Annotated in this window: 52 protein-coding genes (2 of these 52 cut by a window edge); 27 read left to right on the plus strand and 25 right to left on the minus strand. The window is 61.5% G+C overall.

The window, feature by feature from the left end:
• A protein-coding gene (locus tag AC02Y0_RS18465) for a LysR family transcriptional regulator (RefSeq protein ID WP_476380321.1) crosses the window boundary here: on the plus strand, positions 1–845 show its 3' portion. It extends 64 nt beyond the left edge of the window; the window shows 845 of its 909 coding nt (coding positions 65–909); the start codon falls outside the window, past its left edge; the stop codon is at positions 843–845.
• 15 nt (positions 846–860) lie between these two features.
• Here AC02Y0_RS18465 and AC02Y0_RS18470 read toward each other — a convergent pair whose 3' ends face one another.
• From AC02Y0_RS18470 to cyoA, 5 genes are read right to left on the minus strand one after another with little or no spacing between them, the layout of a single operon-like run.
• Positions 861–1565, minus strand: a complete 705-nt coding sequence (locus tag AC02Y0_RS18470) for an SURF1 family protein (RefSeq protein WP_476380323.1) — start codon at positions 1563–1565, stop codon at positions 861–863.
• 14 nt (positions 1566–1579) lie between these two features.
• Positions 1580–1990, minus strand: a complete 411-nt coding sequence (gene cyoD / locus AC02Y0_RS18475; RefSeq protein WP_476380325.1) for a cytochrome o ubiquinol oxidase subunit IV — start codon at positions 1988–1990, stop codon at positions 1580–1582.
• The gene (cyoC, locus tag AC02Y0_RS18480; protein WP_476380326.1) at positions 1990–2610 is read right to left on the minus strand and encodes a cytochrome o ubiquinol oxidase subunit III; all 621 of its coding nucleotides are present in this window, start codon (positions 2608–2610) and stop codon (positions 1990–1992) included. The genes cyoD and cyoC overlap by 1 nt, the downstream gene beginning before the upstream one ends.
• A gap of 5 nt (positions 2611–2615) precedes the next feature.
• Positions 2616–4619 (minus strand): cytochrome o ubiquinol oxidase subunit I, encoded by a 2004-nt coding sequence (cyoB, locus tag AC02Y0_RS18485; RefSeq protein WP_476380327.1) that lies wholly within the window; start codon positions 4617–4619, stop codon positions 2616–2618.
• A gap of 12 nt (positions 4620–4631) precedes the next feature.
• The gene (cyoA, locus tag AC02Y0_RS18490) at positions 4632–5837 is read right to left on the minus strand and encodes a ubiquinol oxidase subunit II (RefSeq protein ID WP_476380328.1); all 1206 of its coding nucleotides are present in this window, start codon (positions 5835–5837) and stop codon (positions 4632–4634) included.
• Positions 5838–6076: 239 nt separating this feature from the next.
• Between cyoA and AC02Y0_RS18495 the strand changes: the two genes are divergently transcribed.
• Positions 6077–7420: an MFS transporter gene (locus AC02Y0_RS18495; RefSeq protein ID WP_444558171.1), complete on the plus strand. Its 1344-nt coding sequence runs from the start codon at positions 6077–6079 to the stop codon at positions 7418–7420.
• A 147-nt stretch (positions 7421–7567) separates the two neighbouring features.
• Here AC02Y0_RS18495 and AC02Y0_RS18500 read toward each other — a convergent pair whose 3' ends face one another.
• From AC02Y0_RS18500 to AC02Y0_RS18525, 6 genes are all read right to left on the minus strand, one after another.
• On the minus strand, positions 7568–8191 hold the full coding sequence (locus tag AC02Y0_RS18500; protein WP_476380330.1) for an isochorismatase family protein: 624 nt from the start codon (positions 8189–8191) through the stop codon (positions 7568–7570).
• Positions 8192–8194: 3 nt separating this feature from the next.
• A complete protein-coding gene (locus AC02Y0_RS18505) occupies positions 8195–9061 on the minus strand; it encodes an isocitrate lyase/PEP mutase family protein (protein ID WP_476380332.1) in 867 nt (288 codons plus the stop codon).
• A 16-nt stretch (positions 9062–9077) separates the two neighbouring features.
• Complete coding sequence (locus AC02Y0_RS18510) at positions 9078–10385, minus strand: amidase (protein ID WP_476380333.1); 1308 nt, start codon at positions 10383–10385, stop codon at positions 9078–9080.
• Positions 10382–11941: an amidase gene (locus AC02Y0_RS18515; protein ID WP_476380335.1), complete on the minus strand. Its 1560-nt coding sequence runs from the start codon at positions 11939–11941 to the stop codon at positions 10382–10384. The genes AC02Y0_RS18510 and AC02Y0_RS18515 overlap by 4 nt, the downstream gene beginning before the upstream one ends.
• 1 nt (position 11942) lies before the next feature.
• On the minus strand, positions 11943–13025 hold the full coding sequence (gene rutA, locus AC02Y0_RS18520) for a pyrimidine utilization protein A (RefSeq protein WP_476380337.1): 1083 nt from the start codon (positions 13023–13025) through the stop codon (positions 11943–11945).
• Positions 13026–13282: 257 nt separating this feature from the next.
• The gene (locus AC02Y0_RS18525) at positions 13283–14041 is read right to left on the minus strand and encodes a GntR family transcriptional regulator (RefSeq protein ID WP_476380339.1); all 759 of its coding nucleotides are present in this window, start codon (positions 14039–14041) and stop codon (positions 13283–13285) included.
• Positions 14042–14220: 179 nt separating this feature from the next.
• On the opposite strand from AC02Y0_RS18525, the gene AC02Y0_RS18530 reads away from it, so the two are divergent.
• From AC02Y0_RS18530 to AC02Y0_RS18560, 7 genes are all read left to right on the plus strand, one after another.
• Positions 14221–15441, plus strand: coding sequence for an MFS transporter (locus AC02Y0_RS18530; RefSeq protein ID WP_476380341.1), 1221 nt, complete (start codon positions 14221–14223; stop codon positions 15439–15441).
• 280 nt (positions 15442–15721) lie between these two features.
• Positions 15722–16825 (plus strand): sugar ABC transporter substrate-binding protein, encoded by a 1104-nt coding sequence (locus AC02Y0_RS18535; RefSeq protein ID WP_476380343.1) that lies wholly within the window; start codon positions 15722–15724, stop codon positions 16823–16825.
• A gap of 24 nt (positions 16826–16849) precedes the next feature.
• Positions 16850–18397 (plus strand): sugar ABC transporter ATP-binding protein, encoded by a 1548-nt coding sequence (locus AC02Y0_RS18540; protein ID WP_476380344.1) that lies wholly within the window; start codon positions 16850–16852, stop codon positions 18395–18397.
• Positions 18394–19404 carry an ABC transporter permease gene (locus AC02Y0_RS18545; protein WP_476380345.1) on the plus strand — a complete coding sequence of 337 codons (1011 nt, stop codon included), beginning with the start codon at positions 18394–18396 and terminating at the stop codon, positions 19402–19404. The genes AC02Y0_RS18540 and AC02Y0_RS18545 overlap by 4 nt, the downstream gene beginning before the upstream one ends.
• Entirely contained in the window at positions 19404–19607 is a 204-nt protein-coding gene (locus AC02Y0_RS18550; RefSeq protein WP_476380347.1) for a hypothetical protein, read from the plus strand. The genes AC02Y0_RS18545 and AC02Y0_RS18550 overlap by 1 nt, the downstream gene beginning before the upstream one ends.
• Positions 19604–21025, plus strand: coding sequence for an amidase (locus tag AC02Y0_RS18555; RefSeq protein WP_476380348.1), 1422 nt, complete (start codon positions 19604–19606; stop codon positions 21023–21025). Before AC02Y0_RS18550 ends, AC02Y0_RS18555 begins: the two co-directional genes overlap by 4 nt.
• Before the next feature lie 47 nt (positions 21026–21072).
• The gene (locus tag AC02Y0_RS18560; protein ID WP_476380349.1) at positions 21073–21606 is read left to right on the plus strand and encodes a flavin reductase; all 534 of its coding nucleotides are present in this window, start codon (positions 21073–21075) and stop codon (positions 21604–21606) included.
• A gap of 78 nt (positions 21607–21684) precedes the next feature.
• Here AC02Y0_RS18560 and AC02Y0_RS18565 read toward each other — a convergent pair whose 3' ends face one another.
• Positions 21685–23478, minus strand: a complete 1794-nt coding sequence (locus AC02Y0_RS18565) for a sigma 54-interacting transcriptional regulator (protein WP_476380350.1) — start codon at positions 23476–23478, stop codon at positions 21685–21687.
• 324 nt (positions 23479–23802) lie between these two features.
• On the opposite strand from AC02Y0_RS18565, the gene AC02Y0_RS18570 reads away from it, so the two are divergent.
• Both AC02Y0_RS18570 and AC02Y0_RS18575 read left to right on the plus strand, forming a co-directional pair.
• Positions 23803–25275, plus strand: coding sequence for a benzaldehyde dehydrogenase (locus tag AC02Y0_RS18570; protein ID WP_476380352.1), 1473 nt, complete (start codon positions 23803–23805; stop codon positions 25273–25275).
• A gap of 88 nt (positions 25276–25363) precedes the next feature.
• Positions 25364–26131: a coniferyl-alcohol dehydrogenase gene (locus tag AC02Y0_RS18575; RefSeq protein WP_476380354.1), complete on the plus strand. Its 768-nt coding sequence runs from the start codon at positions 25364–25366 to the stop codon at positions 26129–26131.
• 138 nt (positions 26132–26269) lie between these two features.
• Here the strand turns inward: AC02Y0_RS18575 and AC02Y0_RS18580 are convergent, their stop codons facing one another.
• The 3 genes from AC02Y0_RS18580 to AC02Y0_RS18590 form a co-directional block, all read right to left on the minus strand.
• A complete protein-coding gene (locus AC02Y0_RS18580) occupies positions 26270–27550 on the minus strand; it encodes a glycerate kinase type-2 family protein (RefSeq protein ID WP_476380355.1) in 1281 nt (426 codons plus the stop codon).
• A 138-nt stretch (positions 27551–27688) separates the two neighbouring features.
• Entirely contained in the window at positions 27689–28084 is a 396-nt protein-coding gene (locus AC02Y0_RS18585) for a YybH family protein (protein WP_476380357.1), read from the minus strand.
• A 30-nt stretch (positions 28085–28114) separates the two neighbouring features.
• A complete protein-coding gene (locus tag AC02Y0_RS18590) occupies positions 28115–28741 on the minus strand; it encodes a TetR/AcrR family transcriptional regulator (protein ID WP_476380359.1) in 627 nt (208 codons plus the stop codon).
• 142 nt (positions 28742–28883) lie between these two features.
• Here AC02Y0_RS18590 and AC02Y0_RS18595 point away from each other — a divergent pair, with 142 nt between their 5' ends.
• From AC02Y0_RS18595 to AC02Y0_RS18620, 6 genes are all read left to right on the plus strand, one after another.
• A complete protein-coding gene (locus AC02Y0_RS18595) occupies positions 28884–29957 on the plus strand; it encodes a polyamine ABC transporter substrate-binding protein (protein ID WP_102020462.1) in 1074 nt (357 codons plus the stop codon).
• A 231-nt stretch (positions 29958–30188) separates the two neighbouring features.
• On the plus strand, positions 30189–31052 hold the full coding sequence (locus tag AC02Y0_RS18600; protein WP_476380362.1) for an ABC transporter permease: 864 nt from the start codon (positions 30189–30191) through the stop codon (positions 31050–31052).
• A 2-nt stretch (positions 31053–31054) separates the two neighbouring features.
• Positions 31055–31843: an ABC transporter permease gene (locus AC02Y0_RS18605; RefSeq protein WP_476380364.1), complete on the plus strand. Its 789-nt coding sequence runs from the start codon at positions 31055–31057 to the stop codon at positions 31841–31843.
• Positions 31840–32925: an ABC transporter ATP-binding protein gene (locus tag AC02Y0_RS18610; RefSeq protein ID WP_476380366.1), complete on the plus strand. Its 1086-nt coding sequence runs from the start codon at positions 31840–31842 to the stop codon at positions 32923–32925. The genes AC02Y0_RS18605 and AC02Y0_RS18610 overlap by 4 nt, the downstream gene beginning before the upstream one ends.
• Positions 32926–32935: 10 nt before the next feature.
• The gene (locus AC02Y0_RS18615) at positions 32936–33673 is read left to right on the plus strand and encodes an MBL fold metallo-hydrolase (protein ID WP_476380367.1); all 738 of its coding nucleotides are present in this window, start codon (positions 32936–32938) and stop codon (positions 33671–33673) included.
• Between the two features lie 12 nt (positions 33674–33685).
• Entirely contained in the window at positions 33686–35122 is a 1437-nt protein-coding gene (locus AC02Y0_RS18620) for an aldehyde dehydrogenase family protein (RefSeq protein WP_476380370.1), read from the plus strand.
• Between the two features lie 60 nt (positions 35123–35182).
• Here AC02Y0_RS18620 and AC02Y0_RS18625 read toward each other — a convergent pair whose 3' ends face one another.
• From AC02Y0_RS18625 to AC02Y0_RS18650, 6 genes are all read right to left on the minus strand, one after another.
• Positions 35183–36076, minus strand: a complete 894-nt coding sequence (locus AC02Y0_RS18625) for a dihydrodipicolinate synthase family protein (RefSeq protein ID WP_476380372.1) — start codon at positions 36074–36076, stop codon at positions 35183–35185.
• A gap of 26 nt (positions 36077–36102) precedes the next feature.
• Entirely contained in the window at positions 36103–37722 is a 1620-nt protein-coding gene (locus tag AC02Y0_RS18630; protein ID WP_476380373.1) for an ABC transporter ATP-binding protein, read from the minus strand.
• A complete protein-coding gene (locus tag AC02Y0_RS18635; RefSeq protein WP_476380375.1) occupies positions 37715–38632 on the minus strand; it encodes an ABC transporter permease in 918 nt (305 codons plus the stop codon). The genes AC02Y0_RS18630 and AC02Y0_RS18635 overlap by 8 nt, the downstream gene beginning before the upstream one ends.
• Positions 38633–38641: 9 nt before the next feature.
• Positions 38642–39556, minus strand: a complete 915-nt coding sequence (locus AC02Y0_RS18640) for an ABC transporter permease (RefSeq protein ID WP_476380377.1) — start codon at positions 39554–39556, stop codon at positions 38642–38644.
• Between the two features lie 82 nt (positions 39557–39638).
• Entirely contained in the window at positions 39639–41138 is a 1500-nt protein-coding gene (locus tag AC02Y0_RS18645) for an ABC transporter substrate-binding protein (RefSeq protein ID WP_476380378.1), read from the minus strand.
• A 23-nt stretch (positions 41139–41161) separates the two neighbouring features.
• Positions 41162–42037, minus strand: a complete 876-nt coding sequence (locus tag AC02Y0_RS18650; protein WP_476380380.1) for a DMT family transporter — start codon at positions 42035–42037, stop codon at positions 41162–41164.
• A gap of 232 nt (positions 42038–42269) precedes the next feature.
• Between AC02Y0_RS18650 and AC02Y0_RS18655 the strand changes: the two genes are divergently transcribed.
• Genes AC02Y0_RS18655 through AC02Y0_RS18665 form a run of 3 tightly spaced genes read left to right on the plus strand, consistent with a single transcriptional unit; the run spans position 42270 to position 45536 of the window.
• The gene (locus AC02Y0_RS18655; RefSeq protein WP_476380382.1) at positions 42270–43460 is read left to right on the plus strand and encodes a sialidase family protein; all 1191 of its coding nucleotides are present in this window, start codon (positions 42270–42272) and stop codon (positions 43458–43460) included.
• Between the two features lies 1 nt (position 43461).
• Positions 43462–44418 carry a 4-hydroxythreonine-4-phosphate dehydrogenase PdxA gene (pdxA, locus tag AC02Y0_RS18660; protein WP_476380384.1) on the plus strand — a complete coding sequence of 319 codons (957 nt, stop codon included), beginning with the start codon at positions 43462–43464 and terminating at the stop codon, positions 44416–44418.
• Positions 44415–45536, plus strand: a complete 1122-nt coding sequence (locus AC02Y0_RS18665) for an iron-containing alcohol dehydrogenase (protein ID WP_476380386.1) — start codon at positions 44415–44417, stop codon at positions 45534–45536. Before pdxA ends, AC02Y0_RS18665 begins: the two co-directional genes overlap by 4 nt.
• A gap of 83 nt (positions 45537–45619) precedes the next feature.
• Here the strand turns inward: AC02Y0_RS18665 and AC02Y0_RS18670 are convergent, their stop codons facing one another.
• Together AC02Y0_RS18670 and AC02Y0_RS18675 are read right to left on the minus strand one after the other, a co-directional pair.
• Entirely contained in the window at positions 45620–46345 is a 726-nt protein-coding gene (locus AC02Y0_RS18670) for a FadR/GntR family transcriptional regulator (protein ID WP_476380388.1), read from the minus strand.
• 2 nt (positions 46346–46347) lie between these two features.
• A complete protein-coding gene (locus tag AC02Y0_RS18675) occupies positions 46348–47376 on the minus strand; it encodes a four-carbon acid sugar kinase family protein (protein ID WP_476384082.1) in 1029 nt (342 codons plus the stop codon).
• A gap of 311 nt (positions 47377–47687) precedes the next feature.
• Here AC02Y0_RS18675 and AC02Y0_RS18680 point away from each other — a divergent pair, with 311 nt between their 5' ends.
• From AC02Y0_RS18680 to AC02Y0_RS18710, 7 genes are all read left to right on the plus strand, one after another.
• Entirely contained in the window at positions 47688–48401 is a 714-nt protein-coding gene (locus tag AC02Y0_RS18680; RefSeq protein ID WP_102020447.1) for a FadR/GntR family transcriptional regulator, read from the plus strand.
• A 58-nt stretch (positions 48402–48459) separates the two neighbouring features.
• Entirely contained in the window at positions 48460–49434 is a 975-nt protein-coding gene (locus AC02Y0_RS18685; protein ID WP_102020446.1) for a sialic acid TRAP transporter substrate-binding protein SiaP, read from the plus strand.
• A 68-nt stretch (positions 49435–49502) separates the two neighbouring features.
• Positions 49503–50078 (plus strand): TRAP transporter small permease, encoded by a 576-nt coding sequence (locus AC02Y0_RS18690; protein ID WP_476380390.1) that lies wholly within the window; start codon positions 49503–49505, stop codon positions 50076–50078.
• Positions 50079–50081: 3 nt separating this feature from the next.
• Positions 50082–51488, plus strand: coding sequence for a TRAP transporter large permease (locus AC02Y0_RS18695; RefSeq protein ID WP_102020444.1), 1407 nt, complete (start codon positions 50082–50084; stop codon positions 51486–51488).
• Between the two features lie 56 nt (positions 51489–51544).
• Positions 51545–52615, plus strand: a complete 1071-nt coding sequence (locus AC02Y0_RS18700; protein ID WP_476380392.1) for an L-idonate 5-dehydrogenase — start codon at positions 51545–51547, stop codon at positions 52613–52615.
• Positions 52612–53811: a mannonate dehydratase gene (gene uxuA / locus AC02Y0_RS18705; protein WP_476380394.1), complete on the plus strand. Its 1200-nt coding sequence runs from the start codon at positions 52612–52614 to the stop codon at positions 53809–53811. Before AC02Y0_RS18700 ends, uxuA begins: the two co-directional genes overlap by 4 nt.
• Positions 53811–55214, plus strand: a complete 1404-nt coding sequence (locus tag AC02Y0_RS18710) for a mannitol dehydrogenase family protein (RefSeq protein ID WP_476380396.1) — start codon at positions 53811–53813, stop codon at positions 55212–55214. Before uxuA ends, AC02Y0_RS18710 begins: the two co-directional genes overlap by 1 nt.
• A gap of 87 nt (positions 55215–55301) precedes the next feature.
• Here AC02Y0_RS18710 and otnC read toward each other — a convergent pair whose 3' ends face one another.
• A complete protein-coding gene (gene otnC / locus AC02Y0_RS18715; protein ID WP_476380398.1) occupies positions 55302–55943 on the minus strand; it encodes a 3-oxo-tetronate 4-phosphate decarboxylase in 642 nt (213 codons plus the stop codon).
• On the minus strand, positions 55940–56911 hold the 3' portion of the coding sequence (otnK, locus tag AC02Y0_RS18720; RefSeq protein ID WP_476380400.1) for a 3-oxo-tetronate kinase. The gene runs 294 nt beyond the window's last position; the window shows 972 of its 1266 coding nt (coding positions 295–1266); its start codon lies off the right edge, out of view; its stop codon occupies positions 55940–55942. Before otnK ends, otnC begins: the two co-directional genes overlap by 4 nt.

Consider the following 56911-nt stretch of genomic DNA (forward strand, 5'->3'; position numbering starts at 1 on the left):
CGGCCGAATCGCTGGCCATCACATCGACGGCGCTCAACCGGCGCATCCTGGCGCTGGAAGAGGAGCTCGGCGTGCCGGTCTTCGAGCGGCTGCCGCATGGGGTGCGGCTGTCGAGCGCCGGCGAGATCCTGATCCATCACATCCGCAACCAGATCTCAGACATGGAGCGGGTCCGCTCACAGATCGCCGACCTCTCTGGCGTCAGGCGTGGTCATGTGTCGATCGCCTGTAGCCAGGCACTCCTGCCCTATTTCCTGCCGCATCAGATCGCTCACTATCGAAAGGACCATCCAGCGGTGACCTTCGGCGTGCATCTGCGTGATCGCCAGGCGGCAGAACAGTCGCTGGTGGATCACTCGGCGGATCTGGCGATTGTCTTCGAGCCAGTGCGCATGGCGGATTTCATGACGTTGATACGGGTTCACCAGCCGGTGCATGTGGTGATGGCGCCGCATCATCCGCTGGCAACGAAAGAGACCATCCGGCTCAGCGACTGCCTCGACTATCCCTACTCGCTCCCGACGGCGCCGTTCGGCGTCCGCCACCTGATGGACATGGCGGCGCAGAAGTCATCCTACCGGCTGGAGCCAGTGATCGAATCCGACAGTTTCGAATTCCTGCGCAACCATGCGGTCGCGGAGAACATCATCACCTTCCAGATCCCGATCGGGCTCTCGGACCATACGATGACGGGCGAGATGATTACCCGCCCACTAGATAAGCGCGATGTGCCGGCAGGCGTGCTCTACATGGGACAGCTGCGTGGGCGGACGCTTCCTGTCGCAGCGGCCCGGTTCGCCGCCCAGCTGTCGACGGCACTTGCCAACCGATACGAAGTGTCGTGAGGGCGCAGCCGAAAACTACCGTTCGACCGCGTCCGGTCGCGTGGCGCGATAGAGCAGATAGGCGAAGACCGCCGCCAGGCCGAACCAGGTCATGGCATAGCCGAAATGCTTGTTGGGGAAGGAAACCACCGTCAGCCCGCCGACGGGCATGCCATCGTCTGATGCATCAGCATCGATGAAATAGGGTGCGACCTCTCCCAGCCCAATGGCCTCAGCCATGGCGACCGTGTCACGGGAGAACCATCGATTGCCCGTGGGGTCATTATCGCGGAGAAAAGCACCGCCCGGCTGGGTGAGGCGCAAGAGGCCTGTAACCCTCTGCTCACCCTCAGGTATCGGCCTGTCGGAGGCAGAAGTCAGGTTGTCGGGAACGAAGCCCCTGTTGATAAAGAGGCGCCAGCCGTCATCCGTCTCGAAGGGCGTCATGACCCAGAAGCCCGACCCTCTAGATGTGACTGCCTTCACGAGCGTATCGTCACCGGGAAGATACTGCCCACGCACTTCGACACGGCGATATTCCGCCGTGTCGAATGTGACCCCCGTCCAAAGATCTGGTCCGGGTGCTGCGGACGGAGGGGCGACGAGCCCCGCTTCGACGCGTTCGATCAGAGCCGTCTTCCATTGCAGGCGCTGGAGTTGCCAGACACCGAGACCCACGAGCAGGCTGACCGCAAGCACACCCAGCCCGATGAACCACCATGGTAGGCGCGCTCGCGTCATGCCCTTATGTCCCGTCAGGAGCCGAAGCCCTGGAAGCTCTCATGATCCATTGATGGCATCATGTTGGTGTTCAGGTTGTACATGACCCAGACCGATCCGGCGATCATGATGACCACGACGATGATGGTGAAGATCATCGACAGCATGGTCCAGCCTTCGTCAGACCGGGTGTTCATGTGCAGGAAGTAGACCATGTGCACGAGGATCTGGACGACGGCAAAGCCGATCACCGTCACCGCGGTCAGCACGCGGCTGTCGAAACCGCCGCTCATGACGATGGCGAAGGGAATGATCGTCAGGATCGCCGCCAGCACAAAGCCGGTGAGATAGGAGCGATAGCTGCCGTGGTCGTGACCACTGTTGTCGTGGTCGTGGCCGTGGCCCTGTTCATGGTGGCCGTGGGGCTGGATGGAAGGCTTGGACATCAGATCATCCCCAGGAGGTAAACGAAGGTGAAGACACCGATCCAGATCACATCGAGGAAGTGCCAGAACATGCTGAGGCATTCCATGCGTCTGGTGTTCGCCGGGATCAGACCCTTCTGATTGATCTGCACCATCAGCGTCACGAGCCAGATGCAGCCGAACAGCACGTGCAGACCGTGGGTGCCGACCAGCGCGAAGAAGGCCGACAGGAAGGCCGAGCGTTGCGGACCGGCGCCGAGCTCGATCAGGTGATGGAATTCGTAGATTTCGAGTGCCAGGAAGGCGAGGCCGAGCAGCAGGGTGACGGAGAGCCAGGCCTGCATGCGGGCCTGGCGGCCTTCATACATGGCCAGCATGGCGAAGCCGAAGGTGATCGATGAGACCAGCAGGAAGCCAGTGTTGATCGCAATCAGGTTCAGGTCGAAGAGCGCCTTGGGGCCGGGGCCGGCCGCGTAGCTCTGGCCGACAACCCCGAAGACCGCGAAGAGGACCGCGAACATCAGGCAGTCGCTCATCAGGTAGACCCAGAAGCCGAGCCGCGTGGACGCGCCTTCCGGATGATGGTGCGGCTCGGTTTCCCAATAGACGGCAGGTGCGTCGGATTTGATGATGGTGCTCACGGTCGTCACGCTCCCACGCTTGCAAGTTCGCGGTCACGTGCCTTTTCGACACGCTCGACCTCGTCGACGGGGACGTAGTAGTCCCGGTCGTAGTTGAAGGTATGGGCAATCGCGACGGCAATGATCGCCACGAAGGACACAGCCGCCAGCCACCAGATGTACCAGACCAGCGCAAAGCCGCAGAGCGTGGCCAGGGCCGAGATCACAACACCCGTGCCGGTGTAACGCGGCATATGGATCGGGATATACGGCGCCTTCGGGCGCTTCTGCCCAACCTGCTTCATGTCGTGCCAGGCGTCCAGGTCATGGACGACAGGCGTGAAGGCGAAGTTGTAGGCCGGCGGCGGAGACGAGGTCGCCCATTCCAGCGTGCGGCCATCCCAGGGGTCGCCGGTCACGTCCATGTTGTCCTTCCGATTCCAGATTGAGACTGCAATCTGGATGAAGAAGGCGGCGATGCCGACAGCGATCAAGAGGGCGCCAAGCGCTGCCAGGATGAACCAGATCCTCAGATCCGGATCATCGAAGACGCGCATGCGGCGGGTGACGCCCATCAGGCCGAGCACATAGAGCGGCATGAAGGCGAGCCAGAAGCCGCTGACCCAGGTCCAGAAGGAGACCTTGCCCCAGAAGACATTCAGCTGGAAGCCGAAGGCCTTGGGCCACCAGTAGGCGATCGCGGCAAAGCAGCCGAACAGCACGCCGCCGATGATGACGTTGTGGAAGTGCGCCACCAGGAAGAGCGAGTTGTGCAGGACGAAGTCTGCCGGCGGGACTGCCAGAAGAACACCCGTCATGCCGCCGATCGTGAAGGTCAGCATGAAGGCAACCGTCCACATCATCGGCAGGTCGAAGCGCACCCGTCCCTTGTACATGGTGAAGAGCCAGTTGAAGATCTTCGCCCCCGTGGGCACGGAGATGATCATGGTGGTGATGCCGAAGAAGGCGTTCACCGAGGCACCGGAACCCATCGTGAAGAAGTGGTGCAGCCAGACGATGTAGCTCAGGATGGTGATGCAGACGGTGGCATAGACCATCGAGCTGTAGCCGAAGAGCCGCTTGCTGGAGAAGGTGGACGTGATCTCCGAGAAGACGCCGAAGAGCGGCAGGATCAGGATGTAGACTTCCGGGTGACCCCAGATCCAGATGAGGTTGATATACATCATCGGGTTGCCGCCGAGATCGTTCGTGAAGAAGTTCGTTCCCACGTAGCGATCGAGCGTCAGAAGGATCAGGGTCATCGTCAGCACCGGGAAGGAGGCGACGATGAGGATGTTGGTGCAGAGTGCTGTCCAGGTGAAGACCGGCATGCGCATCAGGGTCATGCCCGGTGCCCGCATCTTCACAATGGTGACGAGCAGGTTGATGCCTGAGAGCGTCGTTCCCACCCCGGCAATCTGCAGACCCCAGATATAATAGTCCACCCCGACCCAGGGACTGTAGCCAATACCCGAGAGCGGCGGGAAGGCGAGCCAGCCGGTCTGCGCAAACTCGCCGACGAAGAGCGAGGCCATGATCAGGACTGCGCCACCGACGGTCATCCAGAAGGAGAAGTTGTTGAGGAAGGGGAAGGAAACATCGCGCGCGCCGATCTGCAGCGGCACGACATAGTTCATCAGACCCGTCACGAAGGGCATCGCCACGAAGAAGATCATGATCACGCCATGGGCGGTGAAGATCTGGTCGTAATGGTGGGCATTCAGGTAGCCCTCGGATCCGTTGAAGGCCAACACCTGCTGCAGTCGCATCATGATGGCGTCGGCAAAGCCGCGCACCAGCATGATCAACGCCAGGATGATGTACATGATGCCGATCTTCTTGTGATCGACGGAGGTCAGCCATTCGCGCCAGAGGTATCCCCAGAGGCGGTAATAGGTGAGCGCGCCGACCGTGGCGGCACCGCCGACCACGACGACTGCGAAAGTCGCCAGAACGATCGGATCCGTCGGGATCGCACTCCAGTTGAGGCGACCGAGAAGAAACGTGGTGGAATGGTCTATCGTAGCCATACCGAATTCCTGTCAGAGTTGCGGCGCATTGCCGGCTGCCTGCCGAACGAGCGTGAGGAAGCGTTCGGCCTCACCGCCGAAGGGCGATGCCGGCTGCTGCATGTTGTGTCCCATCAGGGGACCCGAAACGACGGGCTTGTCGTTGAAGGAGGCGGGCTTTGCGGCCAGCATCTGCTCCAGCTCCTCGACCGAGCAGAAGCCCAGAACCTTGAAGGGTTCCCAACCGAAGACCGGCTCGCGCGTGCCCCGGCGTTCGTGCTTGTCGTAGATGAGAGCGCTCATGTTGACCGTGCCGGCAAGACCTGTGCCGCCCTGGGCGTCGAGCGCCATCATCTCGGCCATGCAGATCTTGCCCTCTTCGACGCACATGTTGACGACGCGCGGGAAGAGCTGCGGATCGATGCTGGCGAAGACCTCCGGCTTGACGTTTTCGCTGGGGCGCTCGAGCTCCAGATACTTGGCGCGGTCGAGCTTTGCGCCGCCAGAGCGTGCTTCTTCGACCCAGGCCTCGAAGGCTGCCGCGTCAGTCGCGTTAGCCTTGAAGCGCATGCCGGAGAAGCCGGCACCCGAGTAATGCGAGGCAAGCCCCTGGAAGGTGCCTTCCTCGTTGAAGACCCCGTGCAGCGTCGTCTGCATGCCGGGCATGGCATAGATCATGCCGGCCATATGCGGGATGTAGAAGGCGTTCATGACCGAAGACGAGGTCAGCGAGAAGCGGATCGGCCGATCGGTTGGAACCGGAAGCTCATTGACGGTGGCGACGCCGTATTGCGGGTAGATGAAGAGCCATTTCCAGTCGAGAGCGACGACCTGCACATCCAGCGGCTCCTGCTGCGGATCGAGCGGCTGCTCTTCGGAGACCCGCGCCAGCGGGCGGTAGGGATCGAGGAGATGGGTTCCGACCCAGGTCAGCGCACCCAGGCAGATGATGATCATCAGGGGGATCGCCCAGATGATCAGCTCAAGCTTGGTGGAGTGAGACCAGTTCGGCTTGTAGATCGCTTCCTTGTTGGCCGCGCGGTAGTGCCAGGCGAACCAGCAGGTCAGCACCATCACGGGGATGATGATGATCAGCATCAGCAAAGTGGAGATCACCAAGAGGTCGCGCTGCTGTGCAGCGATGTCACCCGTTGGTGCGAGGACTTCCGCCTTGCAGGCGGAAAGGAAGAGGACCGCCATGATGGCGGTGAACAATTTCGGGAGGCGAAGCTTCTGCATCTCGTACCCTGATACACTGACGGGTCACTGAGCAGGGGTCCCCCCGAAACACTACTCGACGACCATTGATATTCGTCGGGTTAGTTAGTCGGGTTTTGCGGTGCAGCACATACGACAATTTGTCACCTGTCAATTTGGGCGTGTCTGCGGCATCGCTTTGCAGCATGTTAGACTAAGGCGCGGACCGTATTTCCCCCGTTCGGATCCGCCCTGTTCAGACAAGAAAGTGATCACGCGTTATGGCGAGCATGACCGGCTCTGCATCCCCCGCCGCACAGAACGGCCGCACAACCTCCGAAGACGATCATCACGTCTCTCCCTCGGATATCGCCGTCGGCGTCGTCATCGGGCGCACGTCGGAGTTCTTCGACTTCTTCGTCTTCGCCATCGCGTCCGTAATCGTCTTTCCGGCGCGCATTTTCCCGTTCCTGGATCCGCTGACCGGTACGCTCTGGTCCTTCGTGCTTGTGGCACTCGCCTTCGTCGCGCGTCCGCTCGGAACCGTGCTGTTTACCCTGCTCGACCGCCGGCATGGCCGCGTAACCAAGTTGACGGTGGCGCTTTTCCTCCTGGGAACCTCGACCGTCGCCATGGGTCTTGTGCCCTCCTACGAGACGGCCGGCTGGTGGTCGATTGCCATGCTGGCACTCTTGCGCATCGGCCAGGGCCTGGCGCTCGGTGGCACCTGGGATGGTCTGGCGCCGCTTCTGGCAATCACCGCATCCAAGGACAAACGCGGCTTTTATGCCATGATCCCGCAGCTCGGCGCTGTGGTCGGGCTCGCCGTGGCCGCTGTTCTTTTTGCCTATCTTGTCATGACGCTTTCCGCCGCTGACTTCCTTGATTGGGGCTGGCGCTATCCGTTCTTCGTCGCCTTCGCGATCAATGTCGTGGCACTCTTTGCGCGACTTCGCATCGTCGATACGCCCGAGTTCAAGGAGCTGTTCGAGACGAACGAACTGACCCCGACCGGCCTGCGCGCCACGATGTCGCAGGACGGGCGGACCGTGCTGCTCGGCGTCTTCGTGCCGCTCGCAAGCTTTGCCATGTTCCACATGGTCACGGTCTTCCCGCTGTCCTGGATTTTCCTCTACACGGATGAAGCGCCCGGCACCTTCCTCTTGATCGAAGCCGCAGGTGCAGGCCTCGGCGTTCTCGCCATGCTGTTCTCCGGCTGGCTTTCGGACAAGATCGGCCGTGAGAAGATCCTCATCTGGGGCGCCTGGGCGATCGGTGTCTTCGCATTGACAGCTCCCCTGCTTCTGAATGGCGACCTTCCGGGTGTCACCATCTACATGATGGTCGGCTTCCTGGTGCTCGGCTTCAACTTTGCCCAGTCGTCGGGCGCAGTGGCATCGCTGTTCGACCGCCGGAACCGCTACACGGCCTCTGCCGTCGTCTCGGCGCTCGCCTGGATGTTCGGCGCCGGGTTCGCACCGCTGTCGGCGCTTCTGCTGTCGACCTGGTTCGGCCTCTTTGCCGCCGGGCTCTACCTTCTCTCTGGTGCAGTCTGCAGCTTGATCTCACTTGCTCTTGTCAGGCAGATCTCTCTGCGGCCGAAGGCCCAAGAGCAGGATGTCTGAGAAAGCATAGATTGCCAGTTTTCTGATGATGGCCCCGGAGTTACCAACTCCGGGGCTTTTCGTTTGTGTCCTGCTGGCTCGCAGATTTGTCTTCAGCTTGCCGGTTTTTGCAGCCCTTGAGGCCGACCCGCCTGATGGCGCGGCCGCTCAGAGCTTCGCAATGAACTCGAGGATTTCCGCTTCCGAGACGACGTCGGCATATTTGGCGTTCATGTCGAAGAGGTTTGCCTCATGCGGCGCTGAGTGCCGATCGCCACAGGCATCCCGCACCACCGTCGTGATGAAGCCATGCGACATCGCATCGACACAGCTTGCCCGAACGCAGCCGCTCGTCGTCAACCCTGTGAGGATGACGTTGTCGACGCCCATGGAGGTTAGAAGCGGCGCGAGCGAAGTGCCGAAGAAGGCACTCGGATATTGCTTTGAGACGACAAACTCGTCCGGGAACGGCCCAAGACCCTTGGGCCAGGCGCCGAGCGGGTTTCCTGCCGTGAAGCAGGCGAGCGGTTTCGCCTTCTGGAAGAAGCGGCCACCATCCAGACCGCTCGGATGCAGCACCACGCCGGTGAGGATGACGGGAAGTCCCTTTTCACGCGCCTTCGCGCGAATGCGGAGCGCGCTGGCAAGTGCGGCATCGACGCCGGCATACAGCGGGCTCTCCGGCTCGAAATAGGCCTGCACGAAATCGACCAGGATCAGGGCCGGCTTTTTGCCGAAGCCGATCCGGTTGTCATAGGCCTTGGCATAATTGGCGGCGAGATCGTCGGTCATGGCTCAGTCCTCGGTTTCGGCAAATTTCTTCTCGAAGGCCCACACGTCCTCAAAACCGAGCAGGCTGTTGAAGTCCTTGAAGGGATAGAGCGGGACGGCATCGGTAGTGATGCCGTTGTCGAGCAGGTCCTGATAGGCATGGCGCACCGCATGGCCGTGGGCGAGGAAGCCGAGGGCCGGATAGATTGCGATCCTGTAGCCGAGCGCCTGCAGATCCGACGCCGGCAAAAGTGGCGTGCGTCCGCCATTGACCATGTTGGCGAGCAGCGGGCGGTCGATGGCCTCGGCGATTGCCTTCACTTCTTCGGTACTCTCAGGCGACTCGACGAAGAGGACGTCGGCGCCTGCCGCTGCATAGGCTTTCGCTCTGCGGATAGCCTCGTCGAGACCGAGGCTCGTGCGGGCATCAGTGCGGGCGATGATCAGGAAATCATCGCTGCGCCGGCTGTCGGCAGCGACTTCGATCTTCTTGACCATATCCGCCATGGGCACGACGCGCCGATTGGGCGTGTGGCCGCATTTCTTCGGGAATTCCTGATCCTCGAGCTGGATGGCCGAGACGCCGGCATCTTCATAGCCGCGCACGGTGTGGCGAACATTGAGCAGTCCGCCATAGCCGGTATCCGCATCGGCAATGATCGGCGTACGGGTGAGCTTCACCATCTGCGCGATGCGCTCGATCATGTCGCGATAGGTCGCAATGCCTGCATCCGGGATGCCGAGGGTAGAGGCGACCGTCCCATATCCGGTTACATAGAGCGCCTTGAAGCCCATCTGGTCTGCAATAAGCGCCGAGATCATGTCGTAGATCCCGGGAGCCAGGATAAATTCACCGTCGGTGAGCCGCTTCTTCAAAGTGGGATCGGGCATGTGTCGTCTGCTGCTTTCATTTCGGATTGAGGACAGGTTCAAGGCGCCGGGCGGCATCAAGCAGATGCTGGTCGGCGAAACGCGCGGCAATCAGCGTCACACCGATCGGCAGCGAGGGTTGGCCGAGCGGCACCGGGATGTTGAGGCAGGGGACGCCGAGAAGGGTCCAGGAGGCATTGAAGACGGGATCGCCCGGGCGGCGTCCGGGCGGTGCAAAACCAGGTGCGCTCGGCGCAATCAGGAGGTCGAAGTCCTGCATCAGCGCATCGAAGGCGATGCGTCCCATCGCCATGGCATCATAGGCCTTTGCGAGGTCCAGGAGGCTGGAGCCATCGCGATTTTCGACCCGATGGTGGAAATCATCGTGGAGGGCTGCCCCGTGGCGTCGCGCCAGATTGCGGAAGGACGCCTGCCCTTCCCTATGCAGGATCACGCGGTGGTGCCTGTCCAGAGCCTCAAACTCGGCTGGCAGTTCGATGGACTGCACCGAATGGCCCTGCGTTTCGAGCCGCTGTTTCGAAAGGTCGAGAGCCATGAGGCTCTCGGACGCCAGGCGGTCGCGATAAGGCCCGGACGTGATCGCGATCCTGAGGTGACCTGGCCGGTCTGTCGAATGCAGCGCCTCATCGAGCCCGAGCACAGACGCCAGCAGTGCGACGTCATCCACCGAACGGCCGTACCAGCCGACGGTATCGAAGCTCTGCGCGTAGATTTTCACGCCCTCGCGGCTTACCCGGCCAAAGCTCGGCTTGAAGCCGACGACGCCGCAAAACGAGGCGGGTCGGATGGTCGAGCCACCGGTCTGGGTCGAAAGCGCGAGGGGCACATGCCGATCAGCCACAGCGGCTGTAGAGCCGGCGGACGAGCCGCCTGGGGTATGGGCAAGATCATTCGGGTTGGCGGTCGCTGCATCACGACCAGCGGCCGCGAACTCCGTCGTATCGGTCTTGCCAAGAATGATCGCGCCTTCGCTGCGCAGCAGGTCGACCACGGCAGCATCGGCGGCGGGCTGGAAGCCCTGGTACAGTGGCGAGTTGTGCGTGGTCGGAAGGTCAAACGTGTCGAAGACATCCTTCACCCCGATTGGCAGACCGTGAAACCTGCCGCGCCCGACCTTCGGGGTGGCATCGCAGCGATCGGCCTGCTCCAGTGCCGTTTCGCTGAGTGCGAGCCAGGCCCTGACCTCGCCATCTCGGTGACGGATCCGGTCGAGGCAGGCCGTCACAAGGGCGCGCGACGTCAAAAGCCCCTCGGCCATCAGGGAAAGGGCCTCTGTTGCGGTGAGCGCCGTGAGGTCCGGGGTGATGGGGGCGTGTGATGTCATTTGGCGTCCTCTGGCGGCATCATCCGATGAAAGTCCGTCACCTCCTGGAATGCGCGCCCCAACCTCAGGCAGAGCGCATCTGCGCCGGGGCGACCGACGATCTGGATGCCGGTTGGCAAGCCTGTCGAACCGACGCCCGACGGCAGCATCAGCGCCGGCAGTCCTGTGACATCGAAGATCATGGTGTTGCGCGAAACGACTGTCTGGAACGCGTGGCGGTCGCCATCGATATTGACGGTCAGATCATCGAGATGGCCGGCTTCGCCACCAAGGCCGGGTGTAACCACGGCATCAACGTCGCGCATGGCGGTCAGGAATGCCTCCAGCGCCTCGCTCCGGCGCTGAAGTGCTTCACCATAGTCACGCGCAGAATAACCCAGCCCGTTCTTCAGACGATGCCGGAGGCCCGGATCGAAAAGCTCCGCACGATCAAGGCGTGCGGCGTGAAGACTCGCCAGCTCGCTCTGAAGGATGACCCAACCGGCCTCATGCAGAGGCTCGACTTCGATTCGCGGTAGCGGCACCAGGTGACAGCCAAGAGCCTCGAACTGCTCCAGGACGGCCTGCCAATTGGCGAGCACGTGTTGGTCGACCTTTTCCGTGAACCAGTTGACGGGAATGCCGATCCTCAGGCCTTGGACGGAGCCTGTCTGCAAAAGTGCTGCAACTTCGCCAGCGAGATGCGCCTCCCGGTCACCCGCCATGAACGGCAAGACCCGGGCGATATCCTCTACGGATCGCGCCATCGGGCCGATATGATCGAGCGACCAGGAAAGCGGTGCCACCCCTTGGCGGGACACCAATTCGCGGCTGGGCTTGAGCCCCGTCGTTCCGCACCAGCAGGAGGGGACGCGGATCGACCCTCCCGTATCCGTGCCGAGCGCCAGCGGCATGAGCCGAGCCGCCAGCGCCGCGCCGGAGCCGGTCGAGGACCCACCCGTCCAACGGCTGCGAGCATGGGGATTGGTGACCGTGCCGAAGCGCGGATTGTGCGGGGAACCGGTGGCAAACTCTGTCGTGGCTGTCATGGCGAAGGGAATGGCACCGGCTGATCGCAAGGCTGCCACGACAGGCGCGTCGACCGGCGCCACGCGATCACCAGTGAAATGCGAGCCTGATGTGACCACGGCCCCGGCGACTTCGATGATGTCTTTCACCCCGAAAGGAATACCTTCCAAGGGTCGTGCCCGCCCCTCCGCGAAACGTCGATCGCTCTCACGCGCCGCCTCTTCCGCACCGGGGACGAAGCGAAGAACCGCTTCCCCTCCCGTCCGGGTGGCGTTTATGCGGGCCTTGAGTTGCGACAAAAGATCTGACGGACGCAAGCTGCCGCTGGCATAGGCCGAGAGCACCTCCGTTACGCCTGCCACGACCGTCGGCTCGTCTAGCGGCTCTGGAGACAGTGGCAATGCCACATATGCAGCATCGACTTTCGGTGCCAGGGCATCGCGATGAACGCCGTCGACCCTTGTCGGATCGGCCAGCGTCATCGGATCAAACTGGATCCCCGCCTCCGGGCGAGGATCGTCTGTCGGTGCAGGCCGAGCCGCCGTCACGTCATTCCGCCGCGATCTGCTTGGGCGTGCGGCTTGCCATCAAGGGCTGGATGCGCTCGCCGAACTGATCGAGACCGATAAGGAAGTCGTCGAAGGTCAGCATGATGCCCTTCGTTCCCGGAACATTGCCGGCCTCGTCGAGCATGCGGGCGACCTTGGCATAGGAGCCGACAAGCGTGCCCATGTTGAAGTTGACCGCACCCTCGGGGAGGTTGATGTGTTTGGCGGTGGAATTGGCATCCGCCGTCGCATCCTTGCTGCCCTGATCGGCCATCCAAGCCAGCGCGTCGACATCCGCACCCTCGCGATACTTCTGCCACTTCGCTTCAGCCAGTTCGTCGGTCTCGTCGGCGATGACCATGAAGAGCACATAGGCACCCACGTCACGGCCTGACTTCGCTGCCGCATCGAGGAGCTTCTGGTTGTTGGGGGCATAGGCGGTCGGCGTGTTGATGCCGGAGCCCATGACGAAGTTGTAGTCCGCATATTCGGCGGCGAACTCCATGCCGCGGGGGCTCTGGCCCGCCGCCACGATCTCGATCTTGTTCGCCGGCATCGGCTTCATCATGCAGTCCTTCATGGTGAAGTGCTTGCCTTCGAAGCTGCAACTGCCGTTCGCCCAGAGCTCCTTCATGATATGCACGTATTCGGTCGAATAGTCGTAGCGGTAGCCGAAATAGTCATCGCCCGGCCAGATGCCCATCTGGTCGTATTCCGCCATCTGCCAGCCGGACACGATGTTCACACCGAAACGACCGGGCGCAACGTTGTCGATGGTGGTCGCCATGCGCGCGACGATTGCCGGTGGCAGGGTGAGAACAGCCGTCGACGCGAACAGCTTGATACGCTCGGTGACGGCGGCGAGGCTCGCCATCAGCGTGAAGCTCTCGAGGTTATAGTCCCAGAATTCGGCCTTGCCGCCGAAGCCGCGCAGCTTGATCATCGAGAGGGCGAAGTCGAGGCCGTAGCTTTCTGCCTTCTGGACGATCTGCTTGTTGAGCTCGAAGCTCGGCATGTATTGCGGCGACGCTGTCGAGATCAGCCAGCCGTTGTTTCCGATAGGAATGAAGACACCGATATCCATGTGGTTCCCCTTTTAGTATGACCTACACGCAAGCAGTATGTACGAACTAATGCAAAAATTTTTGAGGCTGTCCAGCCAAAAATGCCTTATCTTTAGGCCTGCATATTTTTCGATCATTCGCCGGAATCGCGCGCAGGACGGAGTTGCCGAGCAACCGTTCAAACGGACGATCTGTAGGCAAAACAGGACGCGGAAACGCCATCAGCGCCCAGGAGCGCTGCTGGCGGCCATGGATCTATGATCAGAAAAGGGGAGGCTCAGCCTTCGGCGCGAAGCGTCGTGGTGAAGGTGAAGCGCTCTGCCGGAAGGACCTGGAAGGCGTATTCCAGCAGGCGGCGGCCGGAGCCGAAATAGCGTCGCGTCACGACTAGCGCCAGATCGCCCGCCTTGACATCGAGCTTGGCGGCAATCTCGGCGTCGAGGATCATCGGGCGGATGTCCTGCTGGATTTCCTGGATCTTCTCGCCCGTATATTGCTCGATATAATGAAAGATGGCGCTGCGGGCGACCGTGATATCCTTGACGGCGGCAGCCAGCTTGGCGTCGACATAGACCTCGTTCCAGGAGAACGGGCGGCTGCGATTGCCGGGATAACGAATACCCGCCATGTGGAAGAATTTGCGCCCAGGCCGGCAGCCGAGTTCGACGGCAAGCTTGCCCTGAGCTGAAATCTCTTCCTTGGTGTCGATGACGAATTCCGTCTCGGCGGCGATCTCGAATAGCTCTGAACGCGAATGGGCGATGAAGCGCTTCTTCTCCGGGTCGAACCCGGCCTCAACGCGCGTGCCCACGCCCTTGCGGGCGGAAAGGCGACCCTTGTTGCGAAGCGTTGCGATCGCCTGACGTACGGTCTGGCGGCTGACGCCAAGGGCGGCTGCGATCTCGTTTTCCGTGGGCAGAAGCGAACCAACCGGATACTCGCCATCGCTGATCCGGCTCTCCAGATGATGGGCGACCTGCAGGTAGAGCGGCGCAGTGTCCACTTCCGGCTTCCAGTCCATGCGCTTCTGATCCAAGCTCAACCATCCCCATCGGCGCAACGCCGAGTTCCTCGTGCCAGAGTTTCAACCTCCTTTCCCAGCAAAAGGCAAATGGAATTCGGGAGATCGAAGCAGGCCACAGCACCGGCTTGCGATCCTTTACCAAATCAATTAGTACGTACATATCCTAGTCATATCCTCCGAGACAGCACCATATGTCTGACTTCATCGCCGAAGAGGCGCCACCCGCGCGACACGCCTCCTCGCTTACCCAGACCTTGATTGCCGCCACACTGATACAGATCGTTGCGACGGCGAGCGTGCTCGCGCTGACCGCGATTGCGCCCACGGTGGCGAAAGATCTCGATATCGGGGCCTACTGGATCGGCTACCAGATCAGCCTGATCTACTTCTCCGGAATGTTCTCCTCGGCGATTGCCGGGACGCTGGTTCAGCGCTTCGGCCCGATCAGGATCGAACAGGCCGCTCTCGCCTGTTTCGTGCTCGGCTTTATCGGCATTGCTAGCGCGGAGATCCCGCTGATCATTGCGGCCTCCCTCTTCATCGGCATCGGCTACGGGCTGAACAATCCCGCCTCCTCGGAAATGCTGAGTCGCGTCACCCCCTTCAACAGACGCAATATCGTCTTCTCCCTGAAGCAGTCGGGCGTACCACTCGGCGGCATCCTTGCGAGCTTTGCCTTTCCGTTTCTCACGCGCTTCTTCGACTGGCACGTCGCGTTGCTGATCGGCGCCGTCGCCCCGATCCTGACGATGGCGCTTCTGGCCGCGACCCATGCGGCGGAGCCGGTCAATCCGGCGCCAAGACGGTCGTTTCTGAAGGGGTTCGCCGAGGAGCAGTCGACGATCTGGCGCAATCCGCGACTGAGGGCGCTGTCGGCTCTCGGCTTTGCCTATTCAGCCATGCAGCTATCCGTCTCGGCATTTGCCGTCGTAACGCTCGTGCATGACGCCGGATGGTCGCTACTTTCGGCTGGCTCTGTTGCAGCAGCCATGCAGCTTGCCGGCGCGGTCGGGCGCATTTTCTGGGGTGTGGTCGCCGACAGGATCGGTGGCGGGTTCAAGACGCTCGCCCTGCTCGGATTGCTAGGCGGCACCGGCTATGCCCTGCTGTTCTGGTTGACCGATCTGCCAACGATCGCGCAGGTGGCGCTTTTCGTCGCCATGGGTGGGGTCACCATCGGATGGAACGGCGTGCTGCTCGCCGAGGTGGCCCACAATGCTCCGGAGGGACGGGTCGGCTCGACCACCGGCGGCGTGCTGGTCTACACCTTCATCGGAGTGATCGTGGGCCCCTCGTCATTCGGCAGCGTCTATGCACTGACGGGACACTATGGCGCCAGCTTCATGATCTTTGCCCTCTTCGGCTTTGCAGGCTGCCTGATCGCTTGGCGCGCGCATACGGCCAGCCGGTAGCAACCCTCACCATATGTACTGACATATCACTCAGCATTCCTCGATGCTGCAAGTGCGAGATCGCGCGTCTATTGGAGACGAACTGCGCGCGGTTGATCGCGATTCGATCGCCTGACTGAAAGGGTTTTCGGCATTCGCCGAATAAATGTGCAGTGCAAAAAAATAGGCAAAACACGATTGACGTTCGGCTGACTATGTACGTACATTATCTGCGAGCGGTCATCGAGAACCGCATCAGATGACACCGGAAAACCGGGTTAGAGACAGGGGAACGTCAATCATGCGCCTCATCCTTGCCAGTTCGCTTTTGGCCGCATCCACACTTGCGGTCACCTCCACGCCAGCAGCAGCAGCAGATCCCATGGCCGATGCAAAGGCCATCATCGGAGCGCACCGCGCCATGCCGGTCTTCGCCGCACCTGGCGATGCCTTCGACGCCAAGGCCTGCATGGCGGACAAGAAGGTTCTGTCGATCCCGATCTCGATGACGATCCCGTTCAATGTGGAGCTTCAGAAGGCGATGGCCTCGGCAGCGGCCGAAGTTGGCTTCACCTACACGACCTGGGACAACCAGCTGAAACTCGACCAGTGGGTTCAGGGGATTTCCCAGGCCATCAGCCAGGACTACGACGTGGTCGACCTTGCCGGTGGCCTCAATCCGGAAGTGCTGGGACCGCAGCTCTCCGAGGCGCGCGCCGCTGGCCTCAAGATTAGCACCACCCATTTCTACGACGTGACCCAGCCGGCTGTGGAGAGCGTCGACTATTCCGGCAAAGTCGACTTCACTGGCGCGGGCAAGTTGCTCGCTGCCTGGGCCTATGCGCAGACCGAAGGCAAGCCGAACGTACTGATCATCGGCTCTTCGGATGTGCTGCCGTCCATTCCTTTCGTCCAGTCCATCCAGGACCAACTCAAGGCGCTCTGCCCGGACTGCAAGCAGACGCATCTCGACGTGCCGGTCTCCGAATGGGCAACGAAGATCCAGTCGGGCACCCAGTCGGCGCTGCTGGCCGATCCTTCGATCAACTACATCCTGCCGATCTACGATTCGATGTCGCAGTTCGTCGTGCCCGCATTGCGCATCACCGGCTCTGAAGGCTCGGTGAAGGTTGCGAGCTTCAACGGCACGCCCTTCGTGCTGGATATGGTGCGCGAGGGACAGGTCGAGATGGATATCGGCGAGAGCCTCGGCTGGGCTGGTTATGCGGCGATCGACAACATCATGCGCATGCTGTGCGGCAAGCCGGAAGTCGCCAAGCTCAATGTGCCGCTCCTGGTCTTCGACAAGGATAACATCGAGACCGCAGGGGTGCCTGCCAACTTCGACGACGGCTACGGCGACGCTCATCTCGAGGGTTTCCGCAAGCTCTGGATGTTGAAGTAATCCAGCCACATCGGGAGCCGCGCGATGACCGAGAATGCTGTGCTCAGGATGAACAAAATTCGCATGCGGTTTGGGAGCTACTATGCGCTGAAGGGCGTGTCGCTTTCCATCCGCCGCGGCGAAGTCTTCGGCCTGCTCGGGCAGAACGGCTCGGGCAAGTCGACGATGATCAAGGTTCTCGCGGGCTTCCACCAGCCGGAAGAGGGTAGCGAAGTGGTCCTTTGGGGCCAGACGCTGCCCCTGCCGCTTGACCCGATGGATATCAAGAAGCGTGGCGTGGCCTTCGTCCACCAGCATCTCGGGCTGGTTTCCTCGCTCACCGTCATGGAAAACATGCGCGTGACGGCACTGGGCCAGAAGACGCCCTGGCTGGTGAACTGGAAGCGCGAGGCGAAGGCGATTTCAGCCCTGTTCTCGGAGTTCGGGCTCGATATCGATCCTTTCGCCACCGTCGCCAGCCTGCCGCCCGTGGAGCGCGCTTTCGTCGCGATTATCAGGGCTTTTGAGGATCTGCGGGTCTCGGATGCCGGACATGGTGGTGAAGGCATCCTCGTTCTGGACGAGCCGACGCCTTTTCTCCCGGCCGAGGACGTGCAGAGGCTCTTCACCCTCATACGGTCCATCGTTCGGACCGGCGCCTCCGTGGTGATTGTCACGCATGACATCGACGAAGTGCTGGATATCACCGACCGCGTTGCCGTGCTGCGCGACGGCGAGCTTGTCGACATACTCGACACTCGCACCGCGGAGCGCCAATCCATTCTGGATACCATCGTCGGCACTCGGATCGACCATTTCGAAAAGAAGCGGATGGCGGCGGAGGGCATCCCAGCCGCCGTGCGGGTGCGCGACTTGAGCGATGGAAAGTCACCCGGCTTCGACTTCGAGATCCGTGAGGGCGAAACCCTTGGGGTGACCGGTCTGATCGGCTCGGGTTTCGCATCGGTTCCCTACCTGCTTTATGGGGCGTTGCGCGGCTCCGGCACGATCTCGATCGATGGCCAGACCCTCTCCCTCTCAGCCATTTCTCCCCTTATGGCGCAAAAGCTTGGCATCGCCTTTCTCCCCGGCGACCGGCTGGGTTCGGCCGGCATTGGCAGCCTGTCGGTGACAGACAACATCACGCTGCCGGTCCTGGAAGGGATGTTGAAGCCCTATGGCCTAGATCGCAGCCAGATGGTGCGAGAGGCGGGACGCCTCGGCCAGATCTACGACGTCCGGCCGCAGAATCCGCAATTGAACCTCGGCTCTCTATCAGGCGGCAATCAGCAGAAGGTGCTGCTGGCGAAGTGGCTGCAGATCAAACCGAAACTGCTGATGCTCGACGAACCGACGCAGGGTGTGGATTTCGGCGCCCGACAGCAGATCTTCAAGGCGCTCGACCGGGCCGCCGCCGAGGGGACTGCCATTCTCTGCGCCTCGACCGACAATGAACAGCTCGAGCAGATTTGCGACCGGGTCATCGTCTTTTCCCGTGGACGTCCCGTGTTCGAGCTCAAGGGATCCGAAATCTCCCGAAAATCCATCACCGAAGCCTGTTTCCACAGCCATCAAGCGGAGGCTGCAGAATGACGACGCTCGACATCTCCACGACACCCACCATCTCCAAGCCGAAGAGCCGCTTCACGCTGAAGACGGAAGCCGAACGCTTTGCGCTCGTGGCCGCCTGGCTTCTGCTCATCGTCATCTTCGGGATCCTGATGCCGGATTCCTTCCTGAGCTGGCGCAGCTTCTCCACCCTTTTCGGCTCCCAGGCGATCCTCGTCGTTCTGACGCTGGCCATCATCATTCCCCTCACCTCCGGTGACTTCGACCTGTCGGGCGCCTCGACACTCACCATGAGCTGCATGCTGATCGCGGTCCTGAACGTGAAGCTTGGCTGGCCAATCGTTCCGGTCGTCGTGGTCGCGCTGTTAAGCGGGGTGGTGATCGGTGCGGCGAACGCCTTCTTCGTCCTCTATTTCCGCATTCACTCGCTGATCGTCACGCTCGGGATCGGGACCTTCGTCAATGGCTTGATCCTCTGGGTCAGCAACAGCCAGACAATATCGGGCGTCTCCATGGGCCTCGTGGAATGGGTCATCATCAACCGTTTCCTCGGCATCCCGCTGGCCTTCTTCTACGCGCTGATCCTCTCTGCCATCATCTGGTATGTGCTGGAATACACGATCCCGGGGCGCAAGCTGCTCTTCGTCGGTCGCGGTCGTGAAGTATCACGCCTGAACGGCATCAATGTCGACCGCGTGCGTGCCACATCCTTCGTCTTTTCCGGCCTGATCTCAGCCTTTGCCGGCGTGCTCTATGCCGGCATGACCGGCTCCGCCGATCCGCTGTCCGGCCTCAACCTTCTGCTGCCGGCCTTCGCCGCCGCCTTCCTGGGGGCCACGACGATCTCGCCCGGACGCTTCAATGCCTTTGGTGCCGTGATCAGCGTCTACTTCCTGGTCACGGGGATCACCGGACTGACGATGCTGGGCGCGGATGCCTATGTGCAGAACCTTTTCTATGGCGGGGCGCTCGTGATCGCGGTGTCGTTGAGCCAGCTGGTCCGCAACCGTCAACCACAGGATTTCAGCTGATGGATCTCCAGGACGTCATGAAGACGCTCTCCCATGCCTATTGGGGACGGGCCGCCATCGATCCGGAGCTTCTGGCCATGGTCGGCGAGCTGCAAAGGGATTCGACCGCGATCGCTCCTATCGAGGAGGGTGCAATCGGCAGCCTCTTCAATGTAGAGCCGGCCGCCTTCGACCGGATCCTCCGGGCGGAGGCAGATCGATGAGCCTCGACGATCCCGGATCACTGAAGGAAGCGGCGACAGCCATCCAAGAGCGGCGCATCAGCGCGCTGGAGCTGACCAAAGCGGCCATCGAACGGGCAAAATCGAGCCACGGCACGCTCAACGCCTTTATCGAAATCGAGGAAGAGGCGGCGTTGCATGCTGCCCTTCAGGCGGACGAGGTGCTGGCCCGAGGTGCCGCAACGGGGCCTCTTCACGGCGTGCCCCTGGCTCATAAGGACATGTATGACCGCAAGAGCTTCGTAACCGGATGCGGATCGAAAATCCGTGCATCACACGTGGCGACCGAGACCTCGACGATTATGCAGCGGCTGGAAGCAGCCGGAGCGGTGTCCATCGGACGGCTGAACATGAGCGAATTCGCCATGGGGCCGACCGGTCACAACTTTCATCACGGGCGGGCGCTGAATCCCATCGATCCGGCCAGGATCACCGGGGGATCCTCTTCGGGCAGTGGGTCAGCCGTTGGTGGTGGCGTGGTGCTTGCAGCGCTCGGCTCCGACACGGGCGGCTCCATCCGCCTGCCGGCCGCCTGCTGCGGTGTTGTCGGCATCAAGCCGACACAGGGTCGTGTCAGCCGGCATGGCGTGATGCCCCTTTCCTTCTCGCAGGATTGCGTCGGGCCGCTCGCGCGCAGCGTAGACGATGCCTATCTCCTGCTGCAGATGATTGCCGGAGCGGATGTGCGAGATACCACATGCGTGGACACTTCTCAGCCTGCCGCGCTGCACGAGGACCTCAAGTCGATCCGGGTCGGCATTCTGGGCGGGCTGTTCGAGACCGGACTGGACGAAGTGGTTGGTGCCGCGGTTGAAAACACTGCAGATGTGCTGGCGAAGGAAGTTGGTCTTGTCGCTCAGACGAAGGGCATCGACATGCCGTCTGTTGCCGAACTCGCCAATGTCGTTGCCATGGCCGAAGCAGGCACGGTTCATTTCGACTGGATGCGGGAGAGACCCGAAGACTACGGTCCGCAGATCCGCATGCGGCTATCACAATCTCTGGCGATCCCGGCACCAATTTATCTGCGAGCACTGCAGATGAGGGCCGTCATGCTCGAGAGATTTCTGAACGCGGCATTCGGCGATTTTGACGTCCTTATTGCGCCCGCGATGCCGTTTCTCCCGCCGCTCTCCAGCGACGTCGACATCGGCGCGAGCCCGAAGATGAACGGCGTCGTCAGCGCGATGACCTCTTTTACCCGCCCCTTCAGTTTTCTCGGCCTGCCGGTCGTGACGCTTCCTGTAGCCGCGTCTCCAGAGGGCCTGCCGATCGCCATCCAGGTCATTGCGCGACCGTGGCGCGAGGATCTGGCAGCGAGCGTCGCGCGCCGCCTCGAACGGATCCTCGCACTGCCTGCATTTGCACCGGGCATTCAAAGCCGGTCGGCGGCGGCGTGATGAACCAGAACAGAAGATTGCCCCTCAAGCCTGAAAGGATGACCCCCATGAACAGCATCCCAAGCTTCAATGCACCGCTCGAAGCCATTGCCCCGATCAGTCGCGAGGCCTTTCGCGACGGTATGGCGAAGATGGCTGCCGCCGTGAACATCATCACCACGGATGGGCCGGCCGGCCGTGCCGGCTTTGCGGCAACCGCGGTCTGCAGCGTCACCGACAGTCCGGCCACGCTCTTGATATGCCTGAACCGAACCGCATCCGTCTTCGACACCGTGATGCAGAACGCATTTGTCTGCGTGAACGTGCTTTCGAGCGAACACGAAGCGTTGTCGGGGCTTTTCGGTGGGAAGACACCGGTCAACGAGCGCTTCGCTGCCGCTGAATGGGAAGCCGGCGTGACAGGCGCACCGGTCTTGAAGGATGCCCTCGTCTCCTTCGATTGCCGGATCACCGAGCAATGCGACATTGGAACCCATCGCGTGCTGTATTGTACGGTCGAAGGCATTCACGACGGCAATGACGCCGAGGCGCTGCTCTATTATCGCCGCAGCTATCAACGCGTCTCGCCGGCGCTTCCGTGATGAGCCGACCCTCGCGGGTGCAGGCCGTCGGTGCATGTCTGACCATCGCTCATGTCACCTCGCTGCAGACAGGCGAAGTCATTTCTTGTCGTAGAGGCCGTTCTTTCGGAGCCGGTATTCGAGCTTTGCACGCGAGATGCCGAGGCTTCGCGCGGCAGCCGAGACATTGCCACGATGGGCGTTGAGGGCCTGACGGTAGAGATCGAGTTCGGCAGATCGGATGTGTGAGGATAACTGCAGGAAATCAGACGTGACTGCTGCTTGCGACAGGCTGGGCTGGCCATAGATCAAGCGTCCTTCGCGCGTCAGCGACGGATGCGACGAGGGCAGTGGTTCATTGGCCGTGAAAATGTGCTGCAGATCGATAAACCCGCCGGGGTCGGCAAAGATCACGCCGCGCTCGATCAGATTCTGCAGTTCGCGGATATTGCCCGGAAAGTCGTAGGCGAGTAACGCATCCATGGCGCGCCGCGTCAGGCCAACCACCTGGCGGCGGTGCCGCTCGCGGAACAGACGCAGGAAATGATCGACGAGCAGGGGGATGTCGTCCCGTCGCTCGCGAAGCGGCGGAATGGAAATCGGGAAGACGCAAAGACGGAAATAGAGGTCCTGTCGGAAGCGCCCGGCCCGAACCTCGTCGGCAAGATCGACGTTCGAGGCCGCGATGACCCTGACATCGGCTGCCACCGTTTTCGAACCGCCGACACGCTCGATCACCCGCTCCTGGATGGCGCGAAGAAGCTTGCCCTGCGCGGCATAGGCCAGCGATGCGATCTCGTCGAGGAACAGCGTTCCACCCGCCGCACGCTCGAAATAGCCTGGACGGGAGGCAACCGCGCCGGTGAAGGCACCCTTCTCGACGCCGAAGAGTTCCGATTCCACCAATGTGTCGGGAATGGCGGCGCAGTTGAGTGGGACAAACGGTTTCGTCGCGCGGTGGCTCAGCCGATGCAATTGCTGGGAAAACAGTTCCTTGCCGACACCGGATTCTCCGACCAACAGAACCGTCGCCTCCGTGTCTGCCACCTTCTCCACCATCAGTCGCGCGCGCAGGAAACTGGCGGAAACGCCCACGACCGGATCCCCACCGGTGGTCGGCATCGGGTTCGCAGAGGCGGGGTCATCGGCTCGCTGCACCTTCTCCGAGCGGCCGCGGGAACTGCGCCGCGATCGCGGCCATTCGAGGCCGAGATAGGCCCGTTCGGGTGCGTCATCTCCCCATTCCTCGGCATTCTGCCCGACGACATAACAGCGTGAGGCCCCCATGCCGGAGCATTCGATCTCCCGGAATATCACAGGCCGGCCGAACAGCGTGCTGGTGTAGCCGCTGGGATAGCCGGTCTGCATCCAGCAGACGGGCTCGCTCGCCAGGCCATGATGCGCAATATGCTCACCGGCTTCTGAGGAGTCGTACCAATAGAACTCGCCGAAATAGCGCCCCTTGTCGCTGTCGAATTCGAACTGCTTGGTCTCGACCTTGACGAAGCCCTCGAGGGTATGGACGCGCGGTCCTGCAGCGAGAGCATGGGTGAGGTCCTGGTGCGGAAAGCGTTTCAGGATAAGTTCGGCATCCCGCACGCCCTGCATGTAGCCAACACGCATGAAGATGCCCTTTGCGGCCTCCATGCCGAAGGCATCGATGATCTCCTGACGCAATCGACCGAGAACCTGGCTCTGCATCAAAACCATGCGCTGGTCGTTGAGCCAGATCCGGCCGTCGCCCAGGGCAAAATGGAGCGCCTCGGTCAGTTCCGACAGCGTGGGCGAGGCACCCGTATCGAGCTCGCTGAACGCTCCCCTGGACAACATCTTGCCCGTCGACTTCGACACATCGGCCAGAGAAACGAGCTTGGGCGGTTTGGGAGTGGTCATATCGACTTCATGCGTTTTTAGATTTTTCTCATGATTTCACCATTTGATGAAATCTGCAATCCATGCCGGCGACACGAGAAGCACTGAGTGGGCGCGACCTATTTCATTGTATTTTCGAGATTTTTCGAAGCCCAGAAGCGACAAGCACCGGTCAGGACAGCAATTGGCACATAGCTTGCGACGACTTGTTCGAGCCACTTGAGGAGGTGGCACGGAGGACGCATCGATCAGCTGAGATGTGATGAGCGGTTTCAACACGGGCCGATCTCATGACGGCGAAGCTTTGCGCGGACCTCCCAACCATGGGACTGGAGGCCCTGAACGATGAATATGCACGCACCGAAATTTCTCGACACCGGCCGCTGGGGTGGCCTCGCCTATATCTCCGAGTGGCAGGAGACCATGGCAGGAACGCTCAATGTAACCGATCCCGCCAATGGCAATGTCCTGGCCGCTGTCGGTCTCTGCGGTCCGGCGGATATCGCCCGTGCCGCCAAACTGGCCAAAGCCGCACAGAAGACCTGGGCCAAGACCCTGCCCGCAGAGCGCGCCGCGATCCTCAATCGCGCCGCAGACCTTCTGGAGCAGAATGGCGAGGAGCTGGCGGCCTGGATCATGCAGGAATCCGGCTCCATCCATCCGAAGGCGATGATCGAGATCGAGCATGGCACGCTCTTCATCCGCCATGCAGCATCGCTCGCGATGCAACCGTCCGGCATGTTTTTGCCCGGCATGGATGATCGGACAAACTATGCCCGGCGCGTACCGCATGGCGTCGTCGGCGTCATCTCTCCGTTCAATTTCCCGCTCGTCCTCTCCGTACGCTCGATCGCGGCCGCAATCGCACTTGGAAACACTGTGGTGCACAAGCCGGATCCGCGAACGCCGATCTCCGGCGGCATCATCATTGCCCGCATTTTCGAAGAGGCCGGCCTTCCCAAGGGTGTACTGCATGTCGTGCCGGGCGGCGCGGATGCCGGTGAGGCGCTCTGCAGCGATCCGAACATTGCCATGGTCTCCTTCACCGGCTCGGCCCGTGGCGGCTCCAAGGTGGGTGAGATCTGCGGCCGTCACCTCAAGCGCGTTCAGCTCGAACTCGGCGGCAAGAATGCACTCGTCATTCTCGATGACGCCGATCTCGATGTGGCAGCCTCCAATGCGGCCTGGGGCACATTCCTGCATCAGGGGCAGATCTGCATGGCGACCGGGCTAATCCTGGTCGATGAGAAGATCGAGGCTGGGATCACCGAGCGCCTCGTCACCAAGGCACAGCACCTCCCGGCCGGCGATCCCTCGACCAGGCAGGTGGCGCTCGGGCCGATCATCTCCGACAGCCAGGTCGAAGCGATCCAGAAGATCGTTGACGATGCCGTGGCCAAGGGAGCGAAGCTGCTCGCCGGCGGCACGCATGACGGTCGCTTCTATGCCGCAACCGTGCTCTCGGGCGTCAAGCCGGGCATGCTGGCCTTTGAGGAAGAGGTCTTCGGGCCGGTGGCCTGCATCGTCTCGTTCAAGACGGATGAGGAAGCGGTCGAACTCGCCAACCGGTCGGACTATGGGCTGGCGGCCGGCGTGATCTCGAACAATCTCGGACGCGCCATGGCTGTGGGAGACGAGTTGAATGTCGGACAGCTCCACATCAACGACCAGACGGTCAATGGCGGCCCCTACGCACCCTTCGGCGGGCGCGGAAAGTCCGGCAATGGCACTCGTGTCGGCGGCCCGGCAGACATCGAAGAGTTCACCCAGTGGCAATGGGTCTCGGTGAAGAAGGCCGCGACACCTTATCCGTTCTGATCAATCACGCCCAAAACAAGCCTTGGGGATCCCCGTCCGCCTTGGTGCGGACGGACGCGATCCAGCACAACTTCAGGGAAACACGACCATGAATCTTGCAGGAAAAACAGTTGTGATCACCGGCGTCTCGTCGGGCATCGGCGGTGAAGTCGCCCGCCTCGCCCGCTTCCGCGGTGCAACCGTCATCGGCGTCGATCGCAACGACGCCATGCTGACACTCGACGGCTTCATCAAGATCGATCTCGCCGATCCGGCCGCCATCGATGCGGTGCTTGCCCAGTTCCCCGCCCGCATCGACGCGCTCGTCAATGCTGCGGGCGTTCCCGGCACCGCCGACAAAGATCTCGTCGCCCGCGTCAACTACCTCGGTCTTCGGCATCTGACCGAAGCCTTGATCGAGCGCATGCCGAAGGGCTCGTCCATCGTCAACTTCGCCTCGATCCTCGGCGCAGAATGGCCCAAGCGCGTCGAACAGCATAAGGCGCTCGCCGACACCACAAGCTTCGCAGAGGGCCATGCCTGGCTGGCTGTGAACCCGGTCGCGCAGGAAACCTGCTACCAGTATTTCAAGGAAGCCTTGATCGTCTGGACGATGAAGCGCAGCCAGGCGCTCTTCATGGAGCGTGACATCCGAATGAATTCGGTGGCGCCTGGCCCGGTCTTCACGCCGATCCTCGGTGACTTCGTGACCATGCTCGGCCAGGACCGTGTCCAGGCTGATGCGCACAGGATGAAGCGTCCGGCGCTTGCCGATGAAGTCGCCGGTCCCGTGCTTTTCCTATGCTCGGACGATGCGCGCTGGGTGAACGGTATCAATCTGCCGATCGACGGCGGTCTGGCGGCATCCTACACATAAGAGCCGGCATGCATTCCTGATCAACCAGAGCATCGCGGCCGAAATCAACTGATGGTCGCGATGCGCTGGTCCTCGGCCTTTACGATCGAAGGGCTCTGGCCTATCTCGCCGGGCGCTGTCGCGAGGATGATCGCGTTGCTACTCGATAATGATGGCCCTGAAATCATTGACATTGGTGCCTGTCGGCCCCGTCACCAAGAGATCGCCGATCGCTTCGAAGCCCGAATAGCTGTCGTTCTGCGCGAGCAATTTTCGTGCTTCGAAGCCAGCCGCCCGGAGCCGCGCGACCGTGCCACCATCGACGACAGCACCCGCATGATCTCCCACACCGTCAATTCCGTCGGTATCCGCCGCCAGTGCCGTGATCGATAGCCCGTCGATGGCGAGGGCAAGCGCGAGCGCAAACTCGCTGTTGCGACCGCCGCGTCCACCGTCGCCGCGAAGGGTGACCGTGGTCTCGCCGCCGGAGAGAAGAACGGCCGGTCGCTGAAACGGGCGGCCCCTTGTCGCGATCTCCCGTGCCATGGCTGCATGCACCAAGGCTACGTCACGGCTTTCGCCCTCGATCGAATCGGAGAGGATGTGGGGCGTAAAACCCGCCGCAAGAGCGACGCTTGCGGCGGCTTCCAGAGACAAGCCCGCGGAGGCCACAACGTGGTGTTCGTTTCGAGCTAATCGCGGATCGTCCGTCCTCGGGGCATCGGCGGCAGGCGAGTGGAGATGCGCAATCACCCCGGACGGTAGGTGGAGTTTATAGTTCTCGACGATGGCGAGCGCATCCTGTCGCGTCGATGCATCGGCAACCGTCGGCCCGGATGCGACGAAGGATGGAATGTCGCCCGGGATGTCCGAGACGATGAGGCTGACGACGCGCGCCTTCGTTGCCGCCGCCAGCCGTCCGCCCTTGATCGTGGAGACATGTTTGCGCACCACGTTCATGGCGGAGATCGGCGCACCGGACGACAGGAGCACCTGATTGAGCGTGATCTCGTCCTCCAGCGTCAGCCCCGAAGGAGGTGCTGGCAAAAGTGCCGAACCACCGCCGGAGATGAGGGCGATGACGCGATCCTGATGATCGAGCGTGGCAACCAGTTCCAGTAACCGCCTGGAGGCGACCAGCCCCGCCTCATCCGGCACCGGGTGCGCGGCCTCGATCACTTCGATCGATCGCGTGGGGCAGGCATAGCCGTAGCGTGTCACGACGAGGCCCGAGAGCGGACCCGGCCAGAGGCTCTCAAGGGCCGCCGCCATCTGGGCCGCTCCCTTGCCGGCACCGACCACTACGGTTCGGCCGCCGACCGGTGGCGGAAGGTGCGCGAGGATCCCGGCCAGCGGATCGGCGGCCTGAACGGCCGCCTGAAACAGTTTCTCCAGCAGCGTGCGGTGTTTCATCTTGCAGCTCGTCTTGGTGTTTTGCATGGCGGCTTCCCAGCCATCAGCGGTGTAACACCATTGAGCCGTCTAGGACTACCGGGCGGCATGTTCATCCATGCCGGCCCAGCGCATTACCACGTCCAGATCAGCCCAAGGGCTAGAAGTGCTGCGGCGAGGCAACCACTACATCGGGAGCGGCGAAAGATGCTCGTGAATGGCCAGCCAGCGACCGTCGGACTGATGGGCAAAGACGATCGTCTCACGCTCGTGGTTGGTCATCTCTTCGCCGCCGATCAGGAGATCGGTCTCCACCGCATGGGTAAAGATGGCGACATCCCCGACGATTTGCACGCTGCGGTCCGTCGAGCGGCAGGCCTTCACGCTAAAGCCGTCGCGGCTTTCCCACAGCGCCCATTCCGCCTCATAGGCCGCGCGATCGGCAAGGGTGCGATCGAGATTGTAGAAGATGAAAGTCGCCGACGGCGCGAAGGCATTAAAATAGGCCTTGGTATCGTGACGGCCGAAGGCTGCCACCAGGGCATCGGCTGCGGAAAGCACTGCGCTCGTATGATCTGTCATCTCTGTCATTTCTTCGGGATTTCGGTGGTATCAGACGCGTTTGACGCTGCTGATCAACTCGGCGATCGGGCGGTTCTGCTCGGCGACACGGGTCTTGAGCTCTTCAAGCGGCATGCTCTCGTGCTTGCAAAACTCGATGAACATCATGTTGAGATTGTTGAAGAAGACCTCTCCGAGCGCCCGCGCGTCGACGCCGGCGATGACCACGCCACGCCGCTGGAGCGTCTCGATAAGCTGAACGACCTGGGCACAGAGACGCCCGTCAAGTTCGGTATAGCGCTTCGATAGCGGCGTTTCAGGCTGCTGGATCGCGGACGCCATGGCGGTGCGCCACATCTCCTTGCTAAGATAGACGAGCGAGTGATCATAATACTGGTTGATCAGGGCACCGAGCGCCTCGATCACGCTGAGCGGAGGGCTGGCGACGATGCGTTCGCCGGCTTCGAGCACCTCGGTCACTTCCATCGAAACCGTGGCGACGAGAACGTCGCCCTTGTTCTGATAGTAGTTGTAGAGCGTGCCGACCGAGACCTCCGCCATCTCGGCGATGTCCTCGATGCGCGCACTGTCGTAGCCCTGTTCGCGGAACAGAGTGGTGGCCGCTTCCAGGATGCGACGGTTCCTGTCGGCCTTCTGTCGGGCGCGCAATCCGGTCATGGTCAGCTCCGTTGGAATCTCCTCAAATTTGAGATTGACTTAAAAAATGAATTCACTCAATCTTTTTCTCAAGGCGCCGAAACGAGCGCTATTCTGATCAACGCGAGGGTCCGCTCGGGGCCTTCGACAAGAGGGTGAACTTATGGAAAAGACCGTACTGGGCGGGCTATCCCGCCGCCTGCTTCTTGCGACCGTTGCCATCTCTGCCTTATCTGGAGGGGCTCATGCCCAGGAGGAGCTGAACGCCCTCGTCTGGTGCGACCACACCGACCCGGCGCTGATCGAGCCCTTCGAAAAGGCGAACAACGTCAAGGTCAATCTCAAGGAATATGAGGGAACCGGCGCCGGTCTCTCAATCGTCGAGCAGTCGCGCCCGGGCGACTGGGACGTCTTCGTGATCGACGGTGTCGACGTGCCGCGCGCCGTCGAAATGGATCTGCTCGCCGAAATTCCGGCCGACAAGCTGCCGATGGCTGACATCTTCCCGGAAGTCCGCATGGAGGCCAACAACACCAAGGACGGCAAGATCTACGCCGTGACGGAAAAGTTCGGCTACAACACGATTTCCTACGACAAGAGCAAGGTCGATCCGAAGGACATGGAAGACCTGTCGATCTTCTGGTCCGAGAAATACAAGGGCCGCATCGCGCTCTATGACTACTATCTGCCGATGATCGGTCTGACGGGCCTTGCCATCGGCAAGAACACCGCCGACCTGACGGAAGCCGATCTCCCGGCGATCAAGGAAAAACTCTTCGAGATGAAGAAGGTCTCGCGCCAAGTGAGCGATGTCGTCGCCTCGCAGACGGCGCTCGTCAGCGGCGAAGTCGATATCATCCTCGGCGGCGGCGAATGGGTGACCGCAGGTCTTACCGCCGAAAAGCCGGACCTCGACTGGACAGTGCCGAAGCAGGGCGCCTTGCGCTGGGCGCAGTCGATCGGCGTGTTCAAGGATTCGACCAAGCAGGATCTGGCCATCAAGTTCGTGCAGTACATCATGAGCCCAGAAGGCCAGGCTCGCCTTGCCACCTCGTCCTGCTATTGGGGCATGCCGGCAAACGCCAAGGCCGGCGAGCAGCTGAACGACCAGCAGAAGACGGCACTACGCTGGGACAAGCAGCCCGAATACCTGAAGAACACCCAGCTCTATCCGGTGGCCAATGCCGATCTCGACGCGGCCATGCAGGACGTCTGGACCGAAATGCTGCAGCAATAAGCGCTGCCCATGAAGGGCGCGGTAGGTGTCTTCCGTCCGCGCCCTTAGCTTTCCCTCACGCTGTTATCTAATCGCGAGCATCGCGGCCGGAGCGGGTCACATGCTCCGGTGAAGAACTGCGCCCATTCGACAGAAGTTCGGCCCTGAAGATTTGTGGCCGCATTGAAGATCGGCCATCATGAAAACCTGCCAGCCGAGCCGATTGCCCTGCATGAACGGAGTATCCCGTCGATGACCGCCACCGCGCTCGAGCGCAGAGAACGCCGCAAGGCCTGGGGATTTGCGCTGCCGGCAGTCCTCTGGACTGTGGCCTTCTTTCTCGTGCCGTTCCTCTACATGGCGGCGATCAGCTTCTGGAAGCGCGAGGGCCGCGAGATCGTCGCCACCTGGACGCTCGACAATTACGCCGCCTTCTTCGGCAAGCCACATCTCCTGAAAGCGCTGTTCAATTCGCTCGAAGTGACACTCACCGTCACGATCATTTCGATCCTGCTTGCCTATCCGCTGGCCTGGATCATCGCCGAGCGCGTGCCACGACGCTGGCAGCGCTTTGCCCTGATCATGGCGATCCTGCCATTCTGGACGTCCTATGTGGTGCGCTCCTATTCCTGGCTGTTGGTGCTGTCCAAGGGTGGCGTCGTCAACCAGGCCCTGATGTGGACGGGGCTGATCGCCGAGCCGCTCGAACTGTCAGCGACGCGGACTGGCACGGTGATCGGCTTCGTGCATTTCTTCGTCATGCTGCTGACGCTGACGATCTATGCCAATCTCGTTCAGCTCTCGCCGAACTACCGCCGTGCAGCAGCGGATCTCGGCGCAAACGGCTTCCAGACCTTCTGGCACGTGATCCTGCCACTGACGCTGCCCGGCATCATGGTCGGTGCCTTCCTCACCTTCGTTCTTTGCATCGGTGACTACATCACCCCGCAGATTCTCGGTGGCAACAATGAGCTCGTATTGCCGCAGGTGATCATGCTGCAGCTTGGCCGTCGCGCGGATTTCCCCATGGCAGCCGCGCTGTCGCTGGTGCTGATGGTGGTGGTGACGATCGCCTATCTCGCCTGCGCCCGCTGGCTGAAGATGGAGAGGACGTGACCATGCGGCATCTCAACACGGCACTTGCGATCCTCTACGCTGGCGGGCTCTATCTCTTCATCTTCCTGCCGGTCGCCGTTCTCGTGATCTTCTCCTTCCAGGACGGGACGCTGCCTGTGCCCCCCCTGCATGGCCTGACCTGGAAGTGGTACGGCGAGATCTTCGCCGATGAAAAGCTAATGTCGGCGCTGTTCAATTCGCTGATCGTCGCGATCATCTCGTCTGCGATCTCCTGCCTGCTCGGCTTCCTCGCAGCCTATGCCTTTGCCCGCTACAAGCTTCCCGCATCCGGCCTGCAGCGCGCCCTGATCGTCGCGCCGATGACGGTCAGCACGCTGATCATCGGGCTCGGCCTGCTATCGCTGCTGTCCAGGCTGAATGTTTCGCTGTCGCTGTGGACCGTCGGCATCGGTCATGTCGTGATCAACCTGCCGCTTTGCTTCGCGATCATCTACGCCTCCATGGGCGGCCATCAGGTTAACATCGAGCGTGCAGCACGCGATCTTGGCGCGAAGGACTGGCAGGTCATGACGCTTGTCACCGCGCCGATGCTCATGCCGTCCATCCTCGCCGCCTTCTTCCTGTCGGTGACCTTCAGCTGGGACGAGTTCATCATCGCATTCCTGCTGTCGCGCTTCGACGTGACGCTGCCGGTCGAGATCTGGAGCATGCTGCGCTCCGGCCTCGACCCCAAGACCAATGCCATCGGCAGCGTTGTCTTCCTCATCTCCGTCGCGTTCCTCGTCGTCATGGAACTCGCCGTCTTCAGAAAATCCGGGAAATCCCAATGACCGCAGACGTCTCGATCCGAAACGCCACGAAAGTCTTCGGTGCCTTCCGCGCGCTCGACGATGTCTCGCTGGAAATAGCCGCCGGCGAGTTCATCGTGCTTCTTGGCCCTTCTGGTTGCGGGAAGACGACCCTGCTTTCGATCCTGGGTGGCTTTATCGAGCCGAGCGCTGGCACGATCGCCATCGGTGGCCGGGACATGACACATGTTGAGCCGGCAAAACGGCCCACCACGACCATGTTCCAGGACTATGCGCTGTTTCCGCACATGAAGCTCATCGACAATGTCGGCTTCGGTCTGCGCATGCGCGGTTTGGGAAAGGCCGAGCGCAATGAAAAGGCACTCGCCATGCTGGATCTGGTGGGGCTCAAGGGCTCGGCGTCGAAGAAGCCGCACGAGCTTTCCGGCGGCCAGCGTCAGCGCGTGGCGCTTGCCCGCGCACTTGCCGTCGATCCTGATGTGCTGCTGCTCGACGAGCCGCTCGGCGCGCTGGATCTGAAACTGCGTCGCCAGATGCAGGACGAGCTGAAGGCCATCCAGAAGCGTGTCGGCACCACCTTCATCCATGTCACCCACGATCAGGAAGAGGCCATGGCGATCGCCGACCGGATCGTGGTGATGAACCACGGCCGGATCGAGGATGTCGGCAGACCCTCGGACATCTACATGCGGCCGCGCTCGCTGTTTGCCGCAGGTTTCATGGGCGAGGCGAACTTCCTGCCCGGTCGGGTGATCTCGATTGCGGAAGGCGAAGCGCAGGTGGAAACGGCGCTCGGCTCAGCCATCATCCCCATCACGGCTTTCACCGGGGACATGCCTTCTCCAGAGCAAAAGATCACCTTGTGCATTCGCCCCGAACATTTCCGGTCTGCCGGCGAAGAGGGCGCAATGGTTGCGCTCGGTCATGCGCGGATCACCGACAGTGCCTTCTTCGGAGCGCATCACCGATGCCACCTTCAGCCCAAGGGCAATTCCGAGATCGTGATTACCGCCCATCTGCCGCAAACCGCACACCCGCAGCCGGGCGATGAACTCGAGTTGACGGTCAAGGCAGATACCATCGTCGCTCTGGTCGACGCCTAGGAGACACGTGATGAAACCGCGCATGCGCCCTGAGGACTGGTACAGCATCCGCCGTCTCGACGATGACGTGACCTATATCTGCGAGCCGCATATCCAGGAATTCTATCGCTGCAACATATGGCATGTGCGCGGGCGCGATCGCGACATGCTTGTCGACAGTGGCATGGGTGTCGTTTCGCTTCGTGAGTGGGTGCCGCTTGTTACCGAGCGCGAGTTGATCGCGGTGGCAAGCCACACCCATTTCGATCACATCGGCTGCCACCACGAATTCGAATGCCGTGCGGTCCATTCGGCAGAGGCGGATCTTCTTGCCGATCCGACACGCGAAAACACGCTGGCTGATCCTTACGTGACCGACGAGATCTTCGACGCCCTGCCGCCCGAGCCTTATTGCTCGAAATGTTATGCGGTGAAGCGGGCGCCGGCGACGCGACTACTCGAGGACCGTGACGTGATCGACCTCGGAGATCGGCAGTTCGAGGTGATCCACACGCCCGGCCATTCCCCCGGGGGCATCGCGCTCTACGAGAAAGCGACGGAGATCCTGTTTTCCGGCGACATTCTCTACGACGGCCCGCTGATCGAAGACACCTACCATTCGAACGCCCATGACTATCATGCATCGATGGAGCGCCTGCTGCGGCTGAAGGTGCGGCTGGTGCATGGCGGCCATTTTCCAAGCTTTAGCGGCGAACGATATAGGGAGCTGATCACCGGTTGGCTCGGCGCAAAACACAAGACACTCTGACGGGAGGCAAGCATGCTCGATAAGCGCAAGTTCTACATCAACGGCGAGTGGGTCGATCCGATCGCGCCTCACGACCTTGAGGTCATCAATCCCGCCACCGAAAAGCCGATCGCCGTGATCTCGATGGGCACGGCGGCCGATATCGACCGCGCAGTTGCCGCTGCAAAGACGGCATTTCAGGGCTACAGCCGAACCAGCCTCGACGAACGCATTGCACTTCTCGAAAAGCTGCTTGAGATCTACACCCGTCGCTACGACGAGATGGCACGGACGATCACGCTCGAACTTGGCGCGCCGATCACCATGAGCACCGATCAGCAGGCGCATGTCGGCGTCGGTCATCTCGAAGGTTTCATCGAGGCGCTGAAACGCATCAAGTTGCGCGAAGAATTGCCGAACGGCGACATCGTGCTGCGTGAGTCGATCGGCGTCTGCGGCCTGATCACCCCTTGGAATTGGCCGATCAACCAGATCGCCCTGAAGGTCGTTCCCGCACTGGCGACCGGCTCGACCTGCGTTCTGAAGCCTTCCGAGTTCACGCCTCTCAACGCCCTTCTCTACGCCGAGATGGTGCACGAGGCGGGCTTCCCGGCCGGGACGTTCAACCTTGTGAATGGCGATGGCGCCAATGTCGGTGCAGCACTCTCGAAGCACCGGGATATCGACATGATGTCCTTTACCGGCTCGACCCGCGCCGGCACAGCGGTCAGCAAGGATGCCGCCGATACCGTGAAGCGCGTCACCCTCGAACTCGGCGGCAAGTCTCCGAACATCGTCTTCGAGGATGCGGATCTCGAAGAGCGCATTACCGGCAGTGTGCTCGAATGCTTCAATAATTCCGGCCAGTCCTGTGATGCTCCGACGCGGCTTCTGGTCCAGCGCTCGGTCTACGATCAGGCCGTTGAAATCGCCAAGCGCGTGGGCAAGGAGGTCAAGGTCGGCAATCCGGAAGAAGCCGGCGAACATATCGGCCCGCTGGTCAGCGACATCCAGTATGGCCGCGTCCAGACCCTAATCGAGGCTGGCATCGCTGAGGGCGCCGAGCTTCTCGTCGGTGGCCCGGGCAAACCTGAGGGTTTCGAGACAGGCTACTTCGTCAAGCCAACCATCTTTGCCGGCGTCAACAACCAGATGCGGATCGCCCGCGATGAGGTCTTCGGCCCGGTGCTGGCGATCATTCCCTTCGACACCGAGGAGGAAGCAATCGAGATTGCCAACGACACCAATTACGGTCTGGCCGCCTATATCCAGTCAGGGGACCTCGACCGCGCCGAGCGTGTTGCCGCGCGGCTACGCGCCGGCATGGTGCATATCAACGGTGCACCACATCGCTATGGCAGCCCGTTCGGAGGTTACAAGCAGTCCGGCAATGGCCGTGAAGGCGGCATGTTCGGTCTTGAAGACTTCCTCGAGATCAAGACCGTGCATCGGCCTAGCGCGTCCTTATGATAAACGCCTTGGCGACCGCGGAACCATGAAGGTCGCAGTCGCCAGGGCTCCCGTTCCGCTCTAGTGCGACTGGACGGAGAGACCAAATCGCCGAAGAATATCCGCGATCTTTCCGTCCTGCTCGGGATCCGGCAAGAGTGCCGGCTGGCGGCTGGCGCCGACCGAATTGTCCTGGAGGAAGAGCGCACGCTTGACCATGGCAGGCGCAAAGCCAAGGGCGTATAGATCGGTCCGGAAGGCCGTGAAGATCGCCTGCTGGCGCTCGGCCTCTGCGATGTCACCGCCATTGTAGCCCTTCAGGATCCCTGCGAGCACATCGGGAAGCGCATTGCCAAGCCCGGAAATGCAGCCGGCAGCGCCGTTCTGCAGCGCCCAGAGCACGAGATGGTCCGGCCCGGAATAGACATCGAAGCCGGGCATGTCGCGGGACACCGCAAGATAGGCTTCCAGCGTCTCCTTGGCACCGCCAGAATCCTTGATGCCCGCGATGTTGCCGTGGGCTGCGAGCTTGCGGGCCGTTTCCGGTTCGATGTGGTTCTGAGTGCGGGCGGGAATGTCATAGAGGTAGATCGGGGTCTTCACAGAATCCGCAACCGTCGAGAAGTGCCTGACAAGGCCGTCCTGGGTGCAGGCGATGAAGAAGGGGGTGATGACGGCAATGGCGGTGACGCCGATCCGGTCGAACTCTTTCGCCAGCTCGATCGTCTCGAAGGTCGCCGGCATGCCGGCATTGACGATCACGTCGACCTTGCCGCCGACTTCATCGACCACGACTTCTGCGAGCTTGATCTTTTCCTCGAAGGTGAGCGCGGTGAAATCGCCATTGGTGCCGGCGCACATGATGTTGTTGCCCGCCGCCACCTGGCGGCGCACCTGGGCTCGGGTGGCTTCGTAGTTGATCGTCTCGTCCTCGTTGAAGCAGGTGACGAGCGCGACGAAGGCCTTTTTCGACATGACGATGTTCTCCGGAATTTTCTGACTTAGGAGGCGCGGCTGAGACGTGCGGCGCGGTTCTGCGCCTGCACGTCGGGATCGGGATCGAGCCCGGCGGCGAGCAGCGCCTGGGTGTAGGTTTGCTTGGGCGTCTCGAAGATCTCTCTGACCGTTCCGAGTTCCACGACCTCGCCCTTCTGCATGACCATCACATGGTCGGCGAAGTCTCGCACGACCGGCAGGTCATGGGCGATGAAGATGAAGGCGATGCCCATCTTCTTTCGCAACCCGTCGAGAAGCGCGATGACCTGCGCCTGGACAGACACGTCGAGTGCCGACACGGCCTCGTCGCAGATGATCAACCGCGGCTCGAGCGCAAGCGCCCGGGCAATCGCGATACGCTGTCGCTGGCCGCCCGAGAACTGGTGCGGGTAACGCCCCATATGCTCAGGTCCCAGACCCACCTGGGTCAAGAGTTCGGCCACACGCTCCCGCCACTTCGCTTTCGGGAGGATATCGGGATGGATGACCCAAGCTTCCGAGATCAGCTGGTAGACGGTCATGCGCGGATTGAGCGACTGGGTCGGATCCTGGAAGACCATCTGCAGGTCTCGACGCAGCTTGTAGAGTTCGGCGGGCGACAGCTGGAAAAGGTCCCTACCCTTCCACAGCGCCGAACCGGAATCCGGCTCGTCGAGCCTGAGCAGAATACGGGCGAGTGTCGATTTTCCCGAACCGCTTTCGCCGACAACAGCCAACGTCTCACCGGCGAGCAAGTCGAAGGAGACACCCTTCAAGGCAGCAAAGGCGCCATAGCTCTTGCGCACGTCGCGCACGCTCAGAACGGGTTCGGCACCCTTCAGCGGCTGATGCATTTCGCCCTTGCCCGGCGCTGCCGCGATCAGCTTCTTCGTATAGGGATGCTGCGGGTTCTTGTAGACCTCCCGCACCGTGCCAGCCTCGACGAGGACACCCTTCTCCATCACCACCACCCGGTCAGCAATCTCGGCGACGACGCCAAGATCATGCGTGATGATGAGAACGGCCATCCCGGTCTCGCGCTGCAACTCCTTGAGAAGCGCCAGCACCTCGGCCTGCACCGTGACATCGAGCGCGGTCGTCGGCTCGTCCGCGATCAGGAGATCGGGACGCAGGGCCAGCGCCATGGCGATCATCACACGCTGACGCTGACCACCGGAGAATTCGTGCGGATATTTGTCGAGGGCGTGTTCGGGGTCGGGAATGCCGACGCGCCCGAGAAGGCGAAGGGCCTCGGCCTGGGCTTTCGTGCTGTCCGTGCCGTGCGTGGTGAGCGCCTCGCGGATCTGCCAGCCGACGGTATAGACCGGATTGAGATGGCTGAGAGGATCCTGGAAGATCATCGCAATCTTGCGACCATTGATCTCGCGTCGCTGCGCCAGCGGCATCGTCAAGAGGTCGACACCGTCGAGCAGGATTTCGCCCGAGGAGATACGACCCGGCGGCATGTCGATCAGGTTCATGATCGCCGACGACGACACCGACTTGCCCGACCCGCTTTCGCCGAGGATCGCCAGCGTCTCGCCACGGTCGAGATGGTAGGACATGTCGCGCACGGCCTTCACGACGCCGACTGCCGTATGGAACTCGACCGAGAGATTGCGGACTTCGAGCAGATGGTCAGCCATTCTTGGCCCCTTTCATTTCCAGACGCCAGCGCTGCACCGGATCAAGCGCGATCCGCAGCCAGTTGGACAGCAGGTTGAGCGACATCGTGGTGAGGATGATCGCGAGCCCCGGCCAGAAGGAGAGCCACCAGGCGTTGGTGAGATATTGCCGCCCCTGGCTGATCATCAGACCCCAGGTGATCTCCGGCGGCTGAATGCCGATGCCGAGGAAGGACAGCGCGCTTTCCGCCAGCATCACATAGGCAAAGTCGAGGGTGGCGAGTGTGGTGAGCGTCGGCAGGACCACCGGCAGGATGTGCCGGAAGAGGATGCGCTTGCTTGACGCGCCCATGACGCGCGCCGCCTGGACGAACATGCGCTCGCGGATCTCGAGCACTTCGGCCCGCGTGGTGCGCAGATAGACCGGGATGCGGGTGATCGCGAGCACCATCATCAGGTTCAGGATCGAGGACCCGAGAATGTAGAGCACGATGACCGCGATCAGCAGCGACGGAAAGGACATGATCACGTCGGCGAGCCGCATGATGACCTGGCTGACGCGAGGTGAGGAAAAGCCGGCGATTAGGCCCAGAACCGTTCCGATGACAGCCGAGATCAGCACGGCACCGGCCGCGACCATCACGGTGTTCTGGGTAGCGACAATGATGCGAGCCAAGAGCGGACGGCCGAGCGCATCCGCGCCCATCCACCAGACCCATGCTCTCTCGAAATCAAAGGGCGCTGCATTGCGGCCGCGCAGGTTTTGCTTGGTGGCGAGGTCGCCCAACCAGCTTGGGCCGACGATGGCCATCAGGAGAATGATGAGCAGAAAGATCGCGGCGCAAAGCGCAAACTTGTCGGCCAGCAGCATGCGGAACATGCGCTTGAGGAAGGGCGGTTCGTCGATGATGGCGGTTGTTTCGATGGACATGCCGTCTCCTCAATTCCGGATACGGGGATCGAGAAGCGCATAGGCAAGATCGATCAGCAGGTTCATGAGGAAGATGGCGAGTGCCGTGACGAGGATAGCCGCCAGCACCACGTTGAAGTCGCGCTGCAGGATGGAATCGATCATCAGCTTGCCGACGCCCGGAAAGCCGAAGATCGTTTCGATGATGACGGCACCGTTGAGCAGGCTGGCTGCCTGGTCGCCAATCACGGTGATCACCGGCAACATGGCGTTGCGCAGCGCATGGACGAAGATGATCGGGGTGGACTTCACACCCTTGGCGCGCGCCGTCTTAACATAGGCTGATGAGAGCGCCGAGATCATCGACCCGCGCACGACCTGCACGATGATGCCGAAAGGACGGACGAAGAGCACGCCGATTGGCAGGATCCAGTGCCAGATCGACCCGGTCCCCGACGTCGGCAACCAGGAGAGGTTCACCGCAAAGATGACGATCGCGACGATGGCCAGCCAGAAATCCGGAACGGAGGCGCCCACCAGCGAGACGATGGACGAGAAACGGTCGAAGAAGCCACCGGCCCGGAAGGCGGCGAGCGAGCCGACGACGATGGCTGCGACCGTGACGAGGCTCATGGTGATGACGGCGAGCCACAGCGTCCAGACGAAGGCTTCGAGCACCACGTCAAGCGCCGGCCGCGCCTTGCGCAGAGACTCGCCGAGGTCGCCGGTCAAGACATCGCCGACGTAACGGCCGAACTGCACCAGAAGGGGATCGTTGAGGCCATGCAGCTCGCGGAACTGGTTCTTCATCTCTTCCGAGGCTTCGACCGGCAGGAAGAGGGCCGCCGGATCACCGGTCAGGCGCGAGAGGAAGAAGACCATGATCACGAGCCCGATCAGGGAGATCAGACTGGCCACGGCGCGTTTTCGGATGAAGCTCAGCATGGCGTCCTCGGAGAAAACGATGCGGCGGGATCATCCCGCCGCATGACTTGCTTTGAATAGGACGGCGCGTGCCGCCCGACGATTACTTGATCTTGATCTCGGAGAGCTGGAGCATGGAATTCGTCGCCATTGTCGGCTTGAAGTCCAGACGCTCGGAGACACGCGAGAAGCCGACCATGTGGAAGAGAAGCACATCTGCGACCACTTCGTCATGCAGGTAGGCGATCGCTTCCGACCAAAGCTTGGCGCGTTCTTCACCAACGGCAGCGGACGCGCGCTTGATCAAGTCATCGACCTTCGGATCCGAGAAGCCGGATTGTGTGCCTTCGGTCGCATACTTGAAGAACATCGAGAAGGACGGATCCCCCTTCGAGTTGTCGTGCATGGCAGCGACCAGCTGCGGGCCACGACCCTCGGCGAAAGGCTTCGAGTAATACTGCTCATGCTCGGCGACTTCGACGAACTTCAACTCAACCGTCAAACCCACTTCCTGCAGCTGCTGCTGGATGGCCTCCATGATCTCGGTGACGTTCGGGAAGTTGGCGGAACGGGCGATGATCGTGATCGGTGTATCGACCTTCACGCCATCGGCCTTGGCCCCCTCGATCAGCTTCTTGGCTGCTTCGGGATCATAGGCGGGCACCTTGACGTCCGGGTTCCAGCCGAGCGTCGGCGGCGGCACGATCGCGGTTGCGAGCAGTGCACTGTCCGGCAGCAATGTGCCGAGGAAGGCCTGTCGGTCGACCGCGAGGTTCAATGCCCGGCGAATGCGGACGTCGTTCAGCGGTTCGATGTTGTGGTCGACACGCAGATAGACGGTTTCACTGTCGAGATAGGAGAAATCGGTTGCCGGGTTGGTGGCCTCGACCTGCGAGATTGAAGGCGACAGATCGGCTTCACCCGCCTGAACCATCGCGGCGCGGACCGCCGGGTCAGCGCGGAACAGATAGGTTGCTTCGGTCACCTCGGGCTTTGCGCCCCAGTAGTCGTCGCGGCTCGTCAGGACGATCTGCTGGCCTGGCGTCCAGTTGGAAAGCTTGTAAGGGCCTGTGCCAACCGGTTCGCGAACGAATTCGAGCGGCGTTTCTTCCGGGACCATCGTCACTAGCGTGAGGAGCAGCGGCAGGATCGGCTGGACCGGATCGGCCTTGAAATCAACCGTGTAGTCGTCGACGACGGTCGGCGTGACCGTCATGCCGCCGAAGTAACGACGGGATTCGCAGGTGTTCTTGTCGCTCATGATGCGGTCAAAGCTGTGCTTGACGTCCTTGGCATCGAAGGCGGTGCCGTCGGAGAACTTGACGCCCTGACGCAGATGGAAGCGCCAGCTGCCGTCGGCATTCTGCTCCCATTTCTCGGCGAGACGCGGCTGAACACCGGTACCGCCACGCACATCGAGCTCCGTCAGCGTTTCGCTGACATTCTCCATGATGATGCGGCCGATATTCGAGCGCGTCGCCATGCAGGGCTCAAGCAGATCGGCCTCTTCGGCGAGCACGACCTTGATCGGGCCGGAACCGGCATAAACTGGCGACAGGGACGTGCCCATCACAAGGGCACAAAGCAATGCAGTCTTTCTCATTTTCATTCTCCTCCCAGATGAATTCAGTTTGAAGCTTTCACGCCTCGCGAGCGCGCAGCCATAAGCGCTGCGAGACAGATCAGAACAGCGCCGACCACGGTGGTCAGGGCGATGGTTTCGTTGAACAGGGCAAAGCCACCGACGGCCACGAGGGGCAACCGCAGGAAATCGACCGGCGCGACGATGCTTGCAGGGGCAAGCGACATGGCATGGGTCATCAGACCCATGCAGCTTGTGCCGACCACGCCCTGCAGGGCTAACAGCCCCAGCTCACGGTTTCCCGGCATGGCAAAGAAGGGTACGGCAAACGCGAGCGAAATCGGCACGGTCAAAAGAAGGTTCCAGACCACCAGGGTCGAGGTCGTGTCACCGCGCGACATAGACTTCAGGATCAACTGGATTGCGGCTTGCAGAAGCGCACCCGCCAAAGCGAGCCCGACTGCGAGTGTGAAGCCGGAGGGCGATGGTCCGACAATGACCATGGCACCGGAGAAGCCAACCACGACGGCCAAGAGCATCGAAAGCCCGGGCCGCTCCCCAAGAAGAACTGCGGCGCCAAGCACGACGAAGATCGGCGACATGAAGGCGATGGCCGTGACGTCCGCAAGCGGCCCCATGCTGAAGGCGGCAAAGAAGGCGACCATTGCGAAAAGCTTGAAAAGCGCCCTGATGGCATGCTGTCCGAGCGTATGCGTTGATTGCAGCACCTTCGGCCGCAGAACGACGAAGGGCAAAAGCACGGCGGCACCGAACAAGGCGCGGAAGAAGGCAATCACGAAGGGATGCACGGCGCCATCGAGAGCACGCACGATGACGGCATCGGATGCAGCCAAGACCGCCGCTCCGACTGCAAAGAGTACTGCGGCGGGAACCCGCTCGCCTTTCCCTTCTGCATGCATGCCATCCTCCCGGACCGACCTCCACGTCGGCATGCTCAAAACATCCAACTTCCGGCCATCTTTGTCAAATGATTTCCCGATGTAAAATTTGCCGCCTCCAAATCTCATAATTTATGTGAATAATTTCAACAATATAAGAAACCAGAAAAATCTGAATCTGCCGAATTACAACATAAACAAACTTGACAACTTTGGAAAAATGATCGACTTCGGAAGGCAAGAGGAGCACTCCATGACACCTGATGACATTGCCCGGCGCATGACCGGCATACTCACCACGTCGGATTCCGATCGGACCGAGGCCTATCTTCCGTCGCCGATGGTGCAGAACCACGCATCCTTCCTGCACAGACAGGCAGACGGCAGTCTGATTTGCGCATGGTTTGGCGGATCGCTCGAAGGAAAGTCGGACATTTCCATCTACGCTTCCGTCCTTGCAGCGGGTGCGTCTGTCTGGGGTCCGCCGCAGCAGCTGAGCTCCGACCCCGATCATTCCGAGCAAAACCCCGTGCTGTTTCAGGCACCCGATGGGCGCCTGCTCCTGTTCCATACCTCGCAGCCCTCGGGCAATCAGGACGAATGCCGGATCCGGATGAGCGAAATCATCACCGACGCGGCGGACGCGACGCGCTTGATGGCGACCGAAACCCGCTATCTCGACCTGCCCCGCGGCAGCTTCGTGCGCGCACCGGTCGCGATCCGCGCTGATGGGACCTGGCTCCTGCCGATCTTCAGGTGCATCCCGCGCCCCGGCCAGAAGTGGAACGGCAGTCATGACACCGCCGCCGTCGGCATCAGCGAAGACGGCGGAGCAACCTGGCGACTGGAAGAACTCAGCAAATCGATCGGCTGCGTGCACATGTCCCCGGTCGCCTTGGACGACACGACGATGGCCGCATTTTTCCGACGTCGCCAGGCGGATTTCGTCTATCGGACGGAGAGCCACGACGCTGGCCGGACTTGGAGCACGCCCGTAGCGACCGATCTGCCCAACAACAATTCCTCCATCGCGGCGATCGCTTTGGACGACGGGCGTGTTGCAGTCATCTGCAATCCCGTCAATGCCGCGGCCTCCCCGGACCGTCGCACCTCCCTCTACGACGAACTCGGCGAGGAAGACGACAGGCCGGAGGCGGACCCGACCGGGGGCTGCGCCCCCATCTGGGGGGTGCCGCGTGCTCCTGTCACAGTCTGCATTTCGAGCGATGGCGGATTGACATTCCCGCAGCGGATCCAGATCGAGGATGGCCCGGGAACCTGCCTGTCCAACGATTCCACCGATGGACGAAACAAGGAAATGTCCTATCCCTGGCTGCTGGCAGATCAGGATGGATCGCTCCATATCGCCTACACCTATCACCGACGCGCGATCAAATATGTCCGGCTCGCCCCTGGCTGGGATCGTCTCGAAAACGGAGAATGACATGAGCGACATTATCGGCATCACCATGGGCGATCCCTGCGGCGTCGGCCCCGAAATCTCGGTCCGCGCCCTGGCCGAGATGTCGGCAGAAGACCGCGCGGCCACGCGCATCTACGGCAATCTCGCGACCTTGAACGCCGCACGTGACGCACTGGGCCTGTCCATCGATCTCGTGCCCAATGTCGTCGACGTCGAGGTGGAAGGCGCTCCGCTTCCCTGGGGCACTTTGAGCCCCGTCGCGGGCGACGCCGCCTTCCGCTTTATCGAAAAGGCAGTCCGCGATGCAGAAGCCGGAACGATTGGCTGCATCGTGACGGCCCCGATCAACAAGGAAGCCCTGAACCTTGCCGGCCACCATTATGACGGCCATACCGGGATGCTGCGCAGCCTCACAGGCTCGAAGGCCGCCTATATGTTGCTTGCCTCGGAACGCCTGAAGGTCATCCATGTCTCGACCCATGTCTCGCTGCAGGAAGCGATCCGCCGGGCGACGACAGAACGCGTGCTCGCGACGATCAAGGCCGGCAACGATCACCTGAAGCGCATCGGCTATGACAAGCCGCGCATCGCGGTTGCCGGGGTCAATCCACATTGCGGCGAAAACGGCCTCTTCGGCACCGAAGACGACGATCAGATCGAACCGGCGGTTGCGGCTGCGCGCGCCGAGGGCATCGACGTGCAGGGACCGATCTCGGCCGACACCGTCTTTTACCGCGCCTATTCCGGCGCCTTCGATCTCGTGGTCGCGCAATATCACGACCAGGGCCACATCCCGATCAAGCTTGTCGCCTTCGACACGGCCGTCAACGTCTCAGTCGAACTACCGATCGACCGCACATCGGTCGATCACGGCACCGCCTTCGACATCGCCGGCAAGGGCATCGCCAACCACGGCAACATGAATTCCGCCATCGCCTATGCCCGCAAGCTGGTCGCCGGCAAGGCAAAGCAAGGATGACCTCGATGACAGCATCCATCACCCTTCACCAGCCCCGCCGCCTGATCGTCGGTGCCGGAACGATCGGGGAGGTCGGCAACCTTGTGGCGGATGCAACGGCTGCACTCGTCATTGCCACGCCGATCACCGCAGGTTTTGTCGATCGACTGAAGCTTCCGGGAAAGATCGAGATCTTCGACGCGATCCCGGGTGAACCCGATGTCGCGACGCTGGACGCGGCCCTTGCCGTTGCCCGCCGGGTCAGGCCCCAGGTCGTGGTGGGCCTTGGCGGCGGATCGGTTCTCGACGTGGCCAAGCTCGTGGCCGCGCTCTGGGACAGCGAGCAGACGCTGGCCGACGTTGCCGGCCCCAACAAGGTCGCTGGTCGCAACACCCGGCTCATCCAGGTCGCGACGACTGCGGGCACGGGATCGGAAGCCGGCATACGCTCGCTGATCACCGATCCGGTGAAGGGTACGAAGATCGCGGTTGAAAGTCCGCACATGATCGCCGACGTGGCCGTTCTCGATCCTCAGCTGACCTTCAGTGTCCCACCGGCCGTCACCGCCGCTACAGGCGTGGACGCCATGGCCCATTGCGTCGAGGCCTTCACCAACAAGCGCGCCCATCCGATGATCGACGGCTTTGCCCGCATGGGCTTCCGCCTCGTCGGCAAATATCTTGCTCGCGCCGTCAAGGATGGCTCCGACACCGAAGCACGCGAAGGCATGATGCTCGCCTCTTACTATGGCGGAATCTGCCTCGGTCCGGTCAACACGGCAGCGGGTCACGCAATCGCCTATCCGCTCGGGACACGTCTCGGTCTGCCACACGGGCTGGCGAACGCCATCGTCTTCCCTCATGTGCTGGCCTTCAATCAGCCGGTCGTCAGCGAAAAGACGGCGGAAGTGGCCGAAGCGCTGGGCTTCAGTGCCAACTCGGCTGATGCCTTGCTGGAAAACGCCTGCCGCTTCTGCACGGATCTCGACATCGAGATGCAGCTCTCTCGGCACGGCGCGAAGGAAGATGCTCTGGCGGGCTACGCGACAGAAGCTCACGCCAATCGCCGCCTTATGGACAACAACCCGGTCGACATGGCTGTCGAAGATGTCCTGGCGATCTACAGGGCGGCCTATTGAGGCTTCCTCCGTCTTAGCCGATTGAAAGGGGGCCTTTTTGGCCCCTTTTCTGTTCCCGGATTTCGCGACTGCGCAGGCGTGACTCAGCCTTCCGGCAAGGCAGACAGTGAGGCACTCGTCTGAAAGAGACGCGCGCGCGAACCGGTCAGATGGGCATGCATGAGTTCCTTCGCCCGGGCGCCCTCCCCGGCCGCAATCGCTGTCGCAATCGCCTCATGCTCGGCAAACACGCGTGACAGTCCGGCGGTGTCCCGTTTGACCGAGACACCGTGGAAGCGCATGCCGACGGCGATGTGGTCCTTCAGGGCCTCCATGGCCGTCGAGAAATAGGTGTTATTGGCGGCGCGCGCGATCGCCAGGTGGAACTGGAAGTCGGCATCCTCGCGGTGAGCCTGACGGTTGGTGGCGTCCCGCATCAATTCCAGCGCTTCTCGGATAGAGGCGAGGGTGGCCGGGGTATGGCGCATGGCCGCAGCCTCTGCTGCCGCAGGCTCCAGGGTCAAACGAAACTCATAGCAGTTCAGGAGATCGGCCACGTTTTCGAGCTGCCCGAAACCCAGTGGCTGCTTCATGCCGACCGAACGCACGAAGCTGCCGGCACCACGCCGCGAATAGATGAAGCCCTGCTCGCGCAGACGCCGCAGTGCCTCACGAATGATCGGACGAGACACCTCAAACTCGATCGCCAGATCGTGTTCGGTCGGCAATCGCTCATCTGGTTGGTAAGACCCCGATTTGATCGCTCGGTGCATCCGCTCGAATACCAGATCCGCCAGGCTCTTGCGTGCCGTTCCGCTTTGCAGTCCCATTGTCAGCCCCTGCCCCCATGCAGTTTTTCGGCGAGCGTCACCAATGTTTCCGGCACGCCGAATCCGCCTGATTTGGCGATGATACATTGCCCACCGGCGTAGGCCAGCCCGAGCCCTGGCAGGCATTCACCCTGCAAACGAAAACACTCGATCCCCATGCGAGCCATAACGGCTTCAGCGGTCGAGCCGCCGCAAAGCAGGAGTGTCCGGGCGGCACCGGTCAACTCGGGATGCACCGAGGACGCAAGGTTCCGAGCGACCTCCTCCGAGCTGATCTCCGTGTCGCCGGAGACCGCCTGCACAAGCATTGGGAATGTCTGCGGCTGGGCGGCAATCTCCAGCAAGCCGTTGGGTGCCGGATGGTGGTTCACAGCCTCCATCTCGCGCAACCGATCGACCTGCTCCACGGTGATGCGATCATGCGACCCGATGACAAAGAGTGCGGGCCCAATGGGTGGCTCAATCAGCTCGGACATCGGCTGGCCGGTCATCTCGACGGCAAATGCCTCGGCAAGCCCGCGTGCGCCGATGAAGAGATCGATGCCCTCCGCTTGGGCACCCGCCAGGGCATCACGCATGTCCTGATCTGTCGCTGAATCGACAACGCTGCATCGCGATGCATGGTGACCCAAGGCGTTCGCCACGGAGATGGGCGTCGGCACTCCAAACCCCTCAACATGTCTGTCGCGGACGACGCGGCCAAAGGCAGGAATGGCGGGCGCGACAAGTGCGCGCTTGAATGGGATGGCATCAAGCTCGACTGCGATATGCCCCTTGAGGCGCGAGTCGACCTTTTTGAACAGCGTGACATCAGGCGGCAGTGCTTCCATCACCTGACGCATGGCTTGGAGCGCATCTTCTGCAGACCGCTCCCGAGAGGCCAGATTGATCGACAGAACAGTTGGCCTCTGCGAAAGCCCCGATGGCACCGCATTCGGTGTCAAAGCGACTTCTGTATGCAGCCCCCGCGCGGCAAAGGGGGCAGCAGTGTCCAATGCTCCGGTCAGATCATCGGCAATGATGACAAGCACCATCAGGCTCCATGTTGTTATCTTCTTGATCGAAATATGATCGCATTTCCAGAAGGATGCAACAGCATGATAACAAATCATGCCTGGAGAACTACGTCTTGGTGAGTACCGATCCGTCTGGTTCTCCAAACATGCTCAACCTGCCCGCTTCCGGTCGAGCCCGCCTTTCATTCGCTGCAACTGACATCGCACATGCCGCCACACTCGGTTGCAAACCCGCTTGACAGCTTCGTCAAAAGACTCATACTCGAAATTGGTCAGACAATCTGACCGCCTGCGTGTCAGGGGAGTGATACGCTCGGAGGATTTTCATGTTCGTGGCTTTGGAGCCGCGCCGGCTTTATCGCCAGGTCGCGGAGCAGATCCGTGCACTCATCGAAACGGGTGAATTGAAGCCCGGCTCGCGGCTTCCACCCGAGCGCGAGCTCGCAGACCGCTTTTCGGTCTCAAGACCGACTGTCCGCGAAGCGCTGATCGTGCTCGAGGTAGAAGGACATATTCAGATCCGCATGGGCTCTGGTGTCTATATCAGCAGCCGGCCCCGGCCGACACAGGAGGCGATCGACCATGATGACAGCGAAGGACCGCTGGAAATCCTGCAGGCGCGCTGTCTGATCGAAAGCGGCATCGCGGAAGAAGCCGCAAGGCTTGCGACGGCGGAGGGACTCAAGCGTATCGACGCCATTCTGGAGCGCATGGAGGGCGGACTGGACGATGGCGCGGTGGCGCTGGCATGTGACCGCGACTTCCATACGGCGATTGCCGACATCATCGGCAATTCGGCGCTCAAGCACTTCACCGGCCTGATCTACGACTCGCGCATGTCGCCGTATTTCAAGAAGCTGGCCAGCTATTTCGAGGGGCCACATACCTGGAAGCTGGCGCTCGAAGAGCACCGCATCATTCGCAACGCAATCGCAGCCCGGGACCCAGATGGTGCCCGAGAGGCCATGCGGCGTCATCTGACGCTGGCGCAGAAGAGATTCTCGGAAAGCTTTGAGGAGGAGCCGACTAGAGAAGACTGACCGTTCAGGCCTCGCGCCCACGGTTTTCCAAAGAGTTCTGTTTCAATGGGAGGAATACATGAAACTGACACTTAAGACGCTTCTTGGAGCAGCGGCAGTGATTGTCGCATCCACTGTCTCGGTCCATGCCGAGACCGTTCTGAAATGGGCCCATGTTTACGAGACGTCGGAGCCCTTCCACACGGATTCCGTCTGGGCGGCAGAAGAGATCGGCAAGCGGACCGAAGGCCGGTACAAGATCGACGTCTTCCCGGCTTCGCAGCTCGGCAAGGAAGCCGACATCAACCAGGGCCTCAAGCTCGGCACCGTCGACATCATTATCTCAGGCTCGAGCTTTGCCGCACGCGACCACAATCCGATCGGCGTCACCTATTACCCCTACATCTTCCGCGACCCGAGCCATCTCCTGGCCTACACGAAAAGCGACGTCTTCAAGAAGCTGACTGCCGGCTATGAAGAAAAGACCGGCAACCATATCGTCGCGGTCAGCTACTACGGAACGCGGCATACGACATCAAACCGCCCGATCGGCAAATGCGCCGATATGGAAGGCTTGAAGATCCGCGTGCCGGATGTGCCGGCCTATCTGGCGATGCCGCGGGCCTGCGGCGCCAACACAACGCCGATCGCCTTTGCGGAAGTCTACCTCGCCCTTCAGAACGGCACGGTCGAAGCCCAGGAAAATCCGCTGACGACGATCGAGGCCAAGAAGTTCTACGAAGTCCAGAAGAACATCGTGCTCACCGGCCACATCGTTGACCACCTGAACACGGTCGTTTCCAAGACCCGTTGGGCAAGTCTGTCGGATGAAGATAAGGCGATCTTCACCGAGGTCATGCTGGAAGCAGCGGCCCGCACGACGAAGACGATCGAAGCCCGTGAAAAGGCGCTGGTCGACGAGTTCAAGGCAAAGGGCATCACCGTGACCGAAGTCGACAAGGCTGACTTCGAAGCGAATGTGATCGCCAAGGCGAAGTTCGAGGACTTCGGCTACGACAAGGCTGATTGGGAAGCCATCCGCGCCATCAAGTAAAGGCGCCGTCCCGGCGCCCGCTAGGCGCCGGGACCCATTTTCAAATCATCTAGAATTGGAGCCGACCCATGACGGAGCACCCGCACGCGCCGATCAGTGTGGAGGAGATGGCGCATGCTTTCGAGGAGGAAGCGGCACCGGTCGATCTTTCACATCACGCCATCGAGGACTGGGTAACGCTGGCAGTCTTCTGGGGCATGGGCCTATCCGTGTTTTTGCAGTTCTTTACCCGCTACGTACTGAACAACAGCTTTTCCTGGACCGAGGAAATCGCCGCCAACTGCCTGGTCGTGGTCGTGTTCATGGGGTCGGTCATGTGCGTGCGCACCATGCGGCACATCCAGGTGGATTTGCTGTACCGCTTCCTGCCAACACGGGCGGTCAGGGTGCTCGAAACGGTCGTGGACATGATCGGCATCGCCTTCTTTGCCTACATGAGCTGGCTGATGTGGCGCTATCTGGAGATTGTCGGCGGGGAGCGCATGGTCACCGTGGACCTGCCGCGCGGCATCGTCTTCTACACTGTCTTCGCAGCCTTCGCCCTGATGTTTGCCCGCTCTGTCCATAACCTCGTCAAGGATCTGACGGGCACGAAAACCGCGCGCCAGAAGGCGCAGGAAGACATCAACGCAGGGGGGATCTAAAGCATGCTGCTTCTCATCGGATCCTTTCTGTTTCTTTTGATCCTCGGCACGCCGGTTGCCGTGTCCATGGCCGTCGCATCGCTCGCCTATCTCGTGATTTATGGCGTTGCCCCCGATATCATTGCGGCCCAGCGCATGATTGCCGGTGTCGAAAGCTTCCCGCTGATCGCAGTGCCCTTCTTCATCCTGGCCGGCAACCTTATGAACATTGCCGGGGTGACGGGCCGAATCTACAAGTTCGCCCTGTCCCTCGTCGGCTGGATGAAGGGTGGCTTGGCGCAGGTCAACATCATCGGCTCGGTGGTCTTTTCCGGCATGTCCGGCACGGCACTTGCCGATGCCGCCGGCATCGGGACCATCGAAATCAAGGCCATGAAAGACCATGGCTATCCGGTGGAGGCTGCCGTTGGCGTTACCGCCGCCTCGGCCACGCTCGGGCCCATCTTTCCGCCATCTCTGCCCTTCGTCATTTACGGCATGATGGCCAATGCCTCGATCGGGGCGCTGTTCATGGCCGGGATCATTCCGGGGGTCGTCATGACAGTCCTGATGATGCTGACGGTTTACATCTTCGCCAAACGCAAGGGCTGGGGCTCCGACACGCCATTCGAGCTGAAGCAGTTGCTGGCTGCTTCACTGGAAGTGGTGATCGTCCTCGCTTTCCCTGTCGCCATCTATCTGATGATCCTCGCAGGAATGTCGGTCAATATCGCGGTGCTGATCGGGCTTGCGGTTCTCGTGGCGCTCGACTGGTATTTCGACTTTTCCGCGGTCATGGCGCTGATGACACCCGTGTTGCTGATCGGCGGCATGACGATGGGCTGGTTCACGCCGACAGAGGCGGCCGTCGCTGCCGTTCTATGGTCGTTGTTTCTCGGGCTCGTCCGCTACCGGACCATGACGGTCAGAACGCTGGCGAAGGCTTCGTTCGACACAATCGAGACCACGGCCTCGGTACTGTTCATCGTGACTGCCGCGTCGATCTTCGCCTGGTTGCTGACGGTGAGCCAAGCGGCACAGCTGTTCGCGGACTTCATGTTCAGCCTGACCGACAATTGGTGGATGTTCCTGATCATCGTCAACATCCTGCTTTTGGTCGTCGGGGCCTTCCTCGATACCATTGCCGCCATCAGCATCCTCGTCCCGATCCTCATGCCGATTGCTGCCCGCTACGGCATCGATCCGGTGCATCTCGGCGTCATCATCACCCTCAACCTGATGATCGGGCTTCTGACCCCACCCGTCGGCATGGTGCTGTTCGTGTTGTCGCGTATCTCCAAACTGTCAGTGGAAAAGACAACGCTCGCCATCCTGCCCTGGATGATCCCGCTCTTCCTGGCGCTTGGTCTCATCACCTTCATCCCAGCCATCACCATGTGGCTGCCAACGCAACTCGGTCTCATCCGTTGATCGGCTGGTCCGCTTCGGCGGGCCGGTCACCGTCTTGAACAAAAGGTCTCTTTGCGATGCAAACCCGCGTTGTCCGCCTTCATGCCGAACGCGACCTGCGCGTTGAGCATCTCGATTATCCGACATGTGGCGCCGGTGAGGTTCGACTTGCGATGGCAGCAGGTGGCATCTGCGGCTCCGACCTGCATTACTATCAGGATGGCGGCTTTGGCCCGGTCCGCGTCCGCGAACCCATCATTGCCGGTCACGAAGCCTCCGGCTTTGTGGAGGAAATTGGCGACGGTGTTTCGGGCGTTGAACTCGGACAACTGGTGGCGGTCAATCCCTCCCAACCCTGCGGCCAGTGCCAATACTGCCGGATCGGGCAACCCATTCACTGCCTGGACATGCGCTTCATGGGCTCGGCCATGCGTCTGCCGCATGAAGACGGCATGTTTCGTGAGCACTTGGTCGTGCCGGCCATTCAATGCCATCCGGTCGGCGGCGACGTCACACCGGGAGAGGCGGCCTGCGCAGAGCCGCTGGCGGTGTGCCTCCATGCAATCGCCCAGGCCGGCGATCTCAACGGCAAGGCCGTTCTTGTCACGGGCGCGGGGCCGATTGGTCTCCTGACCGTGGCTGCCGCCCGTCATGCAGGTGCTGGCCAGATGGTGGTCACGGATCTGGCTGATTCCGCCTTGTCGCGGGCGCACTCTATGGGTGCCACGCAAGCCATCAATGTGAAAAGCGAGCCGGACGGACTTTTGCCCTTCACGGCGCACAAGGGCTATTTCGATGTGGTGTTCGATTGCTCGGCGGCTGGACCTGCCCTGCGCTCCGCTTTTGCGGCCATCAAGCCGCGGGGAATTCTGGTCCAGGTCGGCGTGACCGGCGACGTCACTATTCCCCTCAACGCACTGGTCGGCAAGGAAATCGTCTGGCGCGGCTCGCAGCGGTTCCATGAGGAATTCTCTGAGGCCGTCGCCTTGATCTCGACCCGCCAGATCGATGTGCGTCCGATCATCTCGCACAGTTTCCCACTCGATGCGGTGGTGGAGGCCTTTGAACAGGCCGGTGACCGCTCGAAGGCCTGCAAGGTGCAGATCACATTTCCACAGACGCATGAAAGCCTAAAGGACGAGACATGAGACATACCTGGCGCTGGTTCGGCCCCATCGACAAAGTCAGTGTGAGAGATGCAGCCCAGGCGGGCGCCGAGGGCATCGTGTCGGCACTGCACCACATCGCAACCGGCGAGGTCTGGCCAGAAGACGAGATTGCCAAACGGCATGACGCGATCCGCGCCGGCGGTTTGGTCTGGGATGTGGTCGAGAGCATTCCGGTGTCCGAGGATATCAAGACGCAGACCGGCGACTGGAAGCGCCACATCGCCAACTGGCAGGAAACGCTCAGACGCCTGTCGGCTTCGGGGATCCGAACGGTCTGCTATAACTTCATGCCAATCCTCGACTGGACGCGGACCGATTTGCGGTGGGAAACTGGTCACGGCGCCAAAGCCATGCGCTTTGATCTCGTAGATTTCGCAGCCTTCGACATCCATATCCTGAAGCGACCCGAGGCTGCCGCGGATTATCCGGACTGGCTGACCGACGAGGCCGCGCGGCGTTTCTCCGGCATGGAGGACGCCAAGATCACGGCCCTCGGAAAGAACATAGGTGCCGGCCTGCCGGGCTCTGCCGATGGCTATACGCTCGAGCAGTTGCTTGAGAAGCTGCGCTCCTACCAAGGCATCAACCGCGAACGGCTGCAGCAGAACCTCGTCGATTTCCTGAGCGAAGTCGCGCCGGTCGCCGAGCAGGTCGGCATCAATATCTGCGCACACGGCGATGATCCGCCCTGGTCACTGCTCGGCCTGCCGCGCATACTTTCAACAGAGGCCGACTATGCGCACATGCTGGATGCCGTTGATCTCCGCGCAAACGGCGTAACCCTGTGCACCGGATCACTCGGCGCGCGCCCTGACAATGACCTGCCTTTTCTTGCCAAGCGCTTTGCCGACCGCATCCACTTCGTCCACCTTCGCAACGTGACTCGTGACACCGACACGGTCCCTTGCTCCTTCTTCGAGGATGAGCATCTGGAAGGCGGGACCGACATGGTGGCCGTGATCGCGGCCCTGGTGACGGAGGAGACGAGACGGCGCAAGGAGGGGCGTGAAGATCATCAAATTCCGATGCGTCCCGACCACGGGCAGGAAATTCTCGATGACCTGACACGTGGTGCACAGCCGGGCTACCCCGCCATCGGCAGGCTTAAGGGCCTGGCAGAGCTTCGCGGCATCGAGCGCGCGCTGTCGCATGCCCAATACGGACTGGGAGGCTGATGTTGCAAAGGCTCTCCAGCACTGCCGGGCTTCCGGATACGGTTCGTCAACCGCGGTTTGACCGGACGGGACTGAAACCCGGCATCGTGCATTTTGGGATCGGCGCGTTCCACAGGGCGCATCAGGCGGTGTTTACGCAGCGTGCTCTGGAAGCCCAATTCGGACATTGGGGCATCATTGCCGTCAACCTGCGTTCGCCCGAACCCGTCGCGGCACTCGCCGCCCAAGATGGGCTATACTCCGTCACGACGCGGAGCGAGGCGGGGGATCAATCCGAAGTCATCGGCGCGACCGTCGACTGGATCTGTGCCGCGTCCGACCGCGCTCGTGTTCTATCGGCCTTGGCCGATCCGGCGATCCGCATCGTGACGGTCACCGTGTCGGAAAAAGCCTATGGCCTTGATCCAACAACGGGCGGGTTGGACCACGCTCATCAAGCCATTGCCGCGGACTTGGAGAGGCCAGATGCGCCTGTTGGTGTGCTGGGCTTTCTCGTTGAGGGCCTTGCCCTGCGGCGCGCGGCGGGACTCGCACCCTACACGGTCCTCTGTTGCGACAATCTACCATCCAACGGCAAGGTCGTGCTCCGCCTGGTTCTGGAGATGGCCCAGTTGCGCGATCCCGCGCTGGCCGATTGGATCGCGGACAAGGGTCGGTTCCCCTGCTCCATGGTCGACCGGATCGTGCCCGCCGCGACCGACACCACCCGGCTTCGTGCCGAGAGACTGCTCGGAGCCCAGGACGCACTGGCAATCGACACAGAGCCATTTTTGCAATGGGTCATAGAGGATGACTTCGTTTTCGGGCGCCCCGCCTGGGAGGCCGGCGGCGCAATCTTCGCCAGCAATGTCGAGCCCTACGAGAAGATGAAGCTGCGATTACTCAACGGCACGCATACGCTGCTTGCCCATCTTGGGATCCTTGGAAACCTCGACTACATTCGCGACGTGATGGCCGTACCGCATCTGGCGGCAAAGGCGCGAATGCATATGGAGGAGGTTGTCTCGACGCTCGATCCAGTGCCCGGCATCGACCTTGCCGCTTATATCGACGATCTCCTGGCGCGCTTTTCCAATCCGACCATAGACCATCGCAATATCCAGATCGCGCTCGATACGACGCAAAAATTACCGCAGCGGCTTTTGGCGCCCACAGTCGACATGCTGGCGAAAGGTGAGACAGCGGCAGCGACCGCCTATGCAGTGGGGGTCTGGATGGCATCGGTGAAGAAGCGAGGCGATTGCGGCGATCCCCGTCGCAGTGAGGTCCTTGCGGCAGCGGTAAGCATGAACGCCACAGACCCCTCCGCACCGTTTTTTGCCATCCCCGGTCTTTTCCCACCTGAACTGATTGCCGCACGCGACTGGCGCGATCGGACAAACGCAGCGATCCTGTCGTCCTAGCTGATGCGGCCAGAATATGGAGAAGCGAGAAACAACGACTTGCAGCCAGAAGGTCAGTGAGGCCTACTTGCGCGGCAGATGATGGGACTAGGTCGAGCGCAAAGCATCGACCTGCTCTGTCGTTAGCGGTCGCAAACGCTCGCCTCGTAGCATCAGGAATAGCTTGGCGGTCTCTTCCAGTTCTTCCATCGCATACTGTGCTTCCTTCAACGTCTTGCCCGCAACGACGGGGCCGTGGTTGGCCAGAAGGACCGCATGGCTGTGCTCAGCCCTTTCGCGCACGGCTTCGGCGAGCGCTGCGTCCCCTGGCGGAAAGTAAGGGGCCATCGGCAAACGCCCCACCCTCATCACGTAATAAGCCGTTAGCGGCGGCAGAACGTCATTGGGATCAAGCCCGTCGAGGATACTAACCGCGACTGCATGGGTGGAATGCAGATGCACGACCGCGCCCGAGCTTTCCCGCGCGCAATACATGCACTGGTGTAGGAAGGCTTCCTTGGTCGGCTTATCGCCGCCGACATGGACGCCCTCGGCGGTGAATTTCGACAGTCGGCCGGGATCGAGCGATCCCATCGAGGCATTGGTCGGCGTCATCAGCATCTCGCCATTCGAGAGCCGCGCGCTGATATTGCCGGTCGAGCCGAAGGTGAAGCAGCGATCGAAGAGGGATTTGCCGACCTCGGCGATCTCGTCGCGCAGGCGGGTTTCCTCGGAAAGGATTGACGTCATGGCAGGAGGTCCCAGGCCTTGAGGAAGAAATCGGGTGCACCGAAATTGCCGGACTTCAGCGCCAACGCCATCGGCTCCGTCTGTCCGAGCGTCAGCGTCCAGGGCACACCGGGATCGATCTCCGGACCGATGAAGAGCGCGTCGGGTGCCAGCGCGCCGACTACGGCGCCCGAGGTCTCGCCACCGGCGACGATCAGGCGACGGACACCGGCGGCCTTGAGGCCAAGCGCGGTCTCGGCGAGGAAATGCTCGATCAGCGATCCGGCCCTCTCGCGACCGAGGGCAGCCTGGGCTGCCTTTACCTCTTCCGGTTCGGCACTCGAATAGATCAGTGGTGCCCGTGCCGACTGGGCCAGCGCCCAGGAAAGAGCCTGCTCAACCCGGAAACGTCCCTCGGCGATCTCGATAGGATCAAGCTTGAGCGCGGGCACGCCCGCCTCGATCGCCGTGCGGATCTGGCCGCGGGTCGCTTCCGAACAGGATCCGGCAAGGATCATCGACCGTCCCGCCGGCGCGGAAAAGGCGAGCGCGTCTCCAGAAGAGCGCAAGCGGCCGGCGCGACGGAAATTTTCAGGCAGACCGAGCGCTATACCGGAGCCGCCGGTGATCAGGGTCAGTCCGGCAGCGGCCTCACCGATCACCCGGAGATCGGCATCGGTCAACGCATCGACGACCAGCGCCTGTTCGCCCTTGTCACGCGCAGCTTCGAAGGCTTGCGCGACGGCTGAAGCTCCCTGCCCGACCGTTTCACGGGTCACCAGCCCCACCTTCAGCTGCGACTGGCCGGCCATCAGGCGAACCAGCGAGCTGTCGGTCATCGGGGTCAGCGGATGATTGCGCATCGGGCTATCGGACAGCAGCTGGTCGCCGACAAACAGATGACCCTTGTAAATGGTTCGGCCATTGGCCGGGAAAGCCGGGCAGACAATCGTCAGCTCCGTGCCGAGCGCCTGCATCAACGCCTCGGT

This window comes from Allorhizobium sp. nf9_anc (assembly GCF_056323085.1).

Bases quoted from the DNA above. Each gene is read 5' to 3' on its own strand.
- AC02Y0_RS18630 (WP_476380373.1), bottom strand. From the start codon at position 37,722: ATGGCTGACCATCTGCTCGAAGTCCGCAATCTCTCGGTCGAGTTCCAT.
- AC02Y0_RS18695 (WP_102020444.1), top strand. From the start codon at position 50,082: ATGCTGCTTCTCATCGGATCCTTTCTGTTTCTTTTGATCCTCGGCACG.
- otnC (WP_476380398.1), bottom strand. From the start codon at position 55,943: ATGACGTCAATCCTTTCCGAGGAAACCCGCCTGCGCGACGAGATCGCC.
- AC02Y0_RS18665 (WP_476380386.1), top strand. From the start codon at position 44,415: ATGACCTCGATGACAGCATCCATCACCCTTCACCAGCCCCGCCGCCTG.
- AC02Y0_RS18610 (WP_476380366.1), top strand. From the start codon at position 31,840: ATGACCGCAGACGTCTCGATCCGAAACGCCACGAAAGTCTTCGGTGCC.
- AC02Y0_RS18500 (WP_476380330.1), bottom strand. From the start codon at position 8,191: ATGACCGACGATCTCGCCGCCAATTATGCCAAGGCCTATGACAACCGG.
- AC02Y0_RS18560 (WP_476380349.1), top strand. From the start codon at position 21,073: ATGAACAGCATCCCAAGCTTCAATGCACCGCTCGAAGCCATTGCCCCG.
- AC02Y0_RS18505 (WP_476380332.1), bottom strand. From the start codon at position 9,061: ATGCCCGATCCCACTTTGAAGAAGCGGCTCACCGACGGTGAATTTATC.
- AC02Y0_RS18470 (WP_476380323.1), bottom strand. From the start codon at position 1,565: ATGACGCGAGCGCGCCTACCATGGTGGTTCATCGGGCTGGGTGTGCTT.
- AC02Y0_RS18565 (WP_476380350.1), bottom strand. From the start codon at position 23,478: ATGACCACTCCCAAACCGCCCAAGCTCGTTTCTCTGGCCGATGTGTCG.
- AC02Y0_RS18550 (WP_476380347.1), top strand. From the start codon at position 19,404: ATGGATCTCCAGGACGTCATGAAGACGCTCTCCCATGCCTATTGGGGA.
- AC02Y0_RS18535 (WP_476380343.1), top strand. From the start codon at position 15,722: ATGCGCCTCATCCTTGCCAGTTCGCTTTTGGCCGCATCCACACTTGCG.
- AC02Y0_RS18605 (WP_476380364.1), top strand. From the start codon at position 31,055: ATGCGGCATCTCAACACGGCACTTGCGATCCTCTACGCTGGCGGGCTC.
- AC02Y0_RS18615 (WP_476380367.1), top strand. From the start codon at position 32,936: ATGAAACCGCGCATGCGCCCTGAGGACTGGTACAGCATCCGCCGTCTC.
- AC02Y0_RS18545 (WP_476380345.1), top strand. From the start codon at position 18,394: ATGACGACGCTCGACATCTCCACGACACCCACCATCTCCAAGCCGAAG.
- pdxA (WP_476380384.1), top strand. From the start codon at position 43,462: ATGAGCGACATTATCGGCATCACCATGGGCGATCCCTGCGGCGTCGGC.
- AC02Y0_RS18640 (WP_476380377.1), bottom strand. From the start codon at position 39,556: ATGCTGAGCTTCATCCGAAAACGCGCCGTGGCCAGTCTGATCTCCCTG.
- AC02Y0_RS18625 (WP_476380372.1), bottom strand. From the start codon at position 36,076: ATGTCGAAAAAGGCCTTCGTCGCGCTCGTCACCTGCTTCAACGAGGAC.
- AC02Y0_RS18710 (WP_476380396.1), top strand. From the start codon at position 53,811: ATGTTGCAAAGGCTCTCCAGCACTGCCGGGCTTCCGGATACGGTTCGT.
- AC02Y0_RS18700 (WP_476380392.1), top strand. From the start codon at position 51,545: ATGCAAACCCGCGTTGTCCGCCTTCATGCCGAACGCGACCTGCGCGTT.
- AC02Y0_RS18650 (WP_476380380.1), bottom strand. From the start codon at position 42,037: ATGCATGCAGAAGGGAAAGGCGAGCGGGTTCCCGCCGCAGTACTCTTT.
- AC02Y0_RS18575 (WP_476380354.1), top strand. From the start codon at position 25,364: ATGAATCTTGCAGGAAAAACAGTTGTGATCACCGGCGTCTCGTCGGGC.
- AC02Y0_RS18655 (WP_476380382.1), top strand. From the start codon at position 42,270: ATGACACCTGATGACATTGCCCGGCGCATGACCGGCATACTCACCACG.
- cyoA (WP_476380328.1), bottom strand. From the start codon at position 5,837: ATGCAGAAGCTTCGCCTCCCGAAATTGTTCACCGCCATCATGGCGGTC.
- uxuA (WP_476380394.1), top strand. From the start codon at position 52,612: ATGAGACATACCTGGCGCTGGTTCGGCCCCATCGACAAAGTCAGTGTG.
- cyoB (WP_476380327.1), bottom strand. From the start codon at position 4,619: ATGGCTACGATAGACCATTCCACCACGTTTCTTCTCGGTCGCCTCAAC.
- AC02Y0_RS18555 (WP_476380348.1), top strand. From the start codon at position 19,604: ATGAGCCTCGACGATCCCGGATCACTGAAGGAAGCGGCGACAGCCATC.
- AC02Y0_RS18620 (WP_476380370.1), top strand. From the start codon at position 33,686: ATGCTCGATAAGCGCAAGTTCTACATCAACGGCGAGTGGGTCGATCCG.
- rutA (WP_476380337.1), bottom strand. From the start codon at position 13,025: ATGGATATCGGTGTCTTCATTCCTATCGGAAACAACGGCTGGCTGATC.
- AC02Y0_RS18680 (WP_102020447.1), top strand. From the start codon at position 47,688: ATGTTCGTGGCTTTGGAGCCGCGCCGGCTTTATCGCCAGGTCGCGGAG.
- AC02Y0_RS18495 (WP_444558171.1), top strand. From the start codon at position 6,077: ATGGCGAGCATGACCGGCTCTGCATCCCCCGCCGCACAGAACGGCCGC.
- AC02Y0_RS18570 (WP_476380352.1), top strand. From the start codon at position 23,803: ATGAATATGCACGCACCGAAATTTCTCGACACCGGCCGCTGGGGTGGC.
- AC02Y0_RS18580 (WP_476380355.1), bottom strand. From the start codon at position 27,550: ATGCAAAACACCAAGACGAGCTGCAAGATGAAACACCGCACGCTGCTG.
- cyoD (WP_476380325.1), bottom strand. From the start codon at position 1,990: ATGTCCAAGCCTTCCATCCAGCCCCACGGCCACCATGAACAGGGCCAC.
- AC02Y0_RS18690 (WP_476380390.1), top strand. From the start codon at position 49,503: ATGACGGAGCACCCGCACGCGCCGATCAGTGTGGAGGAGATGGCGCAT.
- AC02Y0_RS18590 (WP_476380359.1), bottom strand. From the start codon at position 28,741: ATGACCGGATTGCGCGCCCGACAGAAGGCCGACAGGAACCGTCGCATC.
- AC02Y0_RS18540 (WP_476380344.1), top strand. From the start codon at position 16,850: ATGACCGAGAATGCTGTGCTCAGGATGAACAAAATTCGCATGCGGTTT.
- AC02Y0_RS18685 (WP_102020446.1), top strand. From the start codon at position 48,460: ATGAAACTGACACTTAAGACGCTTCTTGGAGCAGCGGCAGTGATTGTC.
- AC02Y0_RS18635 (WP_476380375.1), bottom strand. From the start codon at position 38,632: ATGTCCATCGAAACAACCGCCATCATCGACGAACCGCCCTTCCTCAAG.
- AC02Y0_RS18510 (WP_476380333.1), bottom strand. From the start codon at position 10,385: ATGACATCACACGCCCCCATCACCCCGGACCTCACGGCGCTCACCGCA.
- AC02Y0_RS18645 (WP_476380378.1), bottom strand. From the start codon at position 41,138: ATGAGAAAGACTGCATTGCTTTGTGCCCTTGTGATGGGCACGTCCCTG.
- AC02Y0_RS18600 (WP_476380362.1), top strand. From the start codon at position 30,189: ATGACCGCCACCGCGCTCGAGCGCAGAGAACGCCGCAAGGCCTGGGGA.
- AC02Y0_RS18530 (WP_476380341.1), top strand. From the start codon at position 14,221: ATGTCTGACTTCATCGCCGAAGAGGCGCCACCCGCGCGACACGCCTCC.
- AC02Y0_RS18595 (WP_102020462.1), top strand. From the start codon at position 28,884: ATGGAAAAGACCGTACTGGGCGGGCTATCCCGCCGCCTGCTTCTTGCG.
- AC02Y0_RS18670 (WP_476380388.1), bottom strand. From the start codon at position 46,345: ATGGGACTGCAAAGCGGAACGGCACGCAAGAGCCTGGCGGATCTGGTA.
- AC02Y0_RS18585 (WP_476380357.1), bottom strand. From the start codon at position 28,084: ATGACAGATCATACGAGCGCAGTGCTTTCCGCAGCCGATGCCCTGGTG.